Origin of the sequence: Clostridioides sp. ZZV14-6150 (assembly GCF_020657875.1) — a bacterium.
Taxonomy (GTDB): Bacteria; Bacillota; Clostridia; order Peptostreptococcales; family Peptostreptococcaceae; genus Clostridioides.
This window is the reverse complement of the sequence record NZ_JAGWDA010000002.1, coordinates 346,030-403,700: the sequence shown is the minus strand read 5'-3', so window position 1 is coordinate 403,700 and position 57,671 is coordinate 346,030. Positions and strand designations below refer to the sequence as shown.

55 protein-coding genes (2 of these 55 only partly in view) are annotated in these 57,671 nt (G+C 27.0%); 41 read left to right on the top strand and 14 right to left on the bottom strand.

Annotated elements, in window-relative coordinates; translation table 11 throughout:
- Nucleotides 1-655, bottom strand: partial view of an L-lactate dehydrogenase gene (locus KGF41_RS04335; RefSeq protein ID WP_227856386.1) — the 5' portion only. The gene continues 314 nt to the left of window position 1, outside the view; the window shows 655 of its 969 coding nt (coding positions 1-655); it begins with the start codon at nt 653-655; its stop codon lies beyond the left edge, outside the window.
- Between the two features lie 359 nt (nt 656-1,014).
- On the opposite strand from KGF41_RS04335, the gene KGF41_RS04330 reads away from it, so the two are divergent.
- From KGF41_RS04330 to KGF41_RS04305, 6 genes are all read left to right on the top strand, one after another.
- Nucleotides 1,015-2,214 (top strand): DHHA1 domain-containing protein, encoded by a 1,200-nt coding sequence (locus tag KGF41_RS04330; RefSeq protein WP_227829528.1) that lies wholly within the window; start codon nt 1,015-1,017, stop codon nt 2,212-2,214.
- 55 nt (nt 2,215-2,269) lie between these two features.
- Nucleotides 2,270-2,770 carry a GNAT family N-acetyltransferase gene (locus tag KGF41_RS04325; RefSeq protein WP_227829527.1) on the top strand — a complete coding sequence of 167 codons (501 nt, stop codon included), beginning with the start codon at nt 2,270-2,272 and terminating at the stop codon, nt 2,768-2,770.
- A 141-nt stretch (nt 2,771-2,911) separates the two neighbouring features.
- Nucleotides 2,912-3,226: a hypothetical protein gene (locus tag KGF41_RS04320; protein WP_227829526.1), complete on the top strand. Its 315-nt coding sequence runs from the start codon at nt 2,912-2,914 to the stop codon at nt 3,224-3,226.
- A gap of 163 nt (nt 3,227-3,389) precedes the next feature.
- Complete coding sequence (locus tag KGF41_RS04315; protein ID WP_227829525.1) at nt 3,390-4,355, top strand: VanZ family protein; 966 nt, start codon at nt 3,390-3,392, stop codon at nt 4,353-4,355.
- Between the two features lie 112 nt (nt 4,356-4,467).
- Nucleotides 4,468-5,256 carry a putative ABC transporter permease gene (locus KGF41_RS04310; protein ID WP_227841572.1) on the top strand — a complete coding sequence of 263 codons (789 nt, stop codon included), beginning with the start codon at nt 4,468-4,470 and terminating at the stop codon, nt 5,254-5,256.
- Nucleotides 5,257-5,550: 294 nt separating this feature from the next.
- Complete coding sequence (locus KGF41_RS04305) at nt 5,551-6,870, top strand: aminotransferase class III-fold pyridoxal phosphate-dependent enzyme (RefSeq protein WP_227856385.1); 1,320 nt, start codon at nt 5,551-5,553, stop codon at nt 6,868-6,870.
- 72 nt (nt 6,871-6,942) lie between these two features.
- Here KGF41_RS04305 and KGF41_RS04300 read toward each other — a convergent pair whose 3' ends face one another.
- From KGF41_RS04300 to KGF41_RS04275, 6 genes are all read right to left on the bottom strand, one after another.
- Complete coding sequence (locus KGF41_RS04300) at nt 6,943-7,377, bottom strand: hypothetical protein (RefSeq protein ID WP_227840642.1); 435 nt, start codon at nt 7,375-7,377, stop codon at nt 6,943-6,945.
- Between the two features lie 89 nt (nt 7,378-7,466).
- On the bottom strand, nt 7,467-8,843 hold the full coding sequence (hydG, locus tag KGF41_RS04295; RefSeq protein ID WP_227856384.1) for a [FeFe] hydrogenase H-cluster radical SAM maturase HydG: 1,377 nt from the start codon (nt 8,841-8,843) through the stop codon (nt 7,467-7,469).
- A complete protein-coding gene (gene hydE / locus KGF41_RS04290) occupies nt 8,844-9,929 on the bottom strand; it encodes a [FeFe] hydrogenase H-cluster radical SAM maturase HydE (protein ID WP_227829520.1) in 1,086 nt (361 codons plus the stop codon).
- Nucleotides 9,930-9,964: 35 nt separating this feature from the next.
- Entirely contained in the window at nt 9,965-11,173 is a 1,209-nt protein-coding gene (hydF, locus tag KGF41_RS04285; RefSeq protein WP_227856383.1) for a [FeFe] hydrogenase H-cluster maturation GTPase HydF, read from the bottom strand.
- 14 nt (nt 11,174-11,187) lie between these two features.
- Complete coding sequence (locus tag KGF41_RS04280; RefSeq protein ID WP_227434807.1) at nt 11,188-11,439, bottom strand: TM1266 family iron-only hydrogenase system putative regulator; 252 nt, start codon at nt 11,437-11,439, stop codon at nt 11,188-11,190.
- A gap of 379 nt (nt 11,440-11,818) precedes the next feature.
- Nucleotides 11,819-12,859, bottom strand: a complete 1,041-nt coding sequence (locus tag KGF41_RS04275; protein ID WP_227829518.1) for a M42 family metallopeptidase — start codon at nt 12,857-12,859, stop codon at nt 11,819-11,821.
- 484 nt (nt 12,860-13,343) lie between these two features.
- Here KGF41_RS04275 and KGF41_RS04270 point away from each other — a divergent pair, with 484 nt between their 5' ends.
- From KGF41_RS04270 to KGF41_RS04220, 11 genes are all read left to right on the top strand, one after another.
- Nucleotides 13,344-14,504, top strand: coding sequence for a DUF819 domain-containing protein (locus tag KGF41_RS04270; RefSeq protein ID WP_227829517.1), 1,161 nt, complete (start codon nt 13,344-13,346; stop codon nt 14,502-14,504).
- 342 nt (nt 14,505-14,846) lie between these two features.
- Complete coding sequence (locus KGF41_RS04265; protein ID WP_227434804.1) at nt 14,847-15,008, top strand: hypothetical protein; 162 nt, start codon at nt 14,847-14,849, stop codon at nt 15,006-15,008.
- A 192-nt stretch (nt 15,009-15,200) separates the two neighbouring features.
- Entirely contained in the window at nt 15,201-15,830 is a 630-nt protein-coding gene (locus KGF41_RS04260) for an endonuclease/exonuclease/phosphatase family protein (RefSeq protein WP_227829516.1), read from the top strand.
- A 237-nt stretch (nt 15,831-16,067) separates the two neighbouring features.
- Nucleotides 16,068-17,327, top strand: coding sequence for a VanW family protein (locus KGF41_RS04255; RefSeq protein ID WP_227829515.1), 1,260 nt, complete (start codon nt 16,068-16,070; stop codon nt 17,325-17,327).
- A 183-nt stretch (nt 17,328-17,510) separates the two neighbouring features.
- Nucleotides 17,511-18,488, top strand: a complete 978-nt coding sequence (locus KGF41_RS04250) for a protein kinase domain-containing protein (protein WP_227829565.1) — start codon at nt 17,511-17,513, stop codon at nt 18,486-18,488.
- Nucleotides 18,489-18,739: 251 nt separating this feature from the next.
- Nucleotides 18,740-19,807, top strand: a complete 1,068-nt coding sequence (locus KGF41_RS04245; RefSeq protein WP_227841575.1) for an RNA ligase RtcB family protein — start codon at nt 18,740-18,742, stop codon at nt 19,805-19,807.
- Between the two features lie 512 nt (nt 19,808-20,319).
- The gene (locus KGF41_RS04240; RefSeq protein ID WP_227856382.1) at nt 20,320-22,236 is read left to right on the top strand and encodes an endonuclease MutS2; all 1,917 of its coding nucleotides are present in this window, start codon (nt 20,320-20,322) and stop codon (nt 22,234-22,236) included.
- A 149-nt stretch (nt 22,237-22,385) separates the two neighbouring features.
- Entirely contained in the window at nt 22,386-23,135 is a 750-nt protein-coding gene (locus tag KGF41_RS04235) for an ABC transporter ATP-binding protein (RefSeq protein ID WP_227856381.1), read from the top strand.
- A gap of 25 nt (nt 23,136-23,160) precedes the next feature.
- Nucleotides 23,161-25,140 (top strand): ABC transporter permease, encoded by a 1,980-nt coding sequence (locus tag KGF41_RS04230; RefSeq protein ID WP_227856380.1) that lies wholly within the window; start codon nt 23,161-23,163, stop codon nt 25,138-25,140.
- 112 nt (nt 25,141-25,252) lie between these two features.
- Nucleotides 25,253-26,839: an ATP-binding protein gene (locus KGF41_RS04225; protein ID WP_227856379.1), complete on the top strand. Its 1,587-nt coding sequence runs from the start codon at nt 25,253-25,255 to the stop codon at nt 26,837-26,839.
- 4 nt (nt 26,840-26,843) lie between these two features.
- Nucleotides 26,844-27,422 carry a response regulator transcription factor gene (locus tag KGF41_RS04220; protein ID WP_304521140.1) on the top strand — a complete coding sequence of 193 codons (579 nt, stop codon included), beginning with the start codon at nt 26,844-26,846 and terminating at the stop codon, nt 27,420-27,422.
- 138 nt (nt 27,423-27,560) lie between these two features.
- Here KGF41_RS04220 and ytaF read toward each other — a convergent pair whose 3' ends face one another.
- Nucleotides 27,561-28,184: a sporulation membrane protein YtaF gene (ytaF, locus tag KGF41_RS04215; RefSeq protein ID WP_227829509.1), complete on the bottom strand. Its 624-nt coding sequence runs from the start codon at nt 28,182-28,184 to the stop codon at nt 27,561-27,563.
- 183 nt (nt 28,185-28,367) lie between these two features.
- On the opposite strand from ytaF, the gene KGF41_RS04210 reads away from it, so the two are divergent.
- The 12 genes from KGF41_RS04210 to KGF41_RS04155 all read left to right on the top strand — a co-directional run bounded on the left by KGF41_RS04210 (nt 28,368) and on the right by KGF41_RS04155 (nt 40,555).
- A complete protein-coding gene (locus KGF41_RS04210; RefSeq protein ID WP_227856378.1) occupies nt 28,368-29,015 on the top strand; it encodes a helix-turn-helix domain-containing protein in 648 nt (215 codons plus the stop codon).
- Nucleotides 29,016-29,219: 204 nt separating this feature from the next.
- Nucleotides 29,220-30,278 carry a potassium channel family protein gene (locus tag KGF41_RS04205; protein WP_227856377.1) on the top strand — a complete coding sequence of 353 codons (1,059 nt, stop codon included), beginning with the start codon at nt 29,220-29,222 and terminating at the stop codon, nt 30,276-30,278.
- Nucleotides 30,279-30,381: 103 nt separating this feature from the next.
- Nucleotides 30,382-31,566, top strand: coding sequence for a D-alanyl-D-alanine carboxypeptidase family protein (locus KGF41_RS04200; RefSeq protein ID WP_227840977.1), 1,185 nt, complete (start codon nt 30,382-30,384; stop codon nt 31,564-31,566).
- Nucleotides 31,567-31,772: 206 nt separating this feature from the next.
- Entirely contained in the window at nt 31,773-32,486 is a 714-nt protein-coding gene (gene rpsB, locus KGF41_RS04195) for a 30S ribosomal protein S2 (protein ID WP_003424537.1), read from the top strand.
- A gap of 78 nt (nt 32,487-32,564) precedes the next feature.
- Nucleotides 32,565-33,476: a translation elongation factor Ts gene (gene tsf, locus KGF41_RS04190; protein WP_021384993.1), complete on the top strand. Its 912-nt coding sequence runs from the start codon at nt 32,565-32,567 to the stop codon at nt 33,474-33,476.
- Nucleotides 33,477-33,559: 83 nt separating this feature from the next.
- Complete coding sequence (gene pyrH, locus KGF41_RS04185) at nt 33,560-34,264, top strand: UMP kinase (RefSeq protein ID WP_227829506.1); 705 nt, start codon at nt 33,560-33,562, stop codon at nt 34,262-34,264.
- A 25-nt stretch (nt 34,265-34,289) separates the two neighbouring features.
- On the top strand, nt 34,290-34,847 hold the full coding sequence (gene frr / locus KGF41_RS04180) for a ribosome recycling factor (RefSeq protein WP_227829505.1): 558 nt from the start codon (nt 34,290-34,292) through the stop codon (nt 34,845-34,847).
- A gap of 2 nt (nt 34,848-34,849) precedes the next feature.
- Entirely contained in the window at nt 34,850-35,053 is a 204-nt protein-coding gene (locus tag KGF41_RS04175; protein WP_227829504.1) for a hypothetical protein, read from the top strand.
- A gap of 28 nt (nt 35,054-35,081) precedes the next feature.
- Nucleotides 35,082-35,816, top strand: coding sequence for an isoprenyl transferase (locus KGF41_RS04170; protein WP_227434789.1), 735 nt, complete (start codon nt 35,082-35,084; stop codon nt 35,814-35,816).
- Between the two features lie 12 nt (nt 35,817-35,828).
- A complete protein-coding gene (locus tag KGF41_RS04165; RefSeq protein ID WP_227434788.1) occupies nt 35,829-36,608 on the top strand; it encodes a phosphatidate cytidylyltransferase in 780 nt (259 codons plus the stop codon).
- 618 nt (nt 36,609-37,226) lie between these two features.
- Nucleotides 37,227-40,262 (top strand): diguanylate cyclase domain-containing protein, encoded by a 3,036-nt coding sequence (locus KGF41_RS04160; RefSeq protein WP_227856376.1) that lies wholly within the window; start codon nt 37,227-37,229, stop codon nt 40,260-40,262.
- A gap of 107 nt (nt 40,263-40,369) precedes the next feature.
- On the top strand, nt 40,370-40,555 hold the full coding sequence (locus tag KGF41_RS04155; protein ID WP_227856375.1) for a hypothetical protein: 186 nt from the start codon (nt 40,370-40,372) through the stop codon (nt 40,553-40,555).
- Between the two features lie 416 nt (nt 40,556-40,971).
- Here KGF41_RS04155 and KGF41_RS04150 read toward each other — a convergent pair whose 3' ends face one another.
- Nucleotides 40,972-41,361, bottom strand: a complete 390-nt coding sequence (locus tag KGF41_RS04150; RefSeq protein WP_227830422.1) for a hypothetical protein — start codon at nt 41,359-41,361, stop codon at nt 40,972-40,974.
- Between the two features lie 354 nt (nt 41,362-41,715).
- Between KGF41_RS04150 and KGF41_RS04145 the strand changes: the two genes are divergently transcribed.
- From KGF41_RS04145 to KGF41_RS04110, 8 genes are all read left to right on the top strand, one after another.
- Nucleotides 41,716-42,291 carry a TetR/AcrR family transcriptional regulator gene (locus KGF41_RS04145; protein WP_227856374.1) on the top strand — a complete coding sequence of 192 codons (576 nt, stop codon included), beginning with the start codon at nt 41,716-41,718 and terminating at the stop codon, nt 42,289-42,291.
- A gap of 1 nt (nt 42,292) precedes the next feature.
- Complete coding sequence (locus KGF41_RS04140) at nt 42,293-43,396, top strand: 4Fe-4S dicluster domain-containing protein (protein WP_227856373.1); 1,104 nt, start codon at nt 42,293-42,295, stop codon at nt 43,394-43,396.
- A gap of 192 nt (nt 43,397-43,588) precedes the next feature.
- Entirely contained in the window at nt 43,589-43,792 is a 204-nt protein-coding gene (locus KGF41_RS04135; RefSeq protein WP_227830419.1) for a helix-turn-helix domain-containing protein, read from the top strand.
- A 258-nt stretch (nt 43,793-44,050) separates the two neighbouring features.
- On the top strand, nt 44,051-45,205 hold the full coding sequence (locus KGF41_RS04130) for a 1-deoxy-D-xylulose-5-phosphate reductoisomerase (protein WP_227841582.1): 1,155 nt from the start codon (nt 44,051-44,053) through the stop codon (nt 45,203-45,205).
- Nucleotides 45,206-45,217: 12 nt separating this feature from the next.
- Nucleotides 45,218-46,222 (top strand): RIP metalloprotease RseP, encoded by a 1,005-nt coding sequence (gene rseP, locus KGF41_RS04125; protein WP_227830417.1) that lies wholly within the window; start codon nt 45,218-45,220, stop codon nt 46,220-46,222.
- Between the two features lie 176 nt (nt 46,223-46,398).
- Nucleotides 46,399-47,454 carry a flavodoxin-dependent (E)-4-hydroxy-3-methylbut-2-enyl-diphosphate synthase gene (gene ispG / locus KGF41_RS04120; RefSeq protein WP_227841584.1) on the top strand — a complete coding sequence of 352 codons (1,056 nt, stop codon included), beginning with the start codon at nt 46,399-46,401 and terminating at the stop codon, nt 47,452-47,454.
- Nucleotides 47,455-47,799: 345 nt separating this feature from the next.
- Nucleotides 47,800-47,952 (top strand): hypothetical protein, encoded by a 153-nt coding sequence (locus KGF41_RS04115; protein ID WP_227841585.1) that lies wholly within the window; start codon nt 47,800-47,802, stop codon nt 47,950-47,952.
- A gap of 140 nt (nt 47,953-48,092) precedes the next feature.
- Nucleotides 48,093-48,623 carry a DUF5780 domain-containing protein gene (locus tag KGF41_RS04110; RefSeq protein WP_255611309.1) on the top strand — a complete coding sequence of 177 codons (531 nt, stop codon included), beginning with the start codon at nt 48,093-48,095 and terminating at the stop codon, nt 48,621-48,623.
- A gap of 394 nt (nt 48,624-49,017) precedes the next feature.
- Here the strand turns inward: KGF41_RS04110 and KGF41_RS04105 are convergent, their stop codons facing one another.
- Nucleotides 49,018-50,142, bottom strand: a complete 1,125-nt coding sequence (locus tag KGF41_RS04105) for a DUF3810 domain-containing protein (protein WP_227850294.1) — start codon at nt 50,140-50,142, stop codon at nt 49,018-49,020.
- Between the two features lie 197 nt (nt 50,143-50,339).
- Here KGF41_RS04105 and KGF41_RS04100 point away from each other — a divergent pair, with 197 nt between their 5' ends.
- Entirely contained in the window at nt 50,340-50,564 is a 225-nt protein-coding gene (locus tag KGF41_RS04100; protein WP_227829433.1) for a hypothetical protein, read from the top strand.
- A gap of 49 nt (nt 50,565-50,613) precedes the next feature.
- Complete coding sequence (locus KGF41_RS04095) at nt 50,614-51,138, top strand: GNAT family N-acetyltransferase (protein WP_227829432.1); 525 nt, start codon at nt 50,614-50,616, stop codon at nt 51,136-51,138.
- A gap of 115 nt (nt 51,139-51,253) precedes the next feature.
- On the opposite strand, the gene KGF41_RS04090 is transcribed toward KGF41_RS04095, so the two are convergent.
- Nucleotides 51,254-51,400 (bottom strand): hypothetical protein, encoded by a 147-nt coding sequence (locus tag KGF41_RS04090; RefSeq protein ID WP_227829431.1) that lies wholly within the window; start codon nt 51,398-51,400, stop codon nt 51,254-51,256.
- Between the two features lie 138 nt (nt 51,401-51,538).
- Nucleotides 51,539-52,465, bottom strand: coding sequence for an AEC family transporter (locus tag KGF41_RS04085; protein ID WP_227840082.1), 927 nt, complete (start codon nt 52,463-52,465; stop codon nt 51,539-51,541).
- 194 nt (nt 52,466-52,659) lie between these two features.
- Here KGF41_RS04085 and KGF41_RS04080 point away from each other — a divergent pair, with 194 nt between their 5' ends.
- Nucleotides 52,660-54,531 (top strand): tetratricopeptide repeat protein, encoded by a 1,872-nt coding sequence (locus KGF41_RS04080; RefSeq protein WP_227829429.1) that lies wholly within the window; start codon nt 52,660-52,662, stop codon nt 54,529-54,531.
- Between the two features lie 92 nt (nt 54,532-54,623).
- Here KGF41_RS04080 and KGF41_RS04075 read toward each other — a convergent pair whose 3' ends face one another.
- Nucleotides 54,624-55,559, bottom strand: coding sequence for a magnesium transporter CorA family protein (locus KGF41_RS04075; protein WP_227434774.1), 936 nt, complete (start codon nt 55,557-55,559; stop codon nt 54,624-54,626).
- 518 nt (nt 55,560-56,077) lie between these two features.
- Here KGF41_RS04075 and KGF41_RS04070 point away from each other — a divergent pair.
- Nucleotides 56,078-56,590, top strand: coding sequence for a flavin reductase family protein (locus KGF41_RS04070; RefSeq protein WP_227829428.1), 513 nt, complete (start codon nt 56,078-56,080; stop codon nt 56,588-56,590).
- 306 nt (nt 56,591-56,896) lie between these two features.
- Here KGF41_RS04070 and KGF41_RS04065 read toward each other — a convergent pair whose 3' ends face one another.
- On the bottom strand, nt 56,897-57,671 hold the 3' portion of the coding sequence (locus tag KGF41_RS04065) for an NAD(P)H-dependent flavin oxidoreductase (RefSeq protein WP_413840491.1). Its footprint extends 284 nt past the window's final position; the window shows 775 of its 1,059 coding nt (coding positions 285-1,059); its start codon lies off the right edge, out of view — the gene reads right to left on this strand; it ends in the stop codon at nt 56,897-56,899.

The following is a 57,671-nucleotide window of genomic DNA, read 5'->3' as shown; positions in this document are numbered from 1 at the left end:
ATGGTAAGTCTAATTTGCCATAAGTATCTGGATTATCCTTTATCATATCTAAAATTGGTTTGCCACCAATTGAAACATGAGACCAAGGAACTATTTGAGAATCTCCATGTTCACCCATTGAGTAGGCCTGTATTGATTGTTGAGCGATTCCAGTCTCTTCAGATAAAAGTCTTCTAAGTCTTGTTGAGTCTAAAGCTGTTCCAGTTCCAATAACTCTGTTTTTAGGAAAACCAGACTTTTCCCAGATATAATTTGTAACTACATCAACTGGATTAGAAATAACGATAAATATACCATCAAATCCAGAATCAATTATAGGTTTTACTATAGATTTTATCATCCCAATAGTTGGTTTTAGTAAGTCTAACCTAGTTGTGTTTTGTCTGCGTAAAGGACCTTCTGAAGAATCTGCAACACTTATCACTACTATATCAGAATCCTTACAATCATTAAAAGTTCCTTTTTCTATATGTACTTTATGTGGAAGATAGGAAACCGCATCAGCTAAATCTAAAGCTTGAGCCTTTGCCTTAGCTTCATCAATATCAATCATAAAGAGCTCATCACAAACTCCTTGAGTTATCAAACTAAATCCACAGTGTGAACCAACATGACCTGAACCTACAATAGATATTTTTCTTGGTTTTATTGGCATTTTAAATCACTCCCCCTACAAAATAAAACGATATATTTATAATACAATGCTATATGTTATTAAGTATGTTTTTTATAGATTGCAATATTCTATCATTTCAGAAAATTTATTTAATATGATTTTATACTAAAGTTTTTAAAAAAGCAATGTTAATATACTTTATATTATTGAATATTTAAAATAATATATAATTATAAATTTGTTAACATTAATATCTATATGTTAAAATATAGTAGAAGATTACTATTAAAAAATAGGTTAAGCTATATCTGGTGTAATTACTTTAAACTTAACCTAAAATATGTGCATATTTAAACAATAAGGCAGTTTAGAATAAAGGAAATGGAGATAAAATCATAATGGAAAAGTTATACTATACGAATCAGTATATAAGAGATTTCACGGCAGAAATAATTGAGATAAGAGAAATAGAAAATAAGTTTCATGTTTTGCTGGATAAAACAGCGTTTTTCCCTGGTGGAGGAGGACAATTTGGAGACTTAGGAAAAATAGATGATTATGAAGTAATAAGTGTATATGAAGAAGATAAAAAAGTGTATCATATATTAGATAAAAAACCAATAAAAATACATAAGGTAAAGTGTAGTATTGATTGGGATAGAAGAGAAGATGGTATGCATCAACATTTTGGACAACATGTACTCTCAGGGTGTTTTTTTAAGACTTTTAATGCAAATACAACCGGTTTTCATTTAGGAAATGAGTACAGTACAGTAGATATAGATGGTAACTTAGATGAAGAAAAAATTAGAGAGATAGAGTTGCTTGCTAATGAAATTATTCGTCAAAATATACAAGTAGAAACATTACTTCCAACTAAAAGAGAATTAAAAAAAATTTGGGTAAGACGTGCTTTACCAAACACAAATGAAGAAATAAGGGTAGTAAAAATAGGTGACTTAGATACAAATGCATGTTGTGGAGTACACCCAAAATCAACAAGTGAGCTTAGAATGATAAAAATAAAGAAGTGGGAGAAGCATAAATCTAGTACAAGAATAGAGTTTTTAGCTGGGAAAAGAGCTGTAGATGAAGTATTAAAAAGGGATGTATACTTAACCAAAATCTGTAGATATTTAAGTTGTAGTGAAGAAGATGCTATAAATGGAATTGTAAATTTAAATGAGAAAGTGGAAGATTCTCTAAGTAAAAAAAGAAAACTTGAAGAAATAGTAGCTAAGTATCAAGTTAAAGAAATGGTAGAAAATGCAAATAAGATTGGAAATGTTTCAGTTGTTAAAAAAATTTATGATGAAGAAGATTTAAAATATGTAAATAAAATTGCAAATAAAATTACAGAAGATGAAAATAATATTGCATTATTAGCTGTTAGATTTGAAGAAAAAATAAACTTGATTTTTGCATGTTCTAAAAATTTGAAAGCTGTCAATATGGGAAGTTTATTGAAGGATGCAATAAGTCTTATAGATGGTAAAGGTGGAGGAAGTCAGGTTTTAGCTCAAGGTGGAGGAAAAAATAATGGTAACTTAGAATCTACCTTCGATTATGCATTTATGAAACTAGAAAAAATTTTATAATGTATTATTACAAAAAGATTAATGTAATACATAAAATAGATATGGGGGAATAAGTATGGAACAACAAAAAGACTATATAGAATTATATGAAAATGAAGAGCTGATAGAGATAAGAGAAGCCCGTTTAGAGGATTTGGATATAATAGCGAAATTTAATTATAATTTAGCCAAAGAAACAGAAGGAAAAGAACTTGACATGGATGTTTTAACTAAAGGTGTAAGGGCATTGTTATTAGATGAAAGAAAAGGAAAATATTATGTATATACAGTATTTGATAAGGTTGTCGCACAGATTATGTATACATATGAGTGGAGTGATTGGAGAAATGGAAACTTTCTTTGGATTCAGAGTGTATATGTAGAGAAAGAGTATAGAAGAAAGAGCATCTTTAATTATTTATTTAATCATATAAAAAATATGTGTGATAGAGATGAAAATATTGTTGGCATGAGATTATATGTAGAAAAAGAAAACATAAATGCAAAAGCAACGTATGAGTCTTTAAATATGTATGAATGTGATTATAATATGTATGAATATGAAGTAATAAACTAGTAATGTAAATATAAAAATTAATAAGCCAGTAATATAAACTTATACTATTATTATATTAAGATTATAAGTTTATCCTGAGTATATTGAGAATTGTATGAAATAAACCAGATATTATAATTAAATTTATTAGGGGGTATAAGTATGGGCGTTTTAAAAGTCATGTTTTATGTATTTTTGTTTTTAGATTTAGTGTCAATATTCTGTTTCTTTTTTAATAAAGGAAAGATAGCATCTAATACAATTGTATTTAATGCAATAGGGGTATATACATTTGTACTTTGTTTCATGCATTTTAGTTCTTATCCAAGTAATAATATTCTTGGTAAATTTATTGCATCTCTCTTTTTTATACTTGGAATTGCAGGCGTTATGCTTAAAGAAAAAAATTTTTTATATGCTAGATTACTTTTAACTTTGGTTATTGTTTGTTCTACACTTAAATTGTTTGTTATTTAATAAAATGTATTTATAAGGAAATTTATGAAGGTCTATATTTTAAAGTATAGACCTTTTTTAATGTGTTTTAATTTAACACTTAAGGAAAATTTAAGAAAATTTTAAAGGCATCTTAAATACTTGTTGGTACTATTAAAATATTAAAAGAGAGAAGGTGTTATTATTGAAAAAGGAAATATGTGGAACTTCAGAAAAATTATTATTGTCAATTATATACACAATATTTTTGGTATATGTTTTAATAACTATAAGGATAATTTTATTTAAAGATGTACCAATTTACGCTATTTTCAAGGGGGGATTTAGGTCTGTCAATTTAATTCCCTTTTATACAGTATGGCAATTTATAACAGACAGTAACATTAGTCTTATAAGAGCTATTGCAAATATCATAGGTAATGTAGGTATATTTATTCCGATGGGAATTTTTCTTCCTATAGTATTAAAAAAATTAGATAAAAGAAATATAATTATAATAATTTCTCTTATTAGTTTAGGATTTGAATTAATACAATACATTTTGGCTATTGGAAGCAGTGACATAGATGATGTGATTCTAAATTCATTAGGTGGGATACTTGGTATTATTATTTATACAAAGGTGACCAAATTATTTCCTAATAACATTAAAAAATTCCAAGCCATAATAAGTACAAGCATAATTTTGGGAGTGATAGGATTGGGTGTCATTGTTACAAACTACCAAAGCTTGTTAACTTTTAAACTCAAGCCAGATAAACAAGTTTCAAGAATATTAGTTGAAGAAAATAAGGAAATAGTTAAAGATATAGATAAAAATGAGGCAGATATAATTGGTTCATTTGAAAGTTTTAAAAATGGTGTGTTAACTATTAAGACAGCTTGTAATAATAATATAAAGTGTCCAGAAAATTTAATGGATAAGGATGGTTATATAAAAGTTTATCTGAGTAAAAATACAAAATTAATATCTTTTGTAATTACTGAAGAAGAGAACAAAGATATAATTAGATATGAAGAATTTGATGTTAAAAATTTACCTCTATTAAAGAAAACTGATACATTTGAGATTTGGATTGATAAAGATAATCAACCAAAAGATGAACATGGAATCACAGCTTCTAGATTATTAATTGGATTAGATGAATAGAATATCCAATAAAAAAAGAATAACAAAAGTAAAAAACGAAAAAACTATTTCTATAATTATTTTTACATTATGCACAAAAATATATCAACTGTTGAAGGAGTAGAGATAAATTATGGAGATAATAAAATATATTTTGTATTTTTTTATATATTCATTTCTAGGATGGGTAGTAGAAAGTGCAGGATGTTCTATAGCAAGCAAAAGGATAATCAATAGAGGGTTTTTAAATGGTCCAATATGTCCTGTTTATGGTTTTGGAGCAGTACTTGTGATATCAATACTAGGAAGATTTGACAATATAATTATTTTATTTTTGATAGGAATGATTTTGACTACAATTCTAGAATATTTTACAGGATTTATTTTAGAAACATTATTTCATGCTAAATGGTGGGATTATTCTGACCAAAAATTTAATATAAAGGGAAGAGTCTGTTTAAAAAATGCAATATATTTTGGTATAATGTCTGTTGTAATAATAAAATTTATACATCCCTATATAGAATATATTGTAAGTACTATTCCGTATAATATATTAATTTCAATAGTGGTAATTACGACTTTATGGACAATTGTGGATTTAATTGTTACTATCATATCACTTAAAAAATTAGATATGAAGCTCAATTTATTAGATGAAATAATTACAGACCTAAATGATATAAATATGAAATTAGATAAGTTTGATAGAAGAGAGATACAAGCTTTATTTAAAACAATAAATAGTGAAGAATTAGAAGCTAGAGAAAAATTAAATAAAATAAACAGTAAATTAGACCGTATAGAATCTAATATTATCTTACAAAAAAGAATTATCAAGGCTTTTCCAGATATAAAACATAAAAAACAACAAGAACAATTACAATACTTTAAAGAAATCATTAATGATAATAAAAGATGATAATATGATTTAATTAAAAATAAACAGAAAAATAGTATTTATAAGATAATTTACAAAGAACTCTATTGTAATAGAATAGAGTTCTTTATTTTTTGGAGAAATAGAGTTGATTTGCTGAAAACAAAATATATTATCTCTGAATAACAAATATTTTGAAAATTATAAAAACATATATTGACAATTTGTGTCAAAAATACTAACATTAGTATATAAAGAATTTTATATAAAAATATCTTTACAAATTGCAATAATTCTAAAAATATAAATTTACTTAAAGAGGGGAATGATTTGCCAATGAGCGAGATAACTAGTCAAATGATAAGTACAGAAGAAAAAAAATATGTTGCTAAAACTCAAAAAATACCTTATTATCCAGTAGCATTTAAATCAGGTGAAGGTGCGATGTTATATGATTATGAAGGTAATGAGTATGTAGACTTTTTAGCAAGTGCAGGCTCTGCAAATGTAGGTCATGGAAATAAGGAAATCTCACAAGCAGTTAAAGAACAAATGGATGATATCACACAATATACACTTGCATATTTCCATAGTGATCCTCCTGTAAAATTAGCTGAAAAGCTTGTGGAAATAGCCCCTGGAGATAATGATAAGAAAGTATTATACAGCGCAACAGGCTCTGCTTGCATAGATGCTGCTATAAAATTAGCAAGAGGATATACTGGAAGAACAAAAATAATATCTATGTGTGAGTCATATCATGGAAGTACTTATGGAGCTATATCTATATCTGCATTAAGTACAAATATGAGAAGAAAAATGGGTCCATTATTACCAGAAGTTTATCACTTCCATTATCCAGATAAAAATAGAACTGCTAAAGAATGTTTAGATGAAATGGAATATGCTTTTGCACACTACTTACCAGTAGAAGAAGTAGCTGCAATATTTATAGAACCAATTGCAGGAGATGCAGGGATAATAGTGCCTCCAGTAGAATGGATTCAAGGATTAAGTAAAATATGTAAAGGAAATGGAATACTACTTATAAGTGATGAAATACAACAAGGTATGGGAAGAACAGGTAAATGGTTTGGTATAGAAAATTTTGGTATTGAAGCAGACCTTATAGTTCTTGGAAAATCTGTTGGTGGAGGATTACCTCTAGGAGCAGTTGTTGGAAGAACAGAAATAATGCAAAGTCTTGATGCACCAGCACATCTATTTACTTTAGCTGGAAATACAACAGTATGTGTAGCTGCTTTAAAATCTATAGAAATAATTGAAAGAGAAAACTTACTTCAAAAGAGTATAGAAATGGGAGATTATATTAAAGCAGGATTTGAAAAACTAAAAGAAAAATACGATATAATTGGAGAAATAAGAGGCTTAGGTTTATCTATAGGAGTTGATATAGTTAAAGGAAAAGGTTCTACTGAAAAATATCCAGATGCTACAGCTAAGATATGCTATAGATGTATACAAACTGGATTGATAATGATATTCTTAGGACAATCTACTTTAAGAGTACAACCACCTCTAGTAATAACTAAGGAGCAAGTAGATAAAGCAATGAGTATTATAGATTCTGCAATAGATGATTATTTAAATGGTAGAATTGGTGACGAAGTTTATGAAGTAACTCAAGGTTGGTAAAATAGATATTAAATAAAAAAGAGTTATCTCAATTTTAGAAAGTAATTTCTGAAATGAGATAACTCTTTTAAGTTACCCACAAGTAAGAAGATTAGTCGATTCATTAAAGGTTATGTTTTGGGTATTACTTTTGTGAGTATCAGAAACAGTATTACGAGAGTAGTTACCCTTACTCGAACTATCTGTCAATTTTGTTATAATCAAAATTGCTAAAAGAATAAAAATTACTGTGTATAAAGCAATAACATATGGTTTTCTTTTATATTTGTATTTGTTATTAAAAAAAGAATGCCCATAATTATCTCTATTGACCTTATGTTTGTTTATATTTGTATTCTTTTTTTTGTTATTTTTCTTTTTATCATCCTTTTTTCTATTTTTAGGGTAAGGAATGACTTTGTGTGTATCATCAAGTTTGACATTTTTATTTTTTTGAATATTGTTTTCTAGGCTAGCTTTTTTTTCTCCAAATTGAATAGTTTTATTGGTATTGTTGTTATCTTTCAATGTTAATCTCCCTCCCTTAAACTTTCCCTTTAGATAATATTACTACTAACCTATAGAATATACAATAATAATATACAATGAATAAAATTTTATAAGTATAAATCTCTTTCCCCACGTTCTAAGGCAGTCATATTGTTAGATACAATGTTTCTTATGTCTTCTCTTTCTATCTTAGCTATTTCTTCAGTAATAAGTTTTTTACCCATAACTTTAAGTTCTTCATCACCATAATCAATTAAAAATTCATTTAATGTAGTAAGTGCATTTGGTGTGCAGACGTTGTGAATTTGACGACTCTTAGCTAAACTCATAAATCTATCCCCAGTTCTACCTTTTCGATAACAGGCTGTACAGTAACTAGGTATATATCCATCAGTAATTAGTTCCTTAAGTACTTCTACAGGGCTTCTGTGGTCTCCAACCTCGAATTGATCTGTATTGTCACCATCCTCATATGCTTTATATCCACCAACACCTGTTAGAGAACCTGCACTAACTTGTGATACACCATATTTTAATAATTCATTTCTCATTTCGGCAGTTTCTCTAGTAGACATTATAATTCCAGTAAAAGGAACTGCTAATCTAGTTATAGCTACAATTTTTTTAAACATATCATCAGAAACTAAATGAGGGAAGTTTTCTAAGTTCATACCTTCAGCTTTTTTTAATCTAGGAAAAGATATAGTGTGGAATCCTACACCAAATTTTTCTTCCAGATGTTCATTATGCATCATAAGGCCTAAAACTTCAAATTTAGGATCAGCTAAACCAAATAAAACTCCAGCACCAACATCATCAACTCCAGCTGCCATAGCTCTATCAAAAGCTGTTAAATGGTAGTAGTAGTCATTTTTTATAGATTGACCATGCATCTTTATAAATGTTGGTTTATGGTATGTTTCTTGGAATAGTATATAAGTTCCTATTCCTTTTTCTTTTAATAGTTTATATTCATCTACACTAGTAGCTGCTATGTTAACGTTTACCCTTCTTATATTTCCATTTTCATTATATGTTGAATAAATTGCATCTAAGCAGTCTAATATATAGTTTATATCACAATTTTTAGGGTCTTCACCAGCTTCTAAAGCAAGTCTTTTATGACCCATTTTTTCCAGTATTTTAACTTCTTCTCTTACTTCGTCCATAGTAAGTTTTTTTCTTTTAAATTTATTACATGTATTGAAACCACAGTAAACACATTCATTTACACAGTAGTTTGATACATAGAGAGGGGCAAATAAAACTACTCTATTACCATATATTTCATTTTTTATTTGCCCAGCTATACTAAACAATCTATCAAGTTGTTTTTTATCTTCTACTTCAAGAAGTGTAGCTATATCTTTATAGCTAAGTTTTTCTCTTCTATCAGCCTTATCAAGCACTTTCTCAATATCATCAGAAGTTGAATTTTTTGCATCCTCTAATAAAGAATTAATAAGTTCATGTTTTATGAACATTTACAAACGCCTCCATTCAATATTATCACCACGAGAGTAGTCAACTTTAAGTCCTAGCGACTTGATATTTTCCTCTAAACTCTGGTGATATTCACAAGCTTCTTGACCAGTAAATGCTTTGTTATCATAAAGAGAATATTGTTTTCTAAATTCTTGAGGAGAAAGGTTTGGCATAATTACATTACAACCAGCTAAAAGGCCTGCATTTCTACCACTAGGGTTTATAGATGCAAGAGCTGTTGTAGCAGGTAATAAGACTTTTGGAAGTAGAAGTCTTGTAATTGAAAGCATAAGTAGTGTTTTTTCTAAATCACCATGTTTATAATCTTTAAAGATTGTATCATGATGTGGGATAAAAGGTCCTATACCAACCATATGAGGATTTAACTCTTTTAGGTATAATAAGTCACGAACAAGGTCCTCATTGCTTTGGAATGGTGACTCAACCATAAATCCAGCACCTACTTGATAACCAATTTCCTTGAGGTTTTTAAGGCATTCTTTTCTAGTTCTAAGTTCAATGTTTGGCGGATGTAATTTTTTGTAATGGCTGTCTGTAGCAGTTTCATGTCTTAAAAGATATCTGTCTGCACCACTTAAAAAGTATTTTTTATAGGAGTCATAGCTTTTTTCTCCTAATGATAATGTTATAGCGCAATCCTCATATTTATTTTTTATACTTGAAACAATCTCACATATCTTATCATCAGTAAAATATGTGTCTTCACCACCTTGTAAAACAAAAGTTCTGTATCCTATCTTATAACCTATATCACAACATTCAAGTATTTCATCCGTTGAAAGTCGATATCTTGTAATATTTTTGTTAGAAGATTGTATACCACAGTAGTAACAATTGTTTTTGCAGTAGTTTGTAAGTTCTATAAGCCCTCTTAAGTAGACTCTATTTCCATAGTATTTATTTCTCATATCGCTAGCTTGCTTGTAAAGATAGTTTCTCAAATTTTGTTCAAAGTTATATTCTTCATTGTCGATATTCTCTATTAAGTATAGTAGTTCATCAAAGCTTAGTGAATTAATGCTGTAAAGTTTATCTATAAAGTATTTAATCTTATTTTTAGTCATATCTAAATATGTATTTATTAAATATAGTTAAATTTTTAGTAATTGAAAAGTTCAAGTGATCTTTCTAAAATACCTTTTGTATATGCTATTAAAATACCATAGTTTACGATAGGTACATTGAAAGATTTTGCCTTTTCTATTCTAGATAACATTCCAGCTCTATTCATCATACAAGCTCCACAATGAACTACAAGTGCATATTTAGTTATATCTTCAGTGAAGGATACTCCAGAACTAAATTCAAAAGTAATATTTTTACCAGTTTTCTTTCTAATCATATTAGGGATTTTAACTGTTCCAATATCATCAGTTTGTCTATGATGAGTACAACCTTCAGCCATCAAGACCTTGTCACCATCTTTTAAATTTTCTAAAGCATAGGCACCATCAATTAATTCTTTAAGGTCTCCTTTTTGTCTAGCGAACAATATAGAAAAAGATGTAAGAGGAATATCTTTTGGAGTATCTTTATCCACTTGTGGAAATACTTGAGAGTCAGTAATAACAAGCTTAGGTTTTTTACTTAAATTAGATAGAGTTTCTTTTAAGTTATCTTCTTTTGTAACTATAGAAATTGCTCCAGTATCCAAAATATCTCTTATAACTTGCTGTTGAGGAAGTATAAGCCTACCTTTTGGAGCTGCCTTATCTATTGGAACGACTAAGACAACTAAATCATTTGGATCAATTAAATCTGATACCAATTTAAACTCATTGCTATCTTTAGGCAAAACCTTTATTATTTCATTTTTTAAATCTTCAATTCCAATTTTATCTGTTGATGAGACAGAAACAACTGGACATTTAACTTTATTTTTAGTTAAGCTTAAAATTTCAGATTGATTTTTAATTGTATCAATCTTGTTAAGTACTAAAATATGAGGTATATTTTTATCATTAAACTTTTCAATTAGTGATAAATCTTCTTTTGACACACCAATTTGGCAATCCACTACTAGTAAAGCTATGTCTGTCTTTTCTAAAATATCTAATGATTTGCTTATTCTAAGCTCACCAAGCTCACCAACATCGTCAAGACCAGCAGTATCTATAAGAACACAAGGTCCTATAGGAAGGATTTCCATTGGTCTAAATACTGGGTCTGTAGTAGTTCCAGCAATATCTGATACTATTGCAGCACTTTGATTTGTTATAGCGTTTATTACGCTAGATTTACCTGCATTTCTTTTGCCAAAGAGACCTATATGTACTCTTATTGATTGTGGAGTAGAATTTAGACTCATTTGTACTCACCACCTTAAATTTCTTTTTTTGATATACTAGTTTTTACAGATACATGAGGTATATTTCCCAATTTACCAGTCAAACTATTGATAATATCCATTTCGCCAACAACTGCTATACATACAATTGAGACACCCTCTTCTTCACAAGGAATTCCCATTCTACCTTTAATAATGCCTTTAAAAGTCGATACTACTTCATTAAATTTAAGCTGACATTCTTTTGGTTCTTCCAAAATAGCACTTATAACCGCAACCTTTTTCATAAATATCCTCCTAACTCAGAAAATATGTTCTTAAACAAATCCAAAATCAAAAAACTTTTCTTTTTAAAGAAAAGTTTCTACAAAAGAAAAGTTATTAATTACACAATTATAATGTGCTATATTAAACTATTTCCTTACAGATTAGATAACTCTTTTCTGGTAGGGTTAGCTTGTAAAATTTATTTTAACAACAATTAACTAAAGAAAATTTTTATACAATTTGTGTGAATCATATAAAAATTAACTAAAGAAAATTGAAGTTACTTATATAATAGTAGTAAATCGAAATTAAGTCTATAGAAAAACCAATTTTTGTATAAAAATAAAAATAAAAATTGGTTATTTACAAAGAAATGACTTTAATAAAATATATAGTTAATTATTTTTTTAGCATATAATTTATAAGAAGTTTTAGAGTATTTTCAATTGCTTCTATATGAGTTCTTTCGTAGTGGTGGCTATTATTTGTTCCAGGGCCAACACAAGCTATTTGAACATCTTCTCCCCAACGAATAGCCTCTGAAGCATCTGAACCATAAAAAGTAAATACATCGACAGCATAATCTAAATTATTATCTTCTGCAACATCTACAAGTTTATTTCTTAAATTAAAATCATATAGAGATAAGTTATCTTTTGCAACTATAGTCACACCATGTTCACTAGATGTTTGACTTGGCCCAGTAGGTGCTATGTCTATTGCTACAAATTCTCTAGTTTTTTCAGGTAAAGCTTTAGAGACACCATGTCCAATTTCCTCATAATTACTTATATAGAAGTTAGTAGTATGTTTAGGTGTTAAGTTGTTTTCCTTAAAGTATCTAGCTATTTCAAGAACCATTGCTACAGCTGCTTTGTTATCTATATATCTAGATTTTATAAAACCAGATTCTGTAGCTTCAAAACGATGGTCTAGACATACAAAATCTCCAACACTTATTCCTAAATCCAAAACATCCTGTTTATTAAATACTTTTTCATCAAGTCTAATAATCATTGTTTCTTCATTTCTTTCAGATGCAGCTTTTGTCTGTCCATATATATGAGTAGAAGCGTATTTAAACACAATACTTCCTCTGATTTTTTTACCTTTTCTAGTTATAACAGTACAATTTTCACCCTCTATAGCGGCCCAACAACCACCACCAACTTTATGGTATTTAAGAGTACCATCTGGTGATATTTCTTTTACCATAGCACCAAGTGTATCCATATGTGCAGATATTGTTATTTGATTTGAATCATCTTCACCAGGAAGAGTAGCTATAAGTGCACCTTTTTTTGTAAGAGTAGTATTAAGACCTAAAGTTTCAAAATCCTTTTTGCTTTCTAAAACTGCATTTTCAGTATATCCAGCTGGACTTGGTATATCAAGATACTTCTTCATTAAATTTATAGTATTAGTTAAATTTAAGTTCATATTATTTCCTCCTAAAAAATATATATTCATACAAATTATAACATAAATACGAATGTTCTGAAAACTGTATTTGAAAGAAAAATTTCTAAATCTATTAAAAAAATAATATATAAGGTAAAATTAATTTATATTATATAGGTTTAAGTTAAAAATAGTTTTATTGTATAAATAATAAAAATAAATAAAAAACAAATAAACAAATAAAAACAAATAAATGAGATATTTAGTTTAATTCTCTTTACAAATAAAGATTTTAGTAATAAAATAATTGTTGAAAAAGATTTTAAATTCAGATTATTCGTTTTTAAAGTAATTAATCTGTAAACCTTTATTAATATATGTAAATAGTTGGTTATATATGTATTTAATTAGCTAAATATATATATAAAAGTTTATTTTAATTATTTGGATTATTCTGAGAAAAATTTTTATTAGGAATTATAAAAAATCTGAATCACTTAGGAAAAGAGAGGATGTATATAATGTGATTGAAAACGGATTCGTATTTTGTAGTTTTTTAGTTGTATTTGTAGGTGGCATTTTTTACATGGTTGATAAATTAAAATGGAAGATATTTGATGTTATTAATCCAATGCTTTTAATTTATTTAGGGTCTGCTATACTTGCATCATTTGGTTTATTTGCACAAAATGAAGAAGTTGGTATATATCAGAATATAATAACAGTAAATTTTCTACCATTAATGTTAGTATTCTTATTAATTCAATGTGATTTAAGAAAAATATTAAAAATGGGACCTAAAATGTTATTATCATTTTTCTGCGCTACATTGACATTTATGCTTGGATTTATCATAGCTTTTATAATTTTTAAAGGTTCAATGGGTGCAGATTCGTGGAAAGTTCTTGGTGCAGCATCTGGGTCATGGATAGGTGGTTCATCAAATATGATTGCAGCAGCTAATGCTCTAGGTGTTGCAGAAGAAGGGCTTAGCTATGCAATACTTATGGGTTCTATAGGATATACAGTATGGATGTCTGTTTGTCTAATGTCTGTAAAATTTGGCCCTAAATTCAACAAATGGACAAAATGTGATACAAGTTTTATAGATGAGGTTACAGCAAAGCTTGAGAAAGAAAATAAAGATAATACAGCACCTACATTTGTGGAACTTATGACTTTATTGTCTGTTGGATTTGGAGTTGCAGCATTTGCACAGATTGTATCTAAGATACTTCCAACTTCAGGTATACTTAATGAGACTATGTGGGTAGTGCTTGTTGCATCTACAGTATCAATACTGTTAGGTATGACTAAGATATCAAAACTTAAAGGAAGTACATTAGTGGGAAATGTATTTATGTACTTGCTTCTTGCAGCAACAGGAAGTAAAGCAAATTTCTTTGGACTATCAGAGGCTCCTGTTTACATAATGTTTGGATTAGTAGTAGTTCTTGTACATGCTATTTCATTTATAGGACTTGCAAAACTATTTAAATTAGACTTATTTACTTGTGAGGTAGGAAGTATAGCTAATATAGGTGGTGTAACTACAGCACCAATGATTGCTGGGGTTCATAATCCGGTATTAATTCCAGTAGGTGTACTTATGGGGCTTTTAGGAAATGTTATAGGAACTTATTGTGCTCTTATAGTGACTCAAATATTACATATGTTAGCTTAATGAAACTATAGTATAAAGCTAAATAATTCATATCAGAAAAGTTATTTCAATTTAAGTGTACACTTTTATCGAAATAACTTTTTTTATTTGACAAAATAAGTTATTTCAAAAAGCTATTTTGACATATTTAGTGAATAATATTGTAAAATTTACCAATAGTGATATATATTTAATTTTTATATTGAATCGAACGTTTGTATGATGTATAATAAGCATATAGAACGAATGTTTGCAGAACGGATGTTTTTTGAAATTATTTTAATAATTTATGAATATATATCACAATACATAAATATATTTAAATATAAAGATAAAAAGAATTTAAAGGAGTGTTGATAACTTATGATAATTCCATCAAGAAAAATACAAGATATAACATTAACAAATTTAAAAAATGGTGAAGTGACTTTAATTGAATTAGATGAAATATATAAAAAGATGGGATTTTTATTTGTTGTAAGTGAAGGCAAATTGAAAAAAATAAAAAAGGAGAATCATCATTAAAAATGCATAAAATTATAAATACTATAAAATTTTGTAAAACCTAACTTATGTAGAATATAAATACTTAAGTTAGGTTTTTTGTGATAAAATCTGTGATTACTTGACTTTTAGAAAGCAGTACAGTGTTTTATAGACTAAAAAATAAATGAGTTTAAATCTCAAGGGCATAATACTGCATAAGAGGTGATATTAATGAAAATAGTAACCTACAATATTCATAAAGGTATGGATTCAAATAATAAATTGACATTACCTAAAATGGGAATGTATTTAAAACAATTAAATTGTGATGTGGTTTGTTTGCAGGAAGTACTATACCCTCAATTTTTAGCTTTAAAGGCTGTTTTAAATATGGATGGTGTATTTGCCACAAATGTAAAAAAGGTAAATATGATATATGGAATTTGTACATTTACAAAATTAAAAATATTAAACAATAATCATTTTTTTTTAACTAGTAAAAAAGAACAGCGAGGAGCACTTTGTATAACTGTAGATGATTATGGAGGAATTATAAATATTATAAACACACACTTAGGTTTAGATAGAGAAGAGAGGACAAAGCAACTAGATGAAATAATAGACTACAGAAATAGATTAGTAGGGGCTGTTGTTTTATGTGGTGATTTCAATGAAAAAAATATCTCTTTAGATATGTTTAATGATATGGCTGTTTGTTTAAATAAATCTCACTTAGCAACCTTTGAAAAGTCAAATTCTAGGATAGATTATATTTTTGCTGATAGAAAAACTAAACTAAAAGGATATATAGTAGAAAAGATTTATTTATCAGACCATTATCCAGTAATAGGATATATTTAATTTTTAATGTAGATTAATCAATATTCGTAAACAAGGGGTAAATTTTTTATTAAGGTATAATTAAAAAGTGTCAAAAAGAAATCTAATTATAAGACATAAATTTACAATAAAGTTACATTTGCTTAAATGCCTTGTTTAAAAAAAGCTATTCAAATATAATCTAAAGTAGTTTTGAAAGGGAAACTTTAATAAGCAAAATTAAGATAAATTAAGTTAGTGTTAAAATGAGGTGAATTTATGAGCAGAAGTACAACAAGGGTTTCAAAATTAGGAAAAGAAAAAAAACGAACTTTCATAATAGTATTAGCAGTTTTAGCTGTAGCAATAGGTGTGTCTACTTATTTTTTTAACAACAAATTTCTATATAATGGGAAAATAGCTAAAAATGTATATATAGAAGATATAAATGTATCTGATATGACCAAAGAAGAAGCATTAAAAGCTATAACAGATAAGTATACTCCAGAAGACCTGAATCTTACTTATGATGGAAAAGATTATAAAATATCTCCAAATGATATTGATTTAAAATATAACACAGAAGAAGTTGTAAAAAATGCTTATGAGAGTACAAAAAAAGGTTCTTACTTTCAAAACTTAAAGAAGTATATCGATATAAGAATAAATAAGCTAGCCCTAAAAATAGAATCTGGATATGATGAGGCAAAACTTAGTGCTCAAGTATCTTCAGTAGCTGATAGTATCAATGTTAAAATGAAAAATGCTTCAATTAGTGTTGGAAGTGGTGGATTAAATTACACAGAGTCTGTTGTAGGTAGAGAATTTGACTTGGCATCAAATAAAGAATCTATATACAACATGATAAAAAATAAAGAGTACAAGTCTTTAGAACTAAAAGTAAATCTTCAAAAACCAGATATAACGACAGAACAAGTAAAATCTGTGAATTCTGTTATAGGCCAATATTCAACAACATATTCTCAATCTGTATCAGGTAGAGCATATAATGTGGCATTGTCAGCAAGAAAAACTAGTGATGTTTTACTAATGCCAGGTGAAGAATTTTCATATAATAAACTTACAGGGCCTAGCAATAAAGCTAATGGTTACAAAGATGCACCAGTTATAGTTTATGGGAAATTAGAGCAATCAGCAGGTGGAGGTGTTTGTCAAACATCTTCAACAGTTTATAATGCAGCTCTCCTTTCAGGTATGGAAATAACACAAGTTACAAATCACTCATCTGCATCTACTTATGTGCCAAGAGGTAGAGATGCTACAGTAAGTGATGGAGGATTAAATTTAAAATTTAAAAATCCATATAACCATCCCGTATATATTAAAAATTATGCAGGTGGAGGAAGTGTATCATCTATAGTATATGGCAATTCTGGTGACAAACCAAATATATCTATAGAAGTAAAAAACACTGGAAAAGATAAATATTCTACATATAGAGTGTATAAAGACTCAAGTGGGAAAGTCATAAAAAGAGAACATATATCAAATAGTTCTTATAAAGAATTGAAAAAATAGATTATTTTTTAGATTAATATTGAATTGATACAAAAAACAAGAGAGTTGAGAACTCTCTTGTTTTTTGTATAAGAGTAGACTTATTAATTGTCGTTTTGATATTAGAATCATTAATATATAGAAAATATTCCTATATATTGGTATAATTATAAATAGATTTAGTTATATAAAATGTATGAGGAGGTGACAGGGTTGAATTTTATAGGCAATAGGTATGAGGTAGTAAATTCTGATGACGTTTTAGAAATTAACAAAATCTATAAGGCTAGGGATGTTTTTTACAGAAAAAATGTGTTGATAAAAGTTATAAAACACAATAACTATATTTGTGAAGATTTTGTATCAAATTTAATTGATGAAAGTACTGCTTTAGATGAAATAAACTCTCCTTATATACTAAAAATAATTGATGTTGGGATTCATTGTACAGAAGAAACAACATTGTATTATATTGTAAGCGAAGACTTTGATGGTATTGGCCTAGATGAATTAATTCTAGGTAATTATCTTCATCTAGAAGCAATTATAAATATAATGATACAAGTTTTAAAGGCTTTAGAAATGATACATAGAAATTATTCATATCATGGCAGTTTAAAATCAAGTAGTATAATGGTGAATACAGAATATAATATTAAAATTTGTGATTTTGGAATTACAAGAGCAAATAATGGGGTTAATACAAGAAGCTATGGAAATAGAAAGTATTTATGCCCACATCAACTATGTATAAACTATACTGATAGAGAGAGTGATTTTTTCGCAACAGGTCTTATTTTGTTTGAGTCTATATTTAAGAAATTACCTTTTGGAGAAGCAAATTCAGAAGAAAAGATGTTACAATTGATTGATAAAGGACTAGACTGGAATAGTATAAGAGCAATTAATGGAAATATAGAACTTATAAATGTTATAAAAAGGCTGCTTGGTAGAAATAATAAGTATACTAGAGCTAATGATATTATTGTTGACCTTAGCAAGGTAATGTATGAAAAAGCATATATAGAGGTTGAAGATAAAGTAGAAGAAGAACCAAAAAAAATTGTTCAGGTCAAAAAAGAAGATAAAAGTAAAGTGAGAAGAAAATTACATAAAAAAATTGTTGTTGCTGGTTTAGCAATAGTTATGATTTCAATGATTATTATAGGTTCTATAATATAAAAATTATATATTGTACATTTTAAAATAAATGTCTATAAATAATATACATATAGATTAAAATTTTAGTATTGTTTTAATTATGAGAGGAAGTGGTTATTATGTTAGCAAAAAATGATGAGGTATTAAACGTTTAAGAGTATTTTAACAAATAGCCACCTGCTTTTGTAGTTTAAAAATAAAAAAGCTGTGGCTAAAAGTCACAGCTTTTTGCTACTTTTTAAAGGCAGGAGTATATTAAAAAGGAGCAAAGTATGAGTGAAATAAAAGTAATAGCAAATAACAAGTGTTGGATTGAAGATATAGCAAAGAGACAACTTGAAGATATTTCAAAATTAAATGGAATTTTAAGAATAGTAGGATTGCCTGATTTACATGCAGGTAAAATACCTGTGGGTCTAGCAGTTGAAACTGAAGGTATTATCTATCCACATATAATTGGAAATGATATAGGTTGTGGAATGACTTTATTTAAAACTGGAATCTCCAAAAAGAAATTTAAAAAAGATAGATGGATTAAACGTCTTTCTGAAATTAAAGATTTATCTGATATAAAAATAATGAATCCACATGAAGAGGAATGTCCAATATCAAATTTGGGAACTATTGGAAGTGGAAATCATTTTATAGAATTTCAATGTGTAAATGAAATTCACAATAAAGAAAAATTTGAGCAATTAAGATTTTCATCTGATGACATAATGATGTTAGTTCATTGTGGGTCAAGAAATTATGGAGAAACTATACTTAAAAAGTTCTACAACAAAAATGGTATTGAAGTTGGAAGTGAAAAAGAAAGAGATTATATGATAAATCATGATAAAGCTTTAATCTGGTCAGAGCGCAATCGTGAAATTGTTAGCAAAAAAATTATGCAATCAATAGGTATATCTGGAAATATTGAAAAAATATTATCTATAAATCATAATTTTATAGAAAAAAGAGAAGATAAATTCATACATAGAAAAGGTGCTGTTTCAAGTGAAAGAGGAGCTGTAATTATACCTGGTTCAAGAGGAAGTCTATCATATATAGTTATGCCTACTGAAAATACAGAACAGTCTTTATATTCTCTATCACATGGAGCTGGTAGAAAATGGTCTCGTTCAATTTGTAAATCTCGTCTTAAAAACAAGTATAATAAAGACACTATAAAACAAACTAAATTTAAAAGCTATATTCTATGTAATGATATAAATTTATTATTTCAAGAAGCTCCAGAAGCATATAAAAATATAGAACAAATTATTGAAAGTTTGATAGAATATAAACTTATTCAAGTAGTGGCAACTATGAAACCACTAATTACTTATAAAGGGTAATTTTAAAAATTAAAAATATATTAAATTAAAAATAGCTGATTTTGTTAAAGCATATAAGAATGTTTTGATACTATCAGCTGTTTTTTATATTTTTTTAGGTATGATAATTTAAAGAGATGAACTCTATGATGTGTAATCTTTATAAAATTAGACTCTATAAGAAATTATGGATATAAATGAAAGAATAAGCATTATTTTTGTTTTAATAGTGAGCATTATAGGGTTTTTTATTATGTTAAAAGATAAATAAATTTATTTATATTGACACTAGGATATAATTTATGAAATAATGTTAAAGTGACTAAAATAGTTAATTGAAAATAGAAAAGGAGCAGTGTTTTATGAAAAAAAATACTAACATTAGTGAGTCCGGGGTTAGACTTCTTAATAAATAAGGAGTTTAATGCATAATAATTCCTTATTTATTAAGTCGATTACAAATAATTATTATAAAAGTAAGTGGAATAGTTATTTAAAATTCATGACTTATAAATAAAGGAGAAAGTAAAATAATGAATAGTAATACAATTGAAAGACTACAATTAAATGAAGTTAAAGAATTAATAAAAATACATTGTGTAAGTTCACTTGGAAGAAATCTAATAGACAAATTAACTCCTAGTGGAAATATTGAAGTAGTAAGAAGAAAATTAAAAGAAAATAAAGAAGCTAGAAAAATAATTGAAAACAGTAATCATATACCACTTGAAGGATTGTTTAATGCAGGTTCTACAATAGATAAAATTGAAAAAGGAATGATAATAGAACCTATTGAACTTGTAAATATAGAGGATTTTTTAAGAGGTTGTAGGAAGATGAAAGCTTTTATGTTAGACAAAGAATTTTATTCGCCTACATTAAGTTCTTATGCTTTAAATATAACAGAATGTAAAAACATAGAGGAAGAGATAAACTACTGCATAAAATCAAACAAAGTTGATTCTAATGCAAGTAAAGAATTAAAAAAGGTAAGAAGAAATATAGAAATTACAGAAGGAAAAATAAAAGATAGATTAAATAAGTTTATAACATCAAGTATAAACAAAAAGTATATACAAGAGTTTATAATAAGTAAAAGAAATGATAGATATGTAATACCGATTAAATCTTCTTATAAAAATGAAGTTGATGGTACTATATTAGATACTTCATCAAAAGGAAATACTGTATTCGTTGAACCAATAAGTGTGTCAAATTTAAGTACAGAATTGACTATGTTAAAAGCCGATGAGACTATTGAAGAATACAAGATATTATCTTATTTAACAGAGCTTATATTTGATAAAATAGTTCAGATAAAGTTAAATATAGAAATACTTTCTGAATATGATATGGTATTTGCAAAAGCTAAATATAGCCAAAAAATAAATGGTATTACTCCAAAAATAAACAACAATGGATATATAAAAATAATCAAAGGTAAGCACCCACTTTTAACAGGAGATGTAGTACCTTTAGATTTTGAAATAGGTAAAAATTATAGAAGTCTTGTAATAACAGGACCTAATGCAGGTGGAAAAACTGTAACTCTTAAGACTGTTGGTCTATTAACTTTGATGGTTCAATGTGGACTTGATATTTCTGCTAAAGAAGACAGTGAACTAAGTGTATTTGAAAAAGTATTTGTAGATATAGGAGATAATCAAAGTATTGAAAATGCTCTAAGTACTTTTTCATCACACATAAAAAATATTGCAGAAATTATGAACTCATCAAATAATTCTACACTTGTTTTATTTGATGAGATAGGTAGTGGAACTGAACCTAATGAAGGAGCAGGACTAGCAATATCATTACTAGAAGAGTTTTATAGTATGGGATGTATAACAATAGCATCAACTCATTATGGTGAGATAAAAAAGTTTGCTAACTTGCATCCAGAATTTGAAAATGCAGGTATGATGTTTGATAAAGAAACTTTAGAACCATTATATAAGTTAACAATAGGAAAATCTGAGGATAGTAATGCTCTTTTTATTTCTAAAAAAATGGGAATAAAAAATAAGGTATTAAGTAGAGCTAAAGAATATATAACTGATAGAAACTACAATTTAGATTTAGTTAAGAGAAGTAAATTACAATCCAATACTGAAAATAAAGATAATATTGAATTTATTTCCCATTATACAGAGTATGATACAGGTGATAAAGTAAAATTATTGGATGAAAATGACTTTGGAGTTGTGTATAAACCTAGAGATAAGTTTAATAATGTAGAAGTATTATTTAAAGACAATTTTGTATTAGTAAATATAAAAAGATTAGAACTTAGTATAAAAGCAGAAGAGTTATATCCTGAAGGATATGATTTAAATTCATTGTTTACTAGTTTTAAAGATAGAAAATTGGAAAAAGACATTCAGAGAGGTTCAAAAAAAGCTCTTAAACAGATTCAAAAAGAAATTAGAGAAAATAGAAAACAAATATAAAAACACAAATGACTATTTAAAATGTAAATAATTATTTTACAAAACATGAGTAATAAATGCGATTATTTTTGCGTATTTTACTCATGTTTTTTTTGTGTAAAAATTTATACTTTAAACATAGATGAAATAATATTAAAGGAGGTATAAATATGGATGTTCTATTATCTGTAAAAGATGTAACAAAGATTTATAGTAAAAATAAAAAGCCAAGTTTGAATCATGTTTCATTTGAGGTGAATTGTGGTGAATTTGTTGGAATTATGGGGGCGTCAGGTTCTGGAAAAACAACTTTACTAAACGTATTATCTACAATAGATAGTGTAAGTAGTGGTGAGATAGTAATTAATGGTGTAAATTTAAAAGAATTAAATAATAACTCTACTGCAGATTTTATAAAGGATAATATTGGATTTATATTTCAAGAATACTTTTTGATTGACAGTTTGAATGTTTTTGAAAATATAGCTGTACCACTTACTTTAAAACATATGCAACCAAGTGAAATTGAAGATTCTATCAAGTTATTGACAAAACGCTTTGGAATAGATTCAATTTTGTATAAGTATCCAAATGAGTTATCTGGTGGTCAATGTCAAAGGGTTGCTGCAGCAAGAGCGATTATAAAAAAACCATCTATAATACTTGCAGATGAACCAACTGGAGCACTTGACTCAGTATCAGCAAATGAGTTACTAAAAACACTAAGTGATGTAAATCGAGAATTAAAAACTACTATATTGATGGTAACGCATGATGCTTATGTAGCTAGTTTTTGTAATAGAATTTTGATTTTTAGAGATGGTCAAATTATAGAGGAACTTCAAAAAAATGAAAAAAATCATAAAGATTTCTTTGAAGCTATAGTTAGTAAGACCACTAAACTAGAAGAAATATATTAATATACATTAAAAGGAGGTAATAAAAATGAATATATATAGCATTGCTAAAAAGAATCTTAAGAAAAACTTTTCGTTTTATTCATTGTATTTGTTTTCTGTAGCTTTTATACTCATGATATTTTTTAGTTTTGTATCTTTTTCTATGAATGATATTATAATGAATAAAATTTCATCTGATGGAAGAGTCGAAACTATGACAAAAACTATTTCAATTTTTATAATTTCATTTGTATTGTTCTATATGCTTTACTCAAATAGATTTTTTATAAGACGTAGAATGAGAGAACTTGGCATATACACCTTGATGGGATATAGAAAATCAAATATATTAAAATTAGTTATGATAGAAAATGTATTTATTTGTATGATTGCTTTTATTATAGGTATTTTAACTGGCTCATTATTACATAAGTTTATTATATATATAATAGTGTATTCATTAAATTTAAATATAGATAGTTCAAAGATACCCTTTTTTAATAAAAATGCTATTATTTCTAGTCTATCATTTTTAATTGTTATATTACTTGTACTATATTTTTCAAATTGGAAATTGATTCGAAGAAATTCTCTTCTTAATTTAGTAAAAATAGAGCAAAATGAAGAAAAACAGATTAGAATAAGACCTTTGATAGCTTTTATAGGTATTTTTATGCTTGTATTAGGATATGTACTAGCTTTTGATATGACTAGAGGAAAGGATTCTGTTTGGTATAGTATTGGATTTTCTCCAATTGCTATATTGACCTTACTTTGCGTAGTTGTTGGAACTATTTTTTTTATAAATTCATTTTTACCTTATATTATTAGAATATTAAAGACTAAAAAAAATCATTTTTATAGAGAAATACAGATTATTACAATTCCTAAGTTTATTTACTCCATACGTTCTAATGCAAAAACATTAATTTTATTAACTTTACTGTCAGCAGGAACATTATGTATATTTGCGTCTACTGTTTTATCAATTTATTATCCTGTAGTAGCAGTTTCTCGTATAGTACCTTCTGCTATCGAATTTAAGGTAGAAGAAAAAATTAATGTTGATAAAATTATTAATGCTGTAAGAGATTATGAACTAGTAGAAAATTTTAAATACAATGAAACAAATATTATAAAGGTAAATTCTTCATCAAAGAATTTACCGATTGAGTATTCTATTGGCAAAGATAAAGGAAGAATCTCTGGATTTGATTGTATATCAGAGTCTGATTATATAGAATTAATTAAACAACAAGGGAAAAAACTTGATTTTAAACCTCTAGATTATAATGAAAGTATATTAGTAAAATATAGACCAAGTAAAAAAAATGTGGACAAAGGGAAAATCCTTAATTTAGATTTATATTCAGATAAAAAAGTAGATGTAGTTATAAAAGATACTACATTGAATAATCCAATTAGTTTCTCTAATAGTATTGGGACATTAATAGTGTCAGATAAATTATACAATGAAATATCTAGATATAATAATCTATTAAGAAATTCTATTATAAGTATTGATGGAAAAGGTATGAGAGATAATAAAGAAATTTATGAAAAACTTAAAAATTTATTAAAGGATAATCCATATTTTATAAGTGCTTATCAAAGAAAATTTGAAATTGTGCATGAGAGTAGTTCGACTTTTTTATTGATTAGCTTTCTTTCTGTTATATTTTTTATTGCTACAGGAAGTATGTTGTATTTTCACAGTATTTCTAATGCCATTTATGATAGAAACAGTTTTAATATATTGAGTAAAATAGGATATAGTCAAAAAAATATAAAGAAAATAATTAAGAATCAGATTTTAGTGTTTTTTTCTATACCATATATATTAGGGATGTTACATAGTATCTTTGGATTAATTGCTTACAAGTCTGCTTTAATAGATAATATATTAGGAAGTAATACACCTGTAATAATTCCAATAGTATTTGCAATTGTAATATTTACACTCGTATATGTAGGATATTATGTCTTGACGAAGTATTCTTGTTATAAAATAGTACTTAAAAAATAGTATTAAAAATTTTATAAAATATTTGGAAAATAGAAGATAAGCATCGTATGTATAAATTAATTTACAAGTTATGTAATGTTATCATATAATTAATTATCAGAAAGGAGTTAATATGTTCAAAGGCAGTTATAATAAAAGAAAGATTTTTATATTAATAAATCAATTATTGATAGTATTATTTCTAATTTATGAATTTTTTAATGATAAAAATATTAAAAGTATTTCCATTTTCACTCTTTTACTTGTATCTATTATAGTTGTTGATATAATGTACATTGAATTAATTAATTTGAAACAAAATAGAGTGCTTGTACAATTTACAAACTTGCTTGTTTTGATTTCTTGGTACTTTTTATTTTTACTTGATAACAATAAAATATCTTCTGAATTAATTTTTTTTCTAAGTCCCATTATCGTTTTTGAAAGTGTAAGATTCTTATTTGTATTTTTCTTTCAAGATTACAAATACAACTACCAGAAAAGCTTAGAATTTATATTGAAACTTATGTGTGTTTTGACAGTCGTTTCAAAATTTATTGATAATCATCTGTTTGCACTACTTTATTTATTACAAATAATTATAAGTTTTATAAGCTTTATATTCTTAATTATCTTATATAAAAAGACTGTGATACTTGTTTTAAAGTGTGAGAAAAGAAATTTTATATATTCAGCTATTTTATTATTTATATTTCTTGTATATGCTATAGTTTTTGCTAAAAAACAGGAATATGTTGAGAATCTAGGAATGTATTTAATTGTATCATTAGCCATATTTAGTATCCATAATATTGCTATAAAGGATAAGGGTGATATAAAACAAACTACTATGCTAAATGGTAAAAAAAGATTGATTTTTATTTCTCTAATAAGTGTATTTTTTTTTGGAATTGGAAAACTATTAGACCTTAATATAATTACATGTTTTATAATAATACATTGTATATTTTGGTTTACTTTACTTTATTTTATTTTAATTTGCACAAATATTGATGATATCATCTGCAATAAAAATTCAGTAGAAAAATTTAATGTACAAGAAAGTAATTTAATAAATAATCTAATGCAGATATATAATGAGGAAGAACTTAAAAAGGATTTTTCCAATTATTTACATGACGAAATATTACAAGATTTACTGTCAATTAAAAATATGATGAAAAAATCTGAAAAGCCAGATGTCAAATATATAATCGTAAGTACATTAGAAAAATTAAATTTATCTATTCGTGACCAAATGCAAAATTATCATCCAATATTATTAAAAACACTTACATTAAAAGAAAATATAGAAAATATGTTTGTTATGATTAGAGGCAATTATTTATCTAAAAATATAGAAATTTGTTTTACATGTGAAGATAATATATTTTTGGCTGAGCCATATAATTTTATTATATACCGTATATTAAAAGAGTTAGTAACAAATGCTTTTAAACATTCAAATTGTTCTAAAATCGAAATTTCACTAATTCAAAAAAATAAAGATATAATTCTTTCAGTATTAGATAATGGAGTAGGAGTGGAAAGTGAATATGATTTAATAAGACATCAAAATAATGGGCTATCATCTATTCAAGAACAATTACATAGGTTAAATGGCGTTCTTAATATTGATAAGACAGCTTCTGGATTGAGTATTAGTGTAAAAATTCCTATGGAAGGAGAGAACTATTATAAATATTTTATTAATAGATGACCATGTGTTATTTGCAAAAAGCTTAGAAATTGCATTGGAAGATTATACTGAAATAGAAAAATTTATTTATATTAAAGATATTTCCCAGGTAATTTCAATAATTAAAAATGAAAAACCCGATATAATTCTTATTGATATTAATTTAGGAAAGATTGATAATGATGGGTTGTCTCTAGCAAAAGACATTATAAGAATGATACCTAAAGTAAATATAGTCATGTTAACGGGTTATGATTTACCTGTATATAAGTATGAAGCTCAAAAAATGGGTACTAAAGGCTTTATAAATAAAAATATCGAGCCAGATAAATTTATTGAAATATTAAATCAGATTCAAAATGGATATAATTATTTTCCAGATGAAATAAAATATATTGAAGAGCTAACGGATAGAGAAAAATTAATATTGCAATTTCTATATAATGGAGTTAAGAGAAAAGATATAGCAAGTCAATTATATTTAAGTGAGCGAACAGTGTCTAATCATATCCAAAATATTTTTGATAAACTAAATGTATCTTCTTCATTAGAAGCTGTCACAAAGGGAGTTCAGCTTGGATATATTAAACTCAATATGCAATAAGAAAAGTTTGTAATTTAGTAAAGGTATTTGATTGTCAATTTTTATCTAATATAATAATTAAATTTAAATAGAAGTTTTTATCTTTTAAAATATATATAAAAAGGCTATCTAAAATAAAATTTTAAGATAGCCTTTTTGTTAACATATTTTCATAAATCCAATAATTAGTAAAATCAAACCACTTAACCAAGATAAATTTAGATTTATATTTTTAACAAATACATTTCCTAGTAAACAACCAAATGATACTGCTATTACATTTGAAATTAGAGAAAACAAGATAACTTGTATATAATTTACACCTACAAGACCACTCCCAAATCCAATAGCTAATCCATCTAAGCTTAAAGCAAGTGCAAGTGTAAATGCTTCAGCAGATTTAAGAATTTTAGATTTATTTGTATCTAAAGTATCAGGTTCAACACTGACATTAAAATTTAATTTAAGGTCTAGCATATTAAATTTGTAATCTTTTGAATGTATGGATTTTTTCTTAAAATAAGATTTAAAGAAACTCTCAACTAATCGAGCACTTCCTAATAAAAATAAAATTAAAAAACATATTAACATTGTTATATTTTGAGGTAAGAAGTCTCTGGCTATTGTACCTGCAAAAAGTGAAATTGCCAAAATTGCTGAACAAACCACACTAATAATTATATTCGAATATAAAGGAACTTTAACTTTATTTACGCCATATCCAAAACTTGTTACGAAGGCATCTATACAAAGAGAAGTCACTAATAAAATTGATTCAATCACAGTAGATTAACATCCTTTCTCTTAAATTTTGTACTTATATATTTATAGTATTGTAAAAAGAGATAAATTGTTACAGATAAACCAATAGAGTGTTGATAAAATTTCAACATTTTGCAACACCTAAAAAACAAAAAACTCATATTATATAATATAAAACCAAACATAATAAAGCAGGTGAAAATAATGGAGCAACATAGTGAGGTTGAGAATTTTGGTAATCTATTGAAGACGTTATTAAAAGAAAAGTCAACATCAATGGGAGAATTGAGCAAAAAAAGCGGAATTGATAAATCTACTATATCTCGAATAGCAAATAATAAACAAAAACCAAATATAAATCACCTAGAAAAGATTGCAATACACTTAAATGTAAACTTAGAAGAGCTATTAAAAGCATCAGGATATGAATTTAAAAACAGTAATAATAAACAAATTTTTAATATGGATAGCGATTTTAGTAACTTTGATGATGTACTAGGATTTGCAAATTTAATTAATGATAAAAATTTCAACGGAAATATTGAGAAAGAGTTAAGTAAATGCAAGTTATATGTTCAAACAGATGAAGGGAAAAAATTACTTTTTGATAATTTTAGTAAAAAAATAGATTCCATAGAAAAACAAGGTCAATTTACAGATAGGCTGAGAGATATGTATGCTGAATTTTGTACAGGAAAATTAGGAATAAAGAAATATTTATTAATTGGAAGTATGTTGCTTTACTTTGTTATATCAACAGATGTTATTCCAGACTTTGTATTTCCAATAGGATTTATGGATGACTTAGTAGCATTAAATATGGTTACAAAACTACTTAGAAAAGATAAGTAGTTTTGTAATTATACTACTTTAATGAAGATGACAAGCAAAGGTGTTGAGTATAGATAAATTTTACTGTTCATCTAATGAGAAATAACTTGAAAATTTTAAAATAAACAATTTAATATATATTTTGTATGTATTTAAGTATATAAAATAAAATAATATCCAAACTAATACAAAATAGTGATAATTTTTTTGTACTGGAGGATATTTATGAATTGCAAATGGATATCTAAAATAGATGAAAGAAAAAAATGTCATAGAGAAGCAGATTCTTCTGGATATTGTATTTTTCATAAAGAAAATAAATCTAGTGAAGATATAAAACTAATGATAGACAATATATATAAGGAAGAAATAAATGAATTTAATGGCTTTATATTTGAAAATAAATTTAATGCAGAAGAAATATTAACTTATGACTATAAATTATTAAATTTTTCTGAAACAATATTTAAACAAGAAGCAAATTTTAGAAAATATCTTTTTAAAAAAAATGTTATTTTTAATTATACAGATTTTAGGGGTCAGGTATTTTTTAATGCTTGTGTATTTTTAGAAAATTGTGATTTTAATAAAACAAAGTTTAATAAGGTATATATAAATGATAAGATATTTGAAAAAGTAAAATTTAAAGGGCCTGATTTAGTAGTTAATAAGGTAGAAAATTTTCCAAGAATGGATGGAATAATTTTTAGTATGTGTACAAAATTTATACTTAAAAATGTGGAGTATGGAAAAAGTGAATGCAAGCATGGAAAAATAAATTATAGAATAGCTAGAAATCAAGCTACAAAAATTGGAGATTATGAGATGATAGGACCTTACTATTATAAGGAAAGAATTTATAGTAGTAAAATGATAAAACGCTCTGATTATCCAACTCTCAGCAGTTATTTAGTTGAAAAGTTTTTTGACCAAATAGCGCACTATACTACAGGTTATGGAGAAAAACCATGGAATATATTATTTGTGATTATAGCTATAATAAGTAGTTTTGCCCTATTATATCTATTTGTAGGTATAGAAAGTTCAAACAGTACACTTATAACTTTAAATATAAATAACTTAGGTAATTATTCAGCAAGTGAAATTTTTAAAACGTATATAGATTTGTGGTATTTTAGTATGGCTACATTTAGTACAGTAGGATACGGAGATATGGTTGCTACAAGTTTGATTGGTAAAGCTTTAGCAGGTATAGAAGTATTTTTAGGAGTTACAATAGGAGCAATTTGGGCATCTGTGATTATTAAGAGAATGATAAGATAATATCTGTGTAAATATGGATAGGTATTAATTACTAGATATAAATTGGACTAAAGAGGGAAAATTTAAATATAAATATACTTAATAATCCAAGAAGGTGAAAAAATTGAAAAACGGAATAAAAAAAATTTTAACATTAACTCTGATTCTAGCATTTATAATACCAAATTATTCATATGCTGATGAAAAATCCGTAGACAAATACTCAAAAACATCTATACTTATAGACCAAGAAACAGGTAGAGTCTTGTATGGTAAAGAACCTGATATGAAGGTACCTTTAGCAAGTTTAAGTAAGATGATGACTTTTTTACTTGCAATAGAGGCTATTGAAAATAAAGAAGTAAAAGAAACTGACATAATAAAGATAGACAAGTCCATTGCTTCAGTGAAAGGTTCAAGCTATAAACTAAAAGTTGGTGAGGAAGTGCCACTTATAGAACTTATGAGAGGTCTTATGATTGTATCAGGAAATGATGCCGCAATTGCTATAGCAAAACATATTTGTAAATCTAAAGAAGCATTTGTAGATAGGATGAACAAAAAAGCAAAAGAAATAGGAATGACTAATACCCATTTTTTAAATCCAAATGGTCTTCCAATATATGATTTAAGTAATCCAAAAAAACCAGCAAAAGAAAATATATCTACTGCAAGAGATATATCTATTCTTGGAAAATACATGTTTGACCATTATGAAAAGCAAGTAACAGCCATAACTGATATGGAAACCTATACAAACTCAGATAGAAGCTTTGAAAAAAGCAATACAAATGCACTATTGAGAATTATACCTGAAGTTGATGGTATAAAAACAGGGTACACTGGGAATGCTGGTTATTGTTTATCATTTTCTATGATTGTTAATAAGAATGATAAAAATGAGAAAAAACGTAGAGTAATAGGCGTTGTATTAGGTGCTAATCATAAAGATAAAAGAATATCTTCTTCTTTGGCCATGTTAAAATATGGAAAAGAGAATTTTAATATGAAAAAAGTAATTGATAAAGATAGCTTTATTGGTAAGAGATATATAAAAGGAATGAAAGAATTAGAGGTTACTTTGAAAGCCAAAAATGAACTTTATACAATATTAAAAAATGATGAAAATATAAAATCCGAAGTAAAAATTAAAAATATGGAGTATCCTGTTAAAAAAGGTGATACTATGGGTACTATAAAATATTACACTAGCTCAGGTGATTTACTTGGAAGTGTAGATATAGTCAGTGATAATAGTGTTGATAATATACCATTAAAAACAAAATTAAAAATGAAATTTGCAAATTAAATTCAAAAAAATGGTATAAAATATACAAAAAAATATAAAAATAGAAAATATGGAAAAAATATTGTTATTTTTTCACCTCTATGATATACTACTAGAGGTGAAAAAATAAAATAAATCACACACAGCATTGGGATCCTTAAAAGGTGCCTATTACATGGTTTTTTAGGGAGAAGATCAAGCTGGAGGTATAAAACCAGGAGGTAAATATGTCAGTAATATCAATGAAACAATTATTAGAAGCAGGTGTTCACTTCGGTCACCAAACAAGAAGATGGAACCCTAAAATGGCTAAGTATATATTCACAGAAAGAAATGGAATATATATAATCGACTTACAAAAAACAGTTAAAAAAGTTGAAGAAGCTTACAAGTTCACTAAAGAAGTAGCTGAAACAGGAAAGCCAATCTTATTCGTAGGAACTAAGAAACAAGCTCAAGATGCGATAAAAGATGAAGCTGAAAGATGCGGAATGTACTTTGTTAATGAAAGATGGTTAGGTGGAATGTTAACAAACCACAAAACTATAAAAACTAGAATAAATAAATTAAGAGAATTAGAAAAAATGGAAGAAGAAGGCGTATTTAACGTTCTTCCTAAAAAAGAAGTTATAAAATTAAGAGCTGAAAAAGAAAAACTAGAAAAGTACTTAGGTGGAATAAAAGACATGCCTGAATTACCAGGTGCAATGTTCGTAGTTGACCCAAGAAAAGAAAACATAGCTATTCAAGAAGCTCACAGATTAGGTATACCAGTAGTTGGTATAGTTGATACAAACTGTGATCCAGAACAATTAGACTTTGCTATACCAGGAAATGATGATGCAATAAGAGCCGTAAAATTAATAACTGGTGCTATGGCAACAGCTGTAATTGAAGGTAGACAAGGTGCTGAAGAAGAAGTAGCTGAAGACCAAGAATAATAATTTGACAATTAAATGGTAAGGGTTGCCCTTACCATTTATAATATGGAATAGAATAAGTAGGAGGAAACTTAAAAAATGGCTAATATAACTGCTCAAATGGTAAAAGAGTTAAGAGAAAGTACAGGCGCAGGAATGATGGACTGCAAGAAAGCTTTACAAGAAGCTGAAGGAAATATGGAAAAAGCAGTAGATTTATTAAGAGAAAAAGGATTATCAAAAGCTGCTAAAAAAGCTGGTAGAGTTGCTGCTGAAGGTCTAGTTGCAATAGAAATGAACGATGATAACACAGTTGCTTCTATGGTAGAAGTTAACTCAGAAACAGATTTCGTTGCTAAAAATGAAGACTTCAAAGTGTTCGTTAAAGATGCTGCTTGTATGGCATTAGCTACTGATAAAGAAGATATCGCTTCTTTATTAGGTGAAACTCATAGAGAAGGAATAACTTTACAAGAAGTTTTAAATAATAGAGTTGCAAAAATAGGTGAAAAATTAGACTTTAGAAGATTTGCTAAAGTTGTAACTAATGGACAAGTTGCTGGATATATCCACGGTGGTGGAAAAATAGGTGTTCTTGTTGAAATGGAAACAGAAGCTAGAGATGCTAAAGTTTTAGAATTAGGTAAAGATGTAGCTATGCAAGTTGCTGCTATGAATCCTAAATACGTTTCAAGAGATGAAGTAGATGCTGAATACATAGCACATGAAACAGAAGTATTAACTCAACAAGCATTAAATGAAGGAAAGCCAGCTAATATAGTTGAAAAAATGGTTAAAGGAAGATTAGAAAAAGAATTAAAAGAGGTTTGTTTATTAGAGCAAACTTTCGTTAAAAATCCAGATATAACTGTTAAACAATTAGTAGCTGATGTTGCTAAAGCAGTAGGTTCTGATATAAAAGTTGTTAAAGTTGTGAGATTCGAAGTTGGTGAAGGTATACAAAAGAGAGAAGAAAACTTTGCAGAAGAAGTTGCTAAGCAACTTAAATAATAACCAAAGAGAGAACACGCAGGTGTTCTCTTTTTTAAAAAATAGAAAAAATGGATATGAAGGATTGAAATAGGAGGTTTCTGATGGATAAACCAATGTACAAAAGGGTATTGTTAAAATTAAGTGGAGAAGCATTAGCGGGAGCAAGAGGTTTTGGTATAAATAATGATGTAGTTAATGATATTGCTATTGCTATTAAAAAAATACAAGAAATAGGTGTTGAAGTGGCTGTAGTTGTAGGTGGTGGAAACTTCTGGAGAGGTAGAACTAGCGAAGGAATGGATAGAACTACTGCTGACTATATAGGTATGTTAGCTACAGTTATGAATGCAATGGCATTACAAGATGCACTAGAAAATATAGACGTTGCTACAAGAGTTCAAACTGCTATAGACATGAGACAAATTGCAGAACCATATATAAGAAGAAGAGCAGTTAGACATTTAGAAAAGGAAAGAGTTGTTATATTTGGTGCAGGAACTGGAAACCCTTACTTTACAACAGATACAACTGCTGCTTTACGTGCTGCTGAAATGGAAGCAGAAGTTATCTTGTTAGCTAAAAATGTTGATGCAGTATATGACAAGGATCCAAAAGTACATGCAGATGCTAAGAAATTTACAGAGTTAAGTCATATGGAAGTTATACAAAAAGAGTTAAAAGTTATGGATTCTACAGCTACATCTTTATGTATGGATAATAAGATTCCAATAAAGGTATTTGAGCTTACAACAGAGAATATAATAAGAGCAGTAAAAGGTGAAAATATAGGAACTACTGTAAAATAATGAAGAATGAAGGAGGAGTAAAATTATGAAACTAGAAATACATAAGCAATTAGAAGAGAAAATGAATGGGACAATTGATGCTTTAAAGTTCGAATTTGGAACTATAAGAGCAGGAAGAGCTAATGCACAAATGTTAGACAAAATAAGAGTTGATTATTATGGAACTCCAACTCCAATAAATCAAATTGGTGCTATATCTGTACCCGAGCCAAGAATATTAATGATATCTCCTTGGGATAAATCTGCTATGCACGAAATAGAAAAAGCTATAGCTAACTCAGATTTAGGATTAAATCCATCAAATGATGGTGAAGTTATAAGACTTTCTGTACCTGCTTTAACAGAAGAAAGAAGAAAAGAATTAGCTAAAAAAGCTAGTAAAGCTTCAGAAGAATTTAAAGTTAGAATAAGAAATGAAAGAAGAGACGCCAATGAAAAAATTAAGAAAATGGAAAAAGGCGGAGAAATAACAGAAGATGAATTAAAGAAAGCACAAGATGAAGTTCAAAAAATGACTGATAAATTTATAAAAGAAATAGATGCATTATTAGCTAAAAAAGAAAAGGATATAATGGAGGTATAATATTGAAAAAATATTATAACCTTTTAGGTCTTCATATAGATGAGGTAAAACAATATTTTGATGAACGAAATGTAGCTTATACCATAAAATCTATTGAAGGTAAAAAGGATAAAGATAAACTTGTAGTTCCTAGAGTTATAAAAATATCTGAGATAGGTGATAGTGTAGAACTAATAATCACATACTTTTCTGACTCCTTAATTTAAGGAGTCAGAACAATATTGGAGGCAAAATATGAATAACAACATCATGTATGACATAGACTTAAATAACATACCTACTCATATTGCTATTATAATGGATGGGAATGGAAGATGGGCAAAATCCAGATTTCTTCCAAGAACTGCAGGACATAAGGCTGGAGTAGAAACTATAAGAGATATAGTTAAAGAATGTTCAAATTTAGGTGTTAAGCACTTGACACTATATGCATTTTCAACAGAAAATTGGAAAAGACCAAAACTTGAAGTTGATACACTTATGAACTTATTATCTACATACTTAAGAAATGAAATAGCTGAACTGCATCAAAACAATGTAAAAGTAACAGCTATAGGAGAGATAAGTGCTTTACCAAAAACTTGTATAAGAGAATTAAATTCAGCTAAGGAAATGACAAAAGACAATACAGGAGTTAACTTAAATTTAGCATTGAACTATGGAAGTAGGGCAGATATAAAAAATGCTCTTATAGATATAGTAAAAAATTGTGAAAGTGGTAAAATAGATATAAACAATATTGATGAAGATATTATAAAAAACTATTTAAGCACAAAGTCTATACCAGATCCAGACTTGGTCATAAGAACAAGTGGAGAACAAAGATTGAGTAACTTTTTACTTTGGGAAGTTGCTTATTCTGAGTTTTACTTTACTGATATACATTGGCCTGATTTCAATAAAGAAGAATTACAAAAGGCTATATATTTATATCAAAAAAGAGATAGAAGATTTGGAGGACTTAAGTAAGGAGATTATTTTATGCTTACAAGAATTATTGCTTCACTAGCTCTGGTTCCATTATTTCTATTTGTTGTATATGGAGGGATACCTCTTTATATAGCTGAGATGGCAATAGTTTATATTGCATTACATGAATTTTATAAAGCATTTAAAATAAAAGATATACATCCAATATTTATTATAGGGTATATATTTTCTATTTATTTAGCTGTAAAAAATATTTTTAACTTACCATTGGAATATACTTATGCAGTGCTTTTCATTTTATTTTTAGCAAGTATAATTTATATGTTGATGGGCAAAAGCAATGTTATAGATGTTTCGATTACATTTTTAGGAGTTTTTTATATAGGAGTATTTTTAGATTTTATAGTTATAACTATAAATAGCTTTGAAAGAGGAAATATCTATGTATGGCTTATATTTGTAATATCTTTTATGACAGATATATTTGCATATTTTAGTGGCTATTTACTTGGCAAACATAAGTTAATTCCTAAAGTGAGTCCTAAAAAGACTGTAGAAGGAGCTATTGGAGGAATAATAGGAAGTACACTTTGTTGTATTTTATTTGGGTATTTATTTGGTATTGATTTGCTTCAATTGGCTATAATAGGAAGCATAGGAAGTATAATAGCTCAATTGGGAGATTTATTTGCATCTTCAATAAAGAGATATGTAGGGATAAAGGATTATGGAAAGATAATACCTGGTCATGGGGGTATATTAGATAGATTCGATAGTGTTATATTAGTAGCGCCTTTTGTATATAATACTATTAAATTTTTTATTAGATAAAGATTGGTTGGTTTTAAAAAGGCAGTCTATAATTGCTAGTAATGAAAATAGCTATGTAACTTTTAAAAAGCAGAAGAATTCTGTGAGTATTTAGTTACATGGCTATTTTCATTTTTTTTATAATTTAGAAAATATTGTAAAAAATCTTTTTTTATTTAATAATTTCGACATTTTTAAATATATTATCTTTTTATAAGCTATATATCTAAATATAACTGATTTATTCTCAATTTATAAATTTTATTTTTATATATAATTAATCAGTAATAAGTATATTATTGATTTTATTTGATAAGTAGGGGTATAATTTAAGTGATATCTCAAAATAAAGGAAAATATTTCCAAAATATGATAAAATAGATTCAAATAGTTAAATTCTCAATAAATAATATATTTTAATTGTTTATTGAAATATATTAGGTACTCCATCTTCAATATCATCAAGTTGATGATGTAATTTAAAGTATACCAGTATAAAAATAACTTTTGAATTAGGTAAGAATTTATTATGCATATAAAAATTTTCAGAACTAGAAAATATGATTGGAATTAAAAAAATAATAGAGAAATGTTTATTTCAAAAAGTTAAAGTAATTTAAGGAGGATGGATTAATAGACATGTTAACTAATAATATTATAGACAAATTAACAAATTTAAAGGGAAATTACAATTTTAGAATGATGCTTTCAAGTTTAGAAACTCAGAAAAAGCCATATGGTATTATGTTTATTGGAATTGATGATTTCGAACAGATTAATAACTTATATTCTTATTCATTTGGAGATAGGGTTTTGAAAAAATTTTCTAAATCTATTTTACCTTTTTTACCTGAAAACATAAGTTTATATAGATTAGATGGAAATGGTTTTGGAATTTTGTATCCAAATGGAGATTGTTATGAATTAACAAAACTCTTTAATAGATTTCAAGATATAGCACAATGTATAAAACAGATTAATGGACATGCTATTTCATTCACGATATCAGGAAGTATTTGCTTTTATCCAAAAGATGGTATAGATTGTGATACATTGTATCAAAATGCACGTGTTACATTTGAAAGAGCAAAAAAGCAAGGCAAAAGAACATTAATTGTCTATTCAAAAGATGAGCTAACTTTTTCGCAGTATTCTATACAGTTGATAGAGTATCTAAGAGAAAGTGTCTTAAATAATTTTAAAGGATTTTATTTAAATTATCAACCACTTATTTTTACTAATAGCAAGAAACTGTATGGATGCGAAGTATTACTTCGCTGGAAAAATCCTAATTTTGAAATGAAACTTGGACCAACTGAATTTATACCTTTTTTAGAGTCTTCTGGTCTTATGGATAAAGTTAGCCAATGGGTGATTAAAACAGCTTTAAAACAATTAAAAATATGGATAAAGTATATGCCAAATTTCAAGATGAATATAAATGTGTCATATCAGCAGCTTGAAGAACCTAGCTTCAAGTTTTTTATTTTAGATACTATAAAGGAAGAGGGTATATCTCCATCTCTAATTACATTGGAATTAACAGAAAATGATAACATAAAAAAAATAGAAGAAATAAGGAATTCTTTTGACTTTCTTCGCAGTCAAGGTATTAGGATTACATTTGACAGTTTTGGAGCAAAACATTCATCTTTAGAAATTTTTCGTGAGTTAAGTGCTGATTCTTTGAAAATTAATCATACTCTTTTAAATCGTATTACATATGATGTAATAGACCAAAAAATTGTATCTCAAATTATTAATTTATGTCATAGTATGAATATGTCAGTTTATGTTGAAGGAATTGAAAATAAAGAAACTTTAAAAATAATTGAACAGATGAGACCAGAAATATTGCAGGGATTTTATTATAATGAGCCTATAAATGCAAGTGAATTTTATGAGTATTACTTTAAAAAAAATTTTGAGTCTCTTAATTATCAAGAAGATATTATATCAAAAGACATCTCTATAGAAAAAGAAAAAAGTATGGTATATTCTGTATTTACTCCAACACATCCAATGAATATAAAGGAATTGGTTGATAATGCCTATGCAGGCATATTTCAAGTAGGAATGGACCCTGAATTTACTTTTCTTACATGTAATGAAGGCTATAGAAGGATGTTAGGTTATACTGTCAAAGAGATGGAAGAAAAATTTAAAAATCAAGCATTAGGATTTGTCCACCCAGAGGATATAGAATATGTGAATTATGAAATTAGAAGGCAACTTGGAATTAGTGATATAGTTACAATTGAATTTAGGGTAGTAAAATCTGATGGAACTCCTATATGGATACTTGGAACAGGCAATGTAGTAAAAGGTAAGCAGGGTTCTAAAAGTTTAATTGTAGTCATAATAGAAAATGATAGGCTTAAGAAAAGGTCTTTAGAGATGGAAGAATCATATTGGAAATACAGAAGAGTTTTGGATAATATTCCTGCTTGTGTAAAATGTATTCGTTTTGATGAAAATTTTACTTTAGATTATATTTCTCCTAGCTTTGTATCATTGATAGGTTATACAGAAAAAGAAATTAAAAGTAAGTTTGATGGAAAGTATATCAATTTAATTATTGAAGAAGATAGAAAAATTGTACTTGGCGATATGATAAGTCAAGTTAATTCTGAAGATATAGTTACACTTCACTATCGTATTAGATGTAAAGATAATCGTTTAATTTATTTAGAAACCATTTCTAGGTTATGTAAAAGTGATAAAGATGGAAAGAAGTACTTTTATTCAAGTATTGTAGATGTAACAGATGCAACTTGTGAAAAAAGTGATAAAAAATCTAATAGACTGGTCAATCGTTATCAGAGGGCTTTAAAACAGTGGGGTGATGTTTTATTTGAATATAGTTTTAAGTATGATACAATAACATTTTCTGATAATTATTATAGTATATTTGGGATAGAACCAAGAGGAACAATTGATGAACAGTTATCAAATATTTATGAAGAAGATCATAAGATTTTACTTGATGCTTTAGAAGAAGCACATGTTGGTAACAAACCAGAAGAAATAGAGATACGTATACGTTCTAAAGGTGATATACATCTATGGTGTTCTATAGTGTTCAATGAACCTGATAAGATTGGGGATACTACTATATCAATACTAGGGAAAATAAGAAATATTGATGAAGAAAAGAGAGAGTACAATAAGTTAATTGAGCAATCTCAAAATGATTTAATGACAGGGTTACTAAATAAAAGTACTACTGAGGAAAAGATAAGACACATGTTGCTATCATGTGATGAAAATAAGAACTATGCTTTATTTATGATTGATGTAGATAATTTTAAGGATGTTAATGATACTATGGGGCATGTATTTGGAGATAAAATCTTAATTGAGTTAGCGAAATGTTTGAAAAGTAACTTTAGGACAACAGATATTGTTGGCCGTGTTGGAGGCGATGAATTTATAGCATTTATGGAGTATAATGGAGAAAAAGAAAGCCTACAAAAAAAAGGTCATGATATATTAAAAAGATTAGATACTACGTTTACATATGATGAGTTAAGTTTTGAAATAAGTGTAAGTATAGGTATTTCTATATATCCAGAAGATGGTAAACAGTTTTATGAGTTATATCATCGTGCAGATGGTGCTTTGTATAGAGCAAAAGAAGAAGGTAAAAATACATATTGTATGTTTTCTATCTAAAAATAAAATCAATATTATCAAGAATTGGGTTTATTTTAGTATACAAATGATGGAACTATTTAAGACAAACACATATAACTACAAAGTATTCTAATCACCTTTAATAAGTGATTAGTTATTATAGATACATTATAATTGAGGTAACTGAAAATGCTTTTAATGAAATATCAGAACCAGTTAATTCAATTTTAGAAAAGGTTAAAGCATTAATAAAAGCTTACTTAAAGAAACCTTTAATCGTGAAAAAGTCTACAGTATTATTAAGTGCATTATTGAAATGTCACATCGTATAGAAGAAAAAGAATTTTTTAATAAATATGTGACTGAAAAATAATATAAATATTGTAAAAGTATAATAAGTACATAGCATGCTAGAAGAATTAAAAAATTTGTAATCAAAATTAGCAATAGATAAAAGCATTAGTAAGGGAGCTAATGCTTTTTCTTAGTGGTTTTATCTATATTAATAATTGTAAGAATAAAATGTTTATATAATAACTAAGTTGATTTCAATTTGATTTTATTAATAATGTAATTATGTTATTTGTACAATGTCCAGTATTCATAACCAAAGATACTTTTTCTTTTACAAAGTTGAATTGAGTTGTTTTTATTTGTCGAATCATACATATTATTAGAAACTTTCATTTTTTTATTTTATTCTTTACATTTATTTTCAGATAGTAATCGTTCCCAGAGCGAGAAGGATTTATTTCTTTATCAATACTATCATGTAAATTCCAGCAAAACTAAATCTTTCATTATTTGGTGTATTTAAGGTGTTTGTTGATAAAAGTAGAACTAACATAGATAATATACATGTAGTTAGAGGAAATGGTATATGATACTTTCTGAGTTCTTTTGTTTTAGGCATTTCTATTAGCATTTTAGGATATAGCCATAAATACATCATCCAATTGAACAATAATATAAATATATAGATGGAAAATTTGATTTTTACAGGAGTAAATAGAGCAATGATAGCAAGTGTTGTTAGTAAGTAACGAATGATACGAGTAACCTTTTTTTCTTTTTCTATGACAGCTAAAGTCCATCTATTTTTTATAAATTCATTTTCTCTTTTTTCACTCTGCTTCATTTAATTACCCTCTATTAATAGTATAGTTTTTTAATCCATTACTTCGTTTTATTTTAGCATATTTATATAAAATAGTAACATTGATGTTTTTTATTTTTTGGAATGTTATATTAACTTGGGCTAATGATTATGCAAATTTATAATCAGAAGAAATTACTTTTATCATTACTTAAAGCTAATAAATAATAAATATAATTTTATGTAAAGTTTTTTAAGTAGATACAGATTATTTTAAGACATATTTTTGAAAACTTAAAACAGTATAAAGTAAAAAACTATTGACAAGGTGAGCGATTGGTTACTATAATAAAAGTGAGCAATTGCTCACCTTATTTTGCGAAGAGGAGTTAAATTATGAATACAAAGGAAAAAATATTAAATGAATCTATGAAATTATTTTCAGTAAAGGGCTTTGATGCAGTGTCTATAAGAAGTATAGCGGATGCTGTTGGTGTAAGTAATAGTGCCTTGTATAAACATTACCCAAGTAAGCAAGCTATATTTGATGCTATTGTAGAAAAATCTAAGGCACATTTTTTAAAACAGTGTGACTATGCACAAAATTCTATGTGTGTTAACATGGAAAGCTTTGTTCAAATGTGTCTTTCAATGTTTGATTTTCAAATTAACGATGATTGGATTGTGATGTTTCGTAGAGTTCTTCTTATTGAGCAATTCAAAAACGAGAAAATGGCTCAAATTTTTAATGATTTTTTTATTGAATTTCCAATAACTTCTCAGAAACTAACTTTTGAAAAATTAATAGAAGATGGGATAATGATTTCAAAAAATCCAGAAGTACTTGCAATGGAATTATATGCTCCATTTTTTATATACCACACAGCAAAGTATGATGTAGAAAAATTAATGGAATTATTTAGGATGCATGTTGAATATTTTTACTTAGAAAATTTTAAGGAGGAAGAATAGTATGCGCAGTCAATCTCTTATAAATAAGAAAATAGTTAAAAATAATTATAAATTAAAGACAACTCAAAAGAAAGAAAAACAAAAATATGGAAAGGGTAATAGGAAAATCGTAAAAAATTATCTAGGTAAGGTTGTTGCTCTATCTTCACCTGAGTTAATTGGAAAAGAATTAAGAATGTCAGATTTTACAACAAATATTACAAGAGATGAATTGATTGGAGAACTTGAGAAAGTAAAGATTACTGGTATGAGTGGAAATAGTTTTTTTATATCAGAAAAAATCAAAAAGTTTTGTTCATTAGAATTAGACAAGAAGATATTATTGATTAATGCTGTTGAATGTGACCCTGGGCTTGTCCATGATGAATGGATATTGGAAAATAGATATTCAGAGATAGTTCATTCTATTTATTATTTAAAAGAAGCACTTGGTTTGCAAGATGTAATTATGGTATCTAAAAATAAAAGATTAGAAACGGATGGTAGTTTTTCTCTTAAAATAGTTTCATCACGATATCCTATGGGAGAAGAGCATTTCCTTATAAAACAGGTACTTGGTATAAGTTTAGAGAAAAATGAATTTCCAGTAAATAATGGTATTTTAGTATTAAATATTCAAAGTGTATATCAAATATGTAAAATTATAAATAAATGTTATGATACAGGACGTTTTATTACTATAGCTGACTTATCCAATGGAAGTGCTAGAGTAGCATACGTATATCCAACAGATAATATCTCAAATATTTTAAAAAGTACATTTAAAGAAAATGAAGATAAATTATTATATAAAGGTAATGGAGTAATGTCCTGTTTTGAAGCAACAGAAAAAGATGATTTTTCGTATTTTGGAAATTTTGCTGCATATTCTAAACCATCAAACATAAGCAACAAAAATAAATGTAAAAAATGTGGTGTGTGTACAAGAAAATGTCCTGCAAAAGTCAATATATCAAAAATTGTACAAATGATAGATAATAATTATGATGTTTTATTATCTTCGTATCATCCTGAAAGATGTATACATTGTGGAAGCTGTACATACTATTGTAAAGCATCAAAGAATGTCTCTGAATATGTTATGGAAGATTATCAAATTGATTAATAAATTTAAATATTAAATAGCACCTGATTTTTGATAGGTGCTATTTATTGTTATATGAAAATGAATTTATTTATCAATATTGAGAGAGCATGGTCTTAGCTGATTTTGAATAAGGGATTATTTATCGAAAAAGATGAAAATTTTTCAAAATAGATAAAATATGATAAAATAGATTTTAGAAGAGGTGATAAAATGATTTCATACACTCCATTGTGGAAATTGCTAATTGATAGAAAAATAAAAAAGATGGAATTTGTAAATATATCAGGTATAAGTATTTCTGTTTTAGGTAGATTAGGAAATGATAAGTCTGTTTCTATGGATACAATGGAAAAGATATGTTTAGCACTAGACTGTAAAATAGAAGATGTTGTAGAAATAAAAAAGGATGTTTAATGATGCTAAAATATTTTAATAATATTGTAAAAACACATAAAGAATAGCTAAGGTTTAATTTAATAGATAGAGCTTTACTGGATTAAAAATAAAAGTAACTATATGTGAATAAATTAAAATTAAAGAGTAATGCTATAATGTAAACTAAATATATTTTTCCAGTAATTATATGAAGTTTTTGTGAATAGTAAAAATAATTGTTTTAGTAGTGTTATAATGTTTTGGTAGGGTATATTTATTATTAGAAAGGATTATCATATGAAAAAAATATCAATTTTAGGTTCTACAGGCTCTATAGGTAAGCAAACTTTAGATGTAGTTAGAGAAAATAGAGACAAGTTTGAAGTAGTTGCAATATCAGCTAATAGTAGTATTGAATTACTACTTGAACAAATTGTAGAATTTAGACCTAAATATGTAACAGTTTTTGAGGAAAGTAAAGCATTAAAATTAAAGGAAATATTGCCACAAAATATAGAGGTAGAAGTTTTAACAGGGATGGAAGGATTAAAAATAATATCATCATTAGATGAAATTGATGTACTTTTAACTGCTGTTGTGGGAATGATAGGATTAGTTCCAACACTTTGCGCTATAAAAAAGGGAATTGACATAGCATTAGCGAATAAAGAGACATTAGTAACTGCTGGTGAGCTTGTAATGGCAGAGGCAAAAAAATATAATGTAAATATTCTTCCTGTTGATAGTGAACATAGTGCTATATTTCAGTGTTTAAATGGAGAGAATAATAAAAATATAGAAAAAATAATACTTACAGCTTCTGGTGGACCGTTCAGAGGAAAGAAAAAAGAAGAACTTTTAAATATAACTAAAAATGAAGCTTTAAAGCATCCAAACTGGAGTATGGGTAGAAAAATAAGCATTGATTCTTCAACGCTTATGAATAAAGGACTAGAAGTAATAGAAGCTAGATGGCTATTTGGAGTAAAACAAGAAAATATAGATGTAGTGGTTCATCCGCAAAGTATAATTCACTCAATGGTACAGTATACAGATAGTTCTATAATTGCACAATTAGGATGTCCAGATATGAGGTTGCCTATACAATATGCTCTTACATATCCAGATAGAATGGAAAGTAATTTTGAAAGAATGAATTTTTCAAAATTTAGTACTTTAACCTTTGAAGAACCAGACTTAGAGACTTTTCCATGTTTAAAATTAGCTTATGAATGTCTAAAGATGGGTGGAACTTATTCTTCTGTTTTAAATTCCGCAAATGAAGTTTTGGTAAGTGAATTTTTAGAGGATAAAATTGGTTTCTATGACATACCATATTACATAGAGAAAACTTTAGAGGTTCATAAAAGCATAAGCAAACCAACGTTAGAACAAATTTTGGAAACAGATAGATGGAGTAGAGCTTATGTTGAAAATCTGATAAAAAAATAGGAAGGTGAATTTATGACTATAATAGCTGCATTAATACTATTTAGTATAATTGTATTAATACATGAATTAGGACATTTTATATTTGCAAAAAGAAGTGGGATTAAGGTAAATGAGTTTTCTATAGGTATGGGACCTAAGATATATAGTGTAAAAAAAGATACAGAGTATTCCATAAGAGCTCTTCCAATTGGTGGATATGTAAGTATGGAGGGTGAAGACGAAGAACAAATAAGTCCAAATTCTTTTGGAAATAAATCTATATTACAAAGATTTAGTACTATTGTAGCAGGACCAATATTTAATATAATATTGGCAGCAGTACTTTTAGTACCAGTGTTTTTGTATATAGGTTCTCCAACTACTACACTTGGGAAAATAATGCCCAATACTCCTGCACAAACAGTAGGACTTCAAGAAGGAGATAAGATAAATAAAATAAATGGTAATTCTGTTAAGACTTGGGATGAAGTTGCAAATATGATAAATACTTCTTCTGGTGGAGAATTGAAGCTTAGTATAACTAGGGATGGAAGCGATAAAGTTGTAAATGTAACTCCTAAGGATAACAATGGAAAGTATGAAATAGGAATTCAGCCACAAAGAGAAAAAGATTTCTTTGGCTCAATAGTGAATGCATGTAAAACTACTGTGGATATGACAAAACAGATGTTAACATTCTTAGGTCAAATGGTTACAGGACGTGTACCAGGAGGAATTGGTAATGCTGTTGCAGGACCAGTAGGCGTTATTGGTATGGTATCAGACGCAGCTCAAACAGGTATTATAAATGTAGTATATTTGGCAGCTGTAATAAGTTTAAATTTAGGTATAGTAAACTTACTACCAATACCAGCTCTTGATGGTTGGAGAATACTTATGTTATTATTAGAAGCTGTTAGAGGTGGTAAAAAACTTGACCCAAATAAAGAAGGTATGATAAATGTAGTTGGATTTGGGGCCTTAATGTTATTTATGCTTTTTATAACATATAAAGATATATTAAGGTTATTTCAATAATTATAAAGTTTAAAAAGGCTATGTAGTTTTAAGTGAGAATAAATTAGTTTTAAAAGATTAAATTTATTCTTAGCTGTTTAACTATATAGCTTTTTAATTTATAATATATATGTAGTTTGTAGTATTTTTTAAGATATTGAATGATTTTAATATAAAATAATATATAGAGGTGAAATATGAGTTACGAGAGAAGAAAGACAAGAGAAGTTAGCGTTGGGAATGTAAAAATAGGAGGAGAAAATCCTATAAGCATACAATCTATGACAAACACTGATACAAGAGATGCAGAGGCTACAATAGCTCAAATAAAAAGATTAGAAGAAGCTGGTTGTGATATAGTTAGAGTTGCTGTTCCTGATATGGAAGCAGCTAAAAATATAAGAAAGATAAAATCTAGTGTAAATATACCTGTTATTGCTGATATACATTTTGATTATAAATTAGCACTTGAAGCTATAGAACAAGGTGTAGATGGTGTTAGAATAAATCCTGGTAATATCGGGAACATAGAAAGAGTTAGAATGGTTGTTGAGAAATGCAAGGAAAAAAATTTAAAAATTAGAATTGGAGTTAATGGGGGCTCTCTAGAAAAAGAAATTTTAAAAAAATATGGCTCTGCAACTGCTGAAGCATTAGTTGAAAGTGCAATGGGGCATATTAAGATTCTTGAAGATTTAGGTTTTTATAATATAGTTATTTCTCTAAAATCATCTGATATTTATAAAACTGTTGATGCATATGAATTAATATCAAAGAAAGTTGATTACCCTCTTCATGTTGGAATTACTGAATCTGGAAGTATTCATAAGGGAACAATAAAGTCTTCTATAGGTGTGGGAGCACTTCTTCTTAAAGGAATTGGAGATACTGTCAGAATATCTTTGACAGGTGACCCTGTTGAAGAGGTTGTTGTTGGTAAACAGATTTTAAGAAGTTTGGGTCTTTTAAATGATAAGATTAAAGTTATATCATGTCCTACATGTGGTAGATGTAATATAGATTTAATTAGTGTTGTAAATGAAGTTGAAGATAAGATTGGTAGTATGGAAAAAGATATTACTGTTGCAATTATGGGTTGTGCTGTAAACGGACCTGGTGAAGCTAGAGAAGCTGATATAGGTATTGCTGGTGGTAAGGGTGAAGGTCTTTTATTTAAAAAAGGCGAAATTGTAAGAATGATTAATGGTGATAAATTGGTTGATGAGTTACTGGATGAAATTGATAAGTTATAGTATACAATCAATAGATATAAAATAGCTAGATATTCAAATACTTTTAGAATAAAGTTTATTCATGGTATTTAATTATCTAGCTATTTTTAATTAAATAAATTTGAAGCGATATAAGAAATCTATATTCTAATTCAATCATATAAGTGAGTACAAAAATCTATTTTATATATATTATAATAAAATTGTGTTTAGTAAAATGAAAATTACAACAGTAGTATTATAATATGATTACTATTTATGGTAGTACTTAGTTACTAAAGCTATTGATGTATTCTGTTAACATAGATATTAACGCATTTTATAAAATGTTTTAGTAAAAATTAATGTAAGAAAGGAGAAAAAACTATGGGATATAAAAAAATATCTAGCTTGCCCATTTTGGTTATTGCTTTATTGGTTACTGGCACGACAACAGCCTTTTCTCTTAATACAACCAATTCAGACAAAGCAAGTGTATACTTAGCAAACGCAAAAATACTACAACACAAAAAGTTTTAGACACTTCAAACAGCAAAGGTATTGCCAATAATAAAAATCTTCCACTAGCCATAAACAATAGCAAAATACAATTTGATGATAGTCCATATCATTGGCCTAGCAATGTTATAAGTTTTAAGAACAACAGTAAAAAGGCAATCATGGATTATGAAATTGTGTGTCTTGCATATGATAAAAACAGAAAACCACTTGAACTATATTGGGATGCTCAAAATGTTGCGACAAATGGAGAGGTAGGAAGTGTTGGATTTAGTACAGATGGTGTAGATTATGGTATTGTGGCAGGAATATCTCCTGTATCTAAGAAAGCATATGCACATACTTATAGAAGAATACAACAATCACCACCAAAGGATATAATAAGTATGTTTGAAAAGCAACAAGGTAAAGCATGGGTAGAAAAATGGTTGAAAGAGTGGCAGCAAATGGAGAAAGAATATGCAAAGCAAAATGCAATAGTTCCAAATAAGACACAAAATAATGAAAATCTATTATTTGATAAATGGAACCAATCAACTGGAAAGCATGATGTGAAGTATATCATATCATGTGTAAAACAAGTAACATTTAGTGATGGCAGTGTATGGAAAAATTCAGAATATGAGAGTTGGGCGAAAGATTTTCAAGGAAAATCAGTTTCTACTAGTGTATTAGAAAATTACTATAAGTAATATTTAAAACTAATAAGATAAATTTAGGTATACACTTAGTTGGTTCTAAGAAAGTTAAATACTTATTTTTATAATGTAAATAGATATTTTTACAGAGGTATTTTAATTGTGAAAATAAATATTATAGACAGATATACATAAGATTATAGGTATATATCAGACTTTGGTATATGCTTTTTTTTAGATAAAAAGATAATGAATGATACTTAATTTAGAATATACTTAAGAATATATACTATAAATTTTCCTTGTATTATAAGTATACATATAGTAAATACTTAAGAAGAGTTTATTTTTTTATAATGAATTTATAAAAAAATAAACTATTAAATAATAGAAAATTAGATAATAAATAACAATGTTTTATCAATTTTAGTATTCTTTATGAGTATCTTTAATTATATGGATATAATTCATAATAAGTTAGCAATAAATCAACCATTTTGCCATAACTTTGAGTTCCTTCAGAGATACCATTAGCTTTTAAATAAGAATTATTAAATCCATTGGAAATTTTATTAATTTTACCTTCATATCTTTGCCAAAATTCACTCTCATTTTTTAAATCCCTTCGAACCAGCTCTGAAATGCCAGCAGAAATATCAACATAAGCATTATAATCAACTTTACTTAAAGCAGAAGCTGTATAATTTAAGGCCAAAACATAGCCAGAATAATTAAAATCAATATCAGGGTGTTTTATGGAAGCAAGATAACCTATAAAGTTAGCTTCATCTTCACTAGCAAATCCTCTCTGATGTGCCATTTCATGACCAACTGTACAAGGAATATATAAGTCAGGGATTGCAATATTAACATTTGCCTCACCTGTAAATGGAAAATATATACCAGTTATTCCTGTATAGCACATAAGATGTGATGAAATAACATACTTTGGCTTAGAGTAACTACCACTAACACTAGGTAAAATATCTGAAATTTTATCATATCCTAATTGAGCTCTATTTATGACACCTTTATAATCTGTATTAGACTTTACAACTCCATTTTTATCTTGTAGTGTAAGTTTTCTAGTTTCATTTGCTTTAGTTACCAAAAATTTATATAATTCAGAAAGTTCTTTAGTACTATGTTGCTTTGATTGGGCAGAATCGTTGTTTTTTAAATTATATTGGTTGATAAGGGTGCTCTCAAGTGGAACTCTATCGTAGTTTATACCCCAAAGTACTACGAAAAGAAAATAAACTATTGATAAAATAGATAATATGTTTAAAATAGAATTCTTTAAAAATGTCTTTAAATTTCTATTCTTCTTGAAAATTGTAAATACGATAGAACATAAAAATAAAAAAATAGATATAACTATTATGTACATTGTAATTTCGTAGATAGAAAATGGAAATATTCCTGAAACTTTACTTAATAGTTGTACAATTTTTTTATCTATGGCTTGAGAGTAATATTTTTCAACAATATTTGGAATTTTACTTGCTATGAAATTTAAAAATAAAGCAATCGGAAAAAGGATTAAAGAAAAATATTTTACTTTTTTACTCATATTTCACCTCACAGACTTTAATTTATATAAATATATTATATATCAATTAAAGTTAGATTGTAACATAGGTATAGTTATTTATATTTATGGCTTTATACTAAATAAATGATAAGTTATAATATATTCATATGAATAAACAATTTATGTATAACTAATAATAATTAAAAATATTAATTGTATAAGGAGTAAAAAATATTATGATAATAAAGCTTACTAAAGATAATTTTAATTTTAGATTTAAACAATATGAAGGGATGTTTTTTCATGCTGAAGTAAACGAAGGAGAAGAATCAATTAAATACAAAATAACTAAAGATAAAGAAGGCACTGAACTAAAAGAGTTTGGAAGTACACATATAAAAGATAATATGATATATATACCTCAGATAGAAGCATACATAGATTTAAGCAGTATAAAATAAAAATTATAAAGTATTAATTTAAAATGAGGGATATAAGGGGGAATCCAGTATGAGTAAAGCATTAGATATAATAATAAGACCAGTAAGAAGGGAAGATGCACAATCGATTAATGAAATGAGAAGAGCATATAATGTTATGAGAAATACACTAGCATTAATGAGTGATAGACTGGATAAAACTATAGCTATGCTAGATTCTCTAGGTGAAAATGATTATATGCTTGTGGCTGAAATTGATAATGATGGAGAAAAAAATGTAATCGGTTTTGCTGGTTTACATGTGAATCCATCTCCAAGATTAAGACATAGTGCAGAACTAGGAATAACTGTTGATGAAAAGTATCATGGTATGGGAGTAGGTCAAAAGCTTATGGAACAACTTTTAGACATAGCAGACAATTGGATTAAGTTGATGAGAGTAGGATTAGAGGTAATTGTAGACAATGAAAAGGGGCTAAATTTATACAAAAAACTGGGATTTGAAATAGAAGGAACTAAAAAATATGCTGTAATTAGAGATGGAAAATTTGAAGATGTTTATATGATGGGAAGATATAATAAAGATTTAATTTAACTCATTCCAATAAAAATAGAGAAGTGTAGTAGATTATCTATTAATAAAGAATTTTCATTAAAGATAATTTAATATTACTTCTCTATTATATTTTAAAAACGTTATTATCGAAAATTTATAAAAACATTCTATATACAAATAGAATTATTAGCAATATCAAAGCTACCTTAAAAGCTAGACTAGCAACGGTTTTTATAATTTTTACAGAAACGCCTATAGCAACTATAGCAAATACTACTTTAAAGATTAAATCTATATCCATATTTAAGCCTCCTATTCTATCATACATATAGATATTATTGACAAATATCTAGGAAAAAATTCCATCAATATACTATAATAAATTGTTTGTATTTGTAATTTATTGAATCTATTATTATATAATACATAAAAGAATAAATCAAGATAGTAAAAAAATACTTATAAAAGGTATTGATATAATTGAAAATAATGTCGTAAAAAATACACATTGTGAGGCTAATGTTACATTAGAGTCATATTGATTGGCAAATATAGCAGTATTTGCAGCAGCAGGCATAGAAGAAATTACTACTGGTATAGCTAAAATCATTTTATCATTAACCCACCCTTTTAGAATAAAGTATATAATCACAGGAAGTACTAATAATCTTACAATAGTAACTAGATATAATCTTTTATTTACAAAACAATCTATTGCTGAAGAATTAGCAAGCAAACTACCAATAATAATCATCGATATTGGTGTAGTCATGTTTCCTAACATCTTAAGTGGATCATTTATAAACTGAGGTAATCTAAGTCCTGTTATAAATAAAAATAAACCAATAACTACTGCTATTGTAGCAGGGCTTATAAGTGATTTCATTGAAAATCCTTTAGTGGTGCTCCCTTTAGATAATAAGTAAATTCCCAAAGTAAAAGAAAACAAGTTAAATGGTAGATTAAAAATAGCAGTGTAGAATATAGCCTCATGGCCTAGAACTGCTTCAATTACAGGATAACCCATGAAAGCTACATTTGAAAAAACGACTATATACTGATATATCCCCAGGTCTTTTGCATCTTCACATTTTAAAATGTATTTTAACAAAAAAGCAATTATAATAGAAACTATATACATAACTAAAGATATAAATAATAATAGTAGTATTTTTTGTATCATTTTATTATCAAAGTTAATCTGCATAGAACTAATTATCATAGATGGTAAAAAAATAGTCATTGTCAAATTTGAAAGTTTAGATGTACAGTGTTCATCTAATAAGTTGAATTTTCTGACAAAATATCCTACTAAAATAATTATAAATAAAACTGCAACTTGAATAAAAATATTGCTGAAATTCATAAAATGTCCCCCCCCCCCTATATATACATTATATACCAACTCAATAATAAAATCTAATGATTATAAAATTTAAAATTCAATATTACAATATAGTGACAAAAGGTAAAAATTCAATATTATAGCATTAATTATGGTTTATAATGTATAATAATGTTTGAGAGAATATATTTTATAAAATGGGTAGGTAGCGAATAATGAAAAACACAAAATTTTCTATAAGAAAAATAAAAAATATATCTAGTGACCCAAAAGTTATACATACTAAGGGAGCTCTTTTTGAAAAGATGGGAAAGACAGAAAGTGCAATAGAATTATATAAAAGTGCAGCATTAGATAATTATGTAAAATCTCAATATACTTTGGGAAATATATATGAAAATAAAAAGCAATTTAAAGAAGCAGAAAAATGGTATTCAATGGCATATAAGAATGGAAGTGAAGATGCTGCATTTGATTTAGGTAATATGTATTATAGATTAGATGGATATGAGTATGCTATATACTGGTATGAGAAAATAGCTACTATAGGATACTTACAAGCACAAAATAATTTAGGTGTATGTCATTTTAAAATGAAAGATTTTATAAGATGCGAAAAGTGGTTAAAAGAAGCAGCAGATAATAATCTTGGGAAAGCTTGTTTTAACCTAGGAGTATTGTATACATTTTTAGAAAAAGATGATGAGGCATATGAATATTATAAAAAAGGTTCTGTACTTTTAGATGATGATGCGAAATATAATCTAGCAATATTAAATGGAAAGAAGAAGGACAATAAGTCCACAGTAAGTCTATATAAGCAATTGTATAAGTCAGGTCATATGAAGGGTTGTTTTAACTTAGGTATGATTATGGAAATCAATGATAATTTGGAAGAAGCAGAGAGATATTATAAAAAGAGTGCAGATAGAGAAGATGTAAAATCTGAGTATAGACTTGCATATGTATATGATAGAAAAGAAGAATTAGGAGACGCAATTTATTATTATGAAAAAGCAATAGAAAAAAATCACACACTTTCTAAATATAGACTTGCAAATTTATATAATAGAGAAAATGAGATAGAAAAAGCAAAGACTTATTATAAAATGGCAGCAGAAGATGATATAACAGAAGCTAAAAACAATTTAGCAGGTATATATTTTGAAGAAAAAGATTATGAAAATGCTATAAAGTACTATGAAGATGCTATAGCTGTTGGATGTAAAAGTTCTCTTGAGAATCTTGGAGACTTATATTATCAAAATCAAGATATAGAAAAAGCAGTTTCGTATTATTCTAGAATTCCAAATAATGTATCTTGTCAAATAAAATTAGGGAATATATATGAAGATTTAAATAACATAGAAGAAGCTATAAGTTGGTATAAAAAAGCATCTGAAAATGGAGATACCAAATCTAGCTATAGATTGGGATGTATATATGAGAGTTTAGGAAATACTAAAAATGCTAGAAAGTACTTTGAGATGGCAAGTAGTAAAAATCATATGAATGCACGTATACATTTAGGTAGAATTTATTTTAGAGAAGGAAAACTAGAAGAATCTAAAATGATGCTTGACGCACCTGCTAATGAAAATAATGTATATGCTCAACACATGGTAGGACTTATTTATGATATGTTTTACAAAGATTATGTTAATTCTAAATACTGGTATGAGAAGGCTAGAGCACAAGGTTGTGTCGAATCAATATATAATTTAGGGCAAATTTATTTAAAATTAAATGATGATGCAGAAGCTGAAAAATATTATAAAGAAGGTATTAAATTTGGGAGTAAGAAGTGTGAATATATGCTTGCAGGACTTTACTACAAAAAAAGTTTAGATATGTATATTTCTCTAGCAGATGAAGAATATGATAACTGTGGAGAAATAATAGAAGATTTCCCTAAACTAAATATAAACTTTGATGAAGTATTAATTCCACCATTTAAATTACAAGAAGAAATAGTTGATGAAGAAGAGTATGTTCCAATTTATATATTGAACATAAAAGAAAGCTTAGATTCAATGCTAGAAGGTCTTGAAACTGAAATGAGTATAGATGAAGAATATGATAATTAAAAAACCTGATAAAAAGAGTGTTTTTAAAATAAATAAAAGCCATTGGAGTAAATGTAAATTAATTAACTCTAATGGCTTTCTCTTATTAATTTTTATAATAGCTTGTTTCTTGACATAAAAAATGTAATTATTATGCATATTATAGAAGTAATGAGCATAATTATCCAAAATCCATTTGGGTTATCAGAAAATGGCATATTGATAACATTCATACCAAAGAATCCTGATATTATTGTAGGTATTGAGAAAATTAGTGTAACTACTGTTAAAAATTGCATAACATTATTTTGATTATTACTTATAATTGCACTGAAAGCATCCATAATTCTACTCAATATATCTCCATATATTTTAGCCATATCAAGAGCCTGTCTATTTTCGACTATAACATCTTCTAAGAGGTCTTCATCATCTGGATATTTCTTTATACCAGCAGTTCTAACCATCTTGTTTAAGACCAACTCATTGGATTTTAAAGAGGTAGAGAAGTATACCAAAGACTTTTCTAATTCCAATAGTTGTACTAGTTCTTTGTTTTTCATAGATTTGTAAATTTCTCGCTCTATTATGATTGTCATTTTATTTATTTTTCTTAAGTAATGCAAGTAATAAGCTGCATTTTTGTGAAGAATTTGAAGCAAGAAGCGAGTTTTTTTAAATGTAAAAAAATCTTTAATATGACCAACTATAAAGTCATTTAAAATCTTAGTCTGTGCATTACAAACTGTTATAATAGCTTCTTGAGTTATTATAATACCTAAAGGTATTGTAGTATAATGAGAAGAATTAGAGTCACTTTCGTCTACTGGTATATCTATAAGTATAAGAGTATGATTGTCTTCAACATCTATTCTTGAGCGCTCTTCTTCATCTAGTGCAGATTCTATACTTTCTACATCTATATTTAATAAATTAGAAATTTCGTTGATTTCACTATGATTAGGTTCAACAAGATTTATCCAACAGCCATCTTCAAAAAAACTAAGTTTCTCTAATTTTGAATCTATAGTTTTGTAATATCTTATCATGGCAACACATCCTTTATTCAGTTTTATATAAATCTCATCATTTAATAGTATCTATTAATTAACTAATTTATATAACTGAATATCGTATTAGTTTTAAATTTAGATATTATTAAGTGATGAAATTGTAAAAAATTCTCTCCGCAACGGACTAGTATCCATTGCTCATCACTCTCCTTATTTATTATTTTATACATGCCTATATACAAAAGAAGTATTTTAAGCACTCTTTAATATAATACCTTTTCCAGGTATATAAATCAAGTTTTGATTTAGTTAAATGATATTTTTGACATAATTTACATGTAAAACGTAATAGTCATATTTAGACTATATAAAGTATATATATATTCTGAGTGAAAATATTAAATATATTAGAAAATGAATAGGCATCTATATCCTTACTCCTTTATAATATATTTTAATAGAAGATACTTTATTTTCCAAAGTAAATTCTAGTAATAATTTATGATGAAAATAAAAGTATTATCAATATAAGAGAATGAGAGGTTATTAGAGATATGAGTGAATTTAAAGAGATTATGTCAGAGGAAATTAAAAGCAATCCATTTAAGTTGATAGGTAAAGACTGGACATTGATAACAGCTGAAAAAGAAGGTAAAGTAAATACAATGACTGCTAGTTGGGGTGGACTTGGAGTTATGTGGGGTAAAAATGTTGCTTTTGTAGTAATAAGACCACAACGTTATACTAAAGAATTTATAGATAGTACAGATACATTTTCTCTTACTTTTTTTGACGAAGATTTTCGTAAAGAACTTTCTTATTGTGGTAAAGTGTCTGGTAGAGAAGAGGATAAAATATCTAAAACAGGATTTAATGTAGAACATTTAAATGATACACCTTATTTTAAAGAGGCAAAGTTGGCTATTATATGTAAAAAAATGCACTGCCAAAAAATTGACCCACAATGTTTTATTGATGAAGAGATAGATGGAAGATGGTATCCAAAAAAAGATTATCATACTCTATATGTAGCTGAGATAACAAATGTACTTGTAAAAGAAGATTAAATAATATGTAATGATAGGATTATATCAGTAATTAGTATTATAGAAAGCAAAGAAAATTTAATTATGATATGTAAGTGATTGAGTTTTTATAGATGAGATTTTCTACAGTTGATGGAAAATAAATTGAGTAAGAGCAAGTGAAATTTTTAAATACAATATTAATAATGGTGTAAATTATATTTATATAGTATCTAATAAAGATGAGAATATAAAGAAGCTAAGGATATAAATATGTTAATATAGATTGATTAGTAACATATTTAAAAATCCTTAGCTTGATAAAATTTTAATTTGTAAGTTTTCAAATTATAATTCAGAAATTAATTCATTGATAACATCTTCAACAGAGCTTAACTTATTAATTTTATACGCATTATTTCCACAGAATAAAAGTGAATTTTCCACATCTCCTTTAACAGCATTAATTAATGCTTGAGAAATACAGTATGGTGTTTCTTTTGGATTGCAAGGAATCAAACAGTTGTAACATTTTTTTATCTCTGGACGATTTGTTTTAACTTCTTCTATAAATTTATTTCTTATAGCACGTCCAGGAAGACCTACAGGGCTTTTAACTATGTGTACATCTTCTTCTGTAGCATTTATATATGCCATTTTAAAGTTTTCATGTGCATCACATTCATAAGTAGCAACAAATCTTGTACCAACTTGTACACCACTTGCTCCCATATCGATATATTTTTTTACATCACTACTAGAAGTTATACCACCAGCAGCAACAACTGGAATGTTCTTACCAAATTTTTCTCCATAATTATTTGCAACTTTTAATATCTCAACAAATTCCTTATCATAGTCTATAGAATCTATGTTATCAAGCTCCTCATTAGAGTATCCAAGATGACCACCAGCTTTTGGACCTTCAACAACTATTAAGTCAGCAGTAGTTTTCTCTTTTCTATCCCACATTTTTAAGATTACACTAGCAGCTTTTGCAGTAGAAACTATAGGTGCTATTTTTACATTACTTCCTTTTACTAAAGATGGTAGTTTATTAGGAAGTCCAGCCCCAGATATTATAAGGTCTACACCAGCTTTAACAGCTTCTTTTACATATGTT

Excerpts from the sequence above, each read along its gene's own strand:
- KGF41_RS04330 (WP_227829528.1), top strand. The coding sequence starts at position 1,015 with ATGGAAAAGTTATACTATACGAATCAGTATATAAGAGATTTCACGGCA.
- KGF41_RS04325 (WP_227829527.1), top strand. The coding sequence starts at position 2,270 with ATGGAACAACAAAAAGACTATATAGAATTATATGAAAATGAAGAGCTG.
- KGF41_RS04320 (WP_227829526.1), top strand. The coding sequence starts at position 2,912 with ATGGGCGTTTTAAAAGTCATGTTTTATGTATTTTTGTTTTTAGATTTA.
- KGF41_RS04310 (WP_227841572.1), top strand. The coding sequence starts at position 4,468 with ATGGAGATAATAAAATATATTTTGTATTTTTTTATATATTCATTTCTA.
- KGF41_RS04305 (WP_227856385.1), top strand. The coding sequence starts at position 5,551 with ATGAGCGAGATAACTAGTCAAATGATAAGTACAGAAGAAAAAAAATAT.
- hydG (WP_227856384.1), bottom strand. The coding sequence starts at position 8,843 with ATGTTCATAAAACATGAACTTATTAATTCTTTATTAGAGGATGCAAAA.
- hydE (WP_227829520.1), bottom strand. The coding sequence starts at position 9,929 with ATGACTAAAAATAAGATTAAATACTTTATAGATAAACTTTACAGCATT.
- hydF (WP_227856383.1), bottom strand. The coding sequence starts at position 11,173 with ATGAGTCTAAATTCTACTCCACAATCAATAAGAGTACATATAGGTCTC.
- KGF41_RS04280 (WP_227434807.1), bottom strand. The coding sequence starts at position 11,439 with ATGAAAAAGGTTGCGGTTATAAGTGCTATTTTGGAAGAACCAAAAGAA.
- KGF41_RS04275 (WP_227829518.1), bottom strand. The coding sequence starts at position 12,859 with ATGAACTTAAATTTAACTAATACTATAAATTTAATGAAGAAGTATCTT.
- KGF41_RS04265 (WP_227434804.1), top strand. The coding sequence starts at position 14,847 with ATGATAATTCCATCAAGAAAAATACAAGATATAACATTAACAAATTTA.
- KGF41_RS04260 (WP_227829516.1), top strand. The coding sequence starts at position 15,201 with ATGAAAATAGTAACCTACAATATTCATAAAGGTATGGATTCAAATAAT.
- KGF41_RS04255 (WP_227829515.1), top strand. The coding sequence starts at position 16,068 with ATGAGCAGAAGTACAACAAGGGTTTCAAAATTAGGAAAAGAAAAAAAA.
- KGF41_RS04245 (WP_227841575.1), top strand. The coding sequence starts at position 18,740 with ATGAGTGAAATAAAAGTAATAGCAAATAACAAGTGTTGGATTGAAGAT.
- KGF41_RS04240 (WP_227856382.1), top strand. The coding sequence starts at position 20,320 with ATGAATAGTAATACAATTGAAAGACTACAATTAAATGAAGTTAAAGAA.
- KGF41_RS04235 (WP_227856381.1), top strand. The coding sequence starts at position 22,386 with ATGGATGTTCTATTATCTGTAAAAGATGTAACAAAGATTTATAGTAAA.
- KGF41_RS04230 (WP_227856380.1), top strand. The coding sequence starts at position 23,161 with ATGAATATATATAGCATTGCTAAAAAGAATCTTAAGAAAAACTTTTCG.
- KGF41_RS04225 (WP_227856379.1), top strand. The coding sequence starts at position 25,253 with ATGTTCAAAGGCAGTTATAATAAAAGAAAGATTTTTATATTAATAAAT.
- KGF41_RS04210 (WP_227856378.1), top strand. The coding sequence starts at position 28,368 with ATGGAGCAACATAGTGAGGTTGAGAATTTTGGTAATCTATTGAAGACG.
- KGF41_RS04205 (WP_227856377.1), top strand. The coding sequence starts at position 29,220 with ATGAATTGCAAATGGATATCTAAAATAGATGAAAGAAAAAAATGTCAT.
- rpsB (WP_003424537.1), top strand. The coding sequence starts at position 31,773 with ATGTCAGTAATATCAATGAAACAATTATTAGAAGCAGGTGTTCACTTC.
- tsf (WP_021384993.1), top strand. The coding sequence starts at position 32,565 with ATGGCTAATATAACTGCTCAAATGGTAAAAGAGTTAAGAGAAAGTACA.
- pyrH (WP_227829506.1), top strand. The coding sequence starts at position 33,560 with ATGGATAAACCAATGTACAAAAGGGTATTGTTAAAATTAAGTGGAGAA.
- frr (WP_227829505.1), top strand. The coding sequence starts at position 34,290 with ATGAAACTAGAAATACATAAGCAATTAGAAGAGAAAATGAATGGGACA.
- KGF41_RS04170 (WP_227434789.1), top strand. The coding sequence starts at position 35,082 with ATGAATAACAACATCATGTATGACATAGACTTAAATAACATACCTACT.
- KGF41_RS04165 (WP_227434788.1), top strand. The coding sequence starts at position 35,829 with ATGCTTACAAGAATTATTGCTTCACTAGCTCTGGTTCCATTATTTCTA.
- KGF41_RS04160 (WP_227856376.1), top strand. The coding sequence starts at position 37,227 with ATGTTAACTAATAATATTATAGACAAATTAACAAATTTAAAGGGAAAT.
- KGF41_RS04150 (WP_227830422.1), bottom strand. The coding sequence starts at position 41,361 with ATGAAGCAGAGTGAAAAAAGAGAAAATGAATTTATAAAAAATAGATGG.
- KGF41_RS04145 (WP_227856374.1), top strand. The coding sequence starts at position 41,716 with ATGAATACAAAGGAAAAAATATTAAATGAATCTATGAAATTATTTTCA.
- KGF41_RS04140 (WP_227856373.1), top strand. The coding sequence starts at position 42,293 with ATGCGCAGTCAATCTCTTATAAATAAGAAAATAGTTAAAAATAATTAT.
- KGF41_RS04135 (WP_227830419.1), top strand. The coding sequence starts at position 43,589 with ATGATTTCATACACTCCATTGTGGAAATTGCTAATTGATAGAAAAATA.
- KGF41_RS04130 (WP_227841582.1), top strand. The coding sequence starts at position 44,051 with ATGAAAAAAATATCAATTTTAGGTTCTACAGGCTCTATAGGTAAGCAA.
- rseP (WP_227830417.1), top strand. The coding sequence starts at position 45,218 with ATGACTATAATAGCTGCATTAATACTATTTAGTATAATTGTATTAATA.
- ispG (WP_227841584.1), top strand. The coding sequence starts at position 46,399 with ATGAGTTACGAGAGAAGAAAGACAAGAGAAGTTAGCGTTGGGAATGTA.
- KGF41_RS04115 (WP_227841585.1), top strand. The coding sequence starts at position 47,800 with ATGGGATATAAAAAAATATCTAGCTTGCCCATTTTGGTTATTGCTTTA.
- KGF41_RS04110 (WP_255611309.1), top strand. The coding sequence starts at position 48,093 with ATGGATTATGAAATTGTGTGTCTTGCATATGATAAAAACAGAAAACCA.
- KGF41_RS04105 (WP_227850294.1), bottom strand. The coding sequence starts at position 50,142 with ATGAGTAAAAAAGTAAAATATTTTTCTTTAATCCTTTTTCCGATTGCT.
- KGF41_RS04100 (WP_227829433.1), top strand. The coding sequence starts at position 50,340 with ATGATAATAAAGCTTACTAAAGATAATTTTAATTTTAGATTTAAACAA.
- KGF41_RS04095 (WP_227829432.1), top strand. The coding sequence starts at position 50,614 with ATGAGTAAAGCATTAGATATAATAATAAGACCAGTAAGAAGGGAAGAT.
- KGF41_RS04090 (WP_227829431.1), bottom strand. The coding sequence starts at position 51,400 with ATGGATATAGATTTAATCTTTAAAGTAGTATTTGCTATAGTTGCTATA.
- KGF41_RS04085 (WP_227840082.1), bottom strand. The coding sequence starts at position 52,465 with ATGAATTTCAGCAATATTTTTATTCAAGTTGCAGTTTTATTTATAATT.
- KGF41_RS04080 (WP_227829429.1), top strand. The coding sequence starts at position 52,660 with ATGAAAAACACAAAATTTTCTATAAGAAAAATAAAAAATATATCTAGT.
- KGF41_RS04075 (WP_227434774.1), bottom strand. The coding sequence starts at position 55,559 with ATGATAAGATATTACAAAACTATAGATTCAAAATTAGAGAAACTTAGT.
- KGF41_RS04070 (WP_227829428.1), top strand. The coding sequence starts at position 56,078 with ATGAGTGAATTTAAAGAGATTATGTCAGAGGAAATTAAAAGCAATCCA.